The sequence below is a fragment of the Arthrobacter sp. Y81 genome, assembly GCF_002929335.1.
GTDB lineage: Bacteria > Actinomycetota > Actinomycetes > Actinomycetales > Micrococcaceae > Arthrobacter.
Genome location: NZ_PJIL01000011.1, coordinates 56,124 through 111,849, shown reverse-complemented (window position 1 = coordinate 111,849; position 55,726 = coordinate 56,124). Strand labels below are relative to the sequence as shown.

The following is a 55,726-nucleotide window of genomic DNA, read 5'->3' as shown; positions in this document are numbered from 1 at the left end:
GGCAACCCTTGGTGAAATATTCGCGGAGGACGCAGTCTGGCACGTCGCCGGAGACGGCGTGCTATCCGGAAAGAAGGAGGGTCGCGACGCCATCCTGGCCTACTTCGGTGAACTCGGCGCCCGTTCAGGAGGCAACCTGAAGGTGACCGTTGAGGAGATCATCGGAGGGGAAACAAACACCGTTGCGGTGCAGCACAACCAGGCAGAGAGCGGCGGCCGGTCCCTGGACCAGGACGGCGTAATCGCATTCCGGGTGGCTGACGGCAGGATCTCCGAGGGACGGGAGTTCTTCCAGGACACCGCCAAGGGTGACGCATTCTGGGCATAGCTCCACATGACGGGCAGTGAGGGCGCCCATCGCGCCTTCCACTGCCCAGAACAGTGTTGTTGTTGCCCAGCCGAGTGTTACTGCACGGTCGGTGTCACTGCCCGGCCCAGTACTTTTGCACTTTCGGAGCCGCCGCCGCCAGTTTTTCTCCGCTGATCAGAACCGACACCTCGGCCATGCCAAGGTCGTCCCATTGCGCCACCACCCGGGTGTCGCCGCCCAGGGGCAGCGGCCACAGCCAGAACTTGCTGGAGGCGAAGAGCTCATCATCGCTGCCCGAGCCCCCACCGCCGCCTGCCATCATCAGGACCGGCCCCGCCACCGTCTCTGATCCGTCAAACATTCCAGGGTGCAGCTGGGAAGTCGTGGTCTTCCGCCCGTCAGGAAAGGCGACGCCGAAACGGAGGGCGCCGCCGCGGCTGCCCTCCGCATCCGGCCTGTAGCCGCCGCGGTTGAAGCACTGATCGGTGATAAGGCTCCATTCGCTATCCTTCTCGCTGGACCGGCGGACTGCCCACACCACCTCGAACAGGCACCCGGCTGTGAAGACCTCGACACTTTTCGCCGCCATGACCATCCGGTCAGACCGGTGAAGGAACTGCCCCACTGAAATGACCGCAGGAAGCTCGTCGGACGGCGGTCCGGCCCACTCCGGCGGGACGTGCCGGGGCGGGCGAGGCCTCGGCGGCGGTTCGGGAATGTCGTCAAAGAAGGACATGCCTTCATCCTTGCACCGGCGTCAAGGCCCCCGCCAAGGCTGGGGTGGAAAAAGCGTGGCGGCCGAAACAGGTAGTGAACACTCTTTTTGCCCGAGACCTGAAGTCACCCCGAACGATGCACCCGAGCTAGGCCAGCTGATCGACACCATCCTCGCCCACGGCTGACAAACGCAGGAACGTACCGCGGCACGGAGCGCTCGTAGCACCTGAACCTGTCGCCGAATTTGTCCGCCAGCTGCGACTCCTCACGGAGTACTTGCCGGTGGACCGCGGCGGCCGAAAACGGGAGGGCGGCTATGGTCCACGCGTCATCCCGCACCAGGCCCATCCCCAGGTGAAGGAGGGACCAGCCGACGTACATCGGGTTGCGGCAGAGCGCATAGGGCCCGGAGGTGACCAGCACGCCGGGGTCCGCCAGGCGCGTTCCGCGGGCGGCTGCCCAAGACCAGCCGATTACGAAGCACCCCGCCGCCATGGCACCGAGGCCAATGACCTGTTGCCCGGCGAGGCGCTGCCCGCCGGCGTGTGGCCGCCGCGTGCCCGGCCGCCCGGTGCCCGGCGCAACGCGGTTCGTCCCGCCGCCCAGGCGCAAGGGCAGTACGCGCTGCAGCAGCAGGCCGGCGGCTATGCCCAGCAGGTTCTGCTCCGGTAGCGGAATATTCGAGGCCAGCGTCCGCCAGGACACGCTAGATCTGCTTCAGTGCCTGTTCCAGGTCCCGGATCAGGTCGTCAACATCCTCGAGTCCTACCGAGAGCCGGACCACGCCGTCGCTCAGCCCGATGGCCGCACGGCCTTCCGGACCCATGGCACGGTGCGTGGTGGTGGCGGGGTGGGTGATGAGCGACTTCGCATCGCCGAGGTTGTTGGAGATGTCGATGATCCGCAGCGAGTCCAGCAGCGAGAAGGCGGCCTCTTTCGCCGTACGGCCCGCGGACGGCGACAGCTCCAGCGTGAGCACGGTCCCGCCGGCTTTCATCTGCTTGGCTGCCAGTTCGTACTGCGGGTGTGACTTCAGCAGCGGGTACTTGACCCAGCTGACGGCGGGCTGCTCCTCAAGCCATTCGGCCAGGCGGAGGGCCGAGGCCGAGGAGTGGTTGACGCGCAGCGCCATGGTTTCCAGGCCCTTGGTCAGTACCCAGGCGTTGAACGCGGAAAGCGCCGGTCCGGTGTGGCGCATGAGCTGCTTGACCGGGCCGTCGATGAACTCCTTGGTGCCCAGGATGGCGCCGCCCAGGACCCGGCCCTGGCCGTCAATGTGCTTGGTGCCGGAGTACACCACCACGTCGGCGCCGAGGTCGCCGCAGCGCTGGAGCAGGGGAGTGGCGAAGACATTGTCGACCACCACCGTTGCCCCTGCCGCATGCGCCAGTTCGCTCACCGCGGCGATGTCCACGATCTCCTGCATGGGGTTGGACGGCGACTCGAAGAACACGGCTGTCGTCGGCTCTGCCAAGGCGGCGCGCCACTGGTCCAGGTCCGGTCCGTCGACGAACACCGTTTCCACGCCCCATCGCGGCAGGATCTCGTTCAGGATGACGAAACACGAGCCGAACAGCGAGCGTGCAGCCACAACCCGGTCACCGGCGGCGAGCAAGGCGCCCAGTGCCGTGAACACGGCGGACATGCCGGACGCCGTCGCGAAGCACGCCTCTGTGCCCTCGAGCAGCCGGAGGCGCTCCTGGAAGGTGGCCACCGACGGGTTGCCGTAGCGGGAGTAGACGAACCGTTCGTCCTCGCCCGTGAAGGCGCGCTCGGCGGCCGCCGCGGATTCGTACACGAACCCGGAGTTCAGGAAGATTGGCTCGGTGGTTTCCTGGAAATTGGTGCGGTCAAGGCCGCCGCGGACAGCCTGGGTGTCGGGGCTCCAGCCGGCGGCATCGGGATTGAAGGTCACTTAGTTCTTTCCGAGGTTGGTGGGCAGGCCGCGGTTCTTCCAGCCGTTGACGGTGCGCTCGCCCCAACGGTCCGGTTCGCCTTCGAAGCCTTCAAGGACGTTGTAGGCGGTGAAGCCGGCCTGCGTGGCGGCGATGGCGGCGGCGACCGACCGGGCGCCGGAACGGCAGAGGAACACCAGTTCGACGCCGGTGTCCTCGGGGGCCTGCTGCTTCAGCTGGTTGATGAATTCCGGGTTGGGGATCCCGCCCGGGAAAGTCCACTGGATAAAAAGGGGATCGTTTTCCGTGGCCTTGGTGTCCGGGATGCCGATGTGCGCCCACTCACCCTCGGTGCGGACATCCACCAGGACGGCGCCCTGTTCCAGCTTGGCCCAGGCGTCCTGCGGGCTCAGGTCTCCGGCGTAGCTCACGCGTGGCCCTCGAAACCGTCGCCGGGGAAGTCGATGTCGAAGTCCAGTTCGTCCACCGCGGTTGCCACAGCGGCGTCGGCAGTGGCGATGGCCGCGGGCAGGATCACTGCCTGCGCCACGATCACGCTGGTGCCGTTGAAAGTGGCCGCCGGGCTCCCGTGCAGGACGTAGCCTTCGGACAGTGCCGCGGAGATGCGCTCGCAGAAGGTACGGTCATCAGGGCCGGTGATGAGCCGGTAGGCCAGCTTTTCCTGGGGCAGCTCCTGGCCGGCGGCAGCCGGTTCGGCAGTCGGGGCCAGTGGGGCGGGTGCGTCAGACACGACGGATCTCCTTCTCTCACGCTTGCAGCTCGAATATCGATATGCCGAGTATTCACCTGAGGCACCCCGCCGCGAAAGGGAGGGTTGCCGACCGGCCAGTCAGGGCTTGGCGCCGGTTCTCATTACTCCCCAAAAACGTAACACTTACGACGGCGGCCCGCACCGCCGTCGTCGTCATCTTCCGTAACGGGACCACGCGCAATGCGTGGTTACGTCGGAGCTAATTGGGGGTCACGAACGGCCTGTACGTGACCCCGTGTTGCGGTTACAAATGCCCATACGGGGAGGATAATGACGGGAGATGAACCGCTGTAACGCCGGATGAAATCAGGCAGCCGTGAACAGATCCAACGGGAATACAGTCAGTCCCATGCTGCACTTCGGTTGGTTTGTGGGTCACGGATTTGGCGTCCAAGGCTGGGGCACTCCCGGTTACGGCATCGGGTACGACTGGAAAAAGCCGGCGCTCTACCAGCACGCCGTGCGGGAATTCGAACGGGCCGGGCTGGACCTGTTCATCATCGAGGATTCACTCACCGTGCCGGACACCTACGGCGGGAGCGCCAAGGTGTCGCTGGCCCAGGCGTCCTTCGCACCCAAGCACGATCCGCTGGCCCTGGTTCCGTACCTGCTCTCCGCCACTGAACACCTCGGCATTGTCCCCACGGTGAGCGCGTCTTTCTACCCGCCGTTCACAGCTGCACGGCTGCTGGCGACCCTGCAGCACTTCTCCAACGGGCAGCTGGGCTGGAACGTGGTGACCTCCGGCAGCGATCTTGCCGCGCAGAACTACGGCCTGGACCAGCAGATCGAGCATGACCTCCGCTACGAGAAGGCGGAGGAATTCGTGGACGTGGTGCGCAGGCTCTGGCGCAGCTGGGAGCCGGACGCCATCCTGGAGGACGCGGAAGCGGGCGTGTTCGCGGACCACACGAAGGTCCACCCGATCAACCACGACGGCGAGTTCTTCAAGGTCCGGGGGCCCCTGAACACCGCGCCGCTGCCCGAGGAGCCGGTGCTGGTCCAGGCCGGCGCGTCCCCGCGGGGCAAGGCGTTCGCGGGCGGCAACGCCGACGTCGCCATCGCCCTGGCGAGGGGTGTGGACGGCATGAAGGCCTACCGCGATTCGATCCGCGCCGAGGCAGCCGCGGCCGGGCGGAACGCCGACGATGTCAAGGTGCTGTACGTCCTCAAACCCGCCGTGGTGGGCTCCCGCGCCGAAGCTGAGGAGCTCCGGGAGCAGCGCCGGCAGCTCACGCAGCGCGACATCGACAGCCAGCTGAATTCCATCTCCTACCTCTCCGTGATCGACTTCAAGCAGTTCGACCTCGACACCCCGCTCCCCGAACTCACCACGAACAGCAACCAGGGCACCCTGGACCATTTCGCCAAGGCCGGTCCGCCCGGGTCCACGCTGCGCCAGCTCCTGCAGGCCCGCAGCGGCGGCGCCGGGGACAGCATCATCGGCACCGCCGAAGAGATTGCGGACTACCTCGAGGATGCCGGGGCGCAGGTGGGCGGGGACGGTTTCCTGTTCTCCGGCTTCGTGGACCCGGCCACGGTTCACGGGGTGCTGGACCGCCTGGCGCCGGTGCTGCGGCGCCGGGGGCTGCTCCGAACAAGCTATGGCGACGGCGGCTTCCGCCGGAACCTGCTGGACTTCTAGTCCCATGCGCAACGGCAGCGGCAACTTCCTGATCGGCACGGCCCACCTGCGCGCCCGGGACGTCGCGGAGGCAGCGGCCGATCCGGCGGTGAAATTCGTCCTGAGTACTGACGCCCTGGAGCTGATCGGGCTGTCGCGTGAGGTGGTGCAGCAGGCCATCGAGTCCGGTCACCGCGTCTACGGCCTCAACACCTTGCTGGGCTCCGGGCGTGACACCGCTGTAGACGACAAATCGATCCTTGCCTACCAGGTGCAGGTGGTGCGGTACCACAACAGCGGTGTGGGCCACCCCCTGGACCGCGACGAGGTCCGGGCCGTCATGCTGGCACGGCTCGTGGGCTTCAGCCGCGGCGGCTCCGGCGTCCGGCCCGAAACTGCCCGCTTCTATGCCGAAATGCTGAACAGGGGCGTGGTCCCCGCCATCCCGCGCGACGGGTCCGTGGGCTCGGCCGACCTGACCCATCTCGCCGCCGTGGCCGCCGTCGCCATCGGGGAAGGCCAGACGGTGGCGCCGGACGGGAAGCTGGTGCCCGGCGGGCAGGCCCTTGCGGACGCCGGGCTGGCGCCGCTGGAACTGGCACCCGGCGAGGCCCTGGCCCTAGTCAGCTCCAACTCCTATTCGATCGGGGTGGGCGCGCTGGTGCTGCACCGGATCCTGAGGCTCGCCGATCTCGCGGACACCGCGCTTGCGCTGTCGCTTGAGGCAACGGCAAGGCACGACGGCGGCGGCAACCTCAGCCCGTTTTCGCCGGCGGTGCAGGCGGCCAAGGCGGTAGACGGCCAGGCGGTCACGGCAGGCAATGTCCGGCGGCTGCTCCGGGGCGGATGGCTGGACGACCCGACGCGGGAGGCGTCAGTGCAGGACGCGCTCTCCTTCCGGGCCGCACCCCAGACCCACGGAGCTTTCCGGTGGCAGGTTACCGCCTTGGAAGACGCCCTGGAGGTGGAGCTCAACGGTCGGGGCGACAACCCGCTCACCGATCTCGACTCGGGGCGGATGGTGTCCGGCGGGAACTTCCAGCCCATGCAGCTTGCACTGGCGTTCGAAGGCCTGCGCCTTGGGCTGGCCCATCTGGGAATCAGCAGCGAACGGCGGATCGCCAAGCTCTACCCGCCGCAGCGGCGCATCCGCCAGCGTCACCTCGAGGCAGCCAGGAACGGAGCCGCGCTGGAACCGGAAGAGCTGCCCGGACTGCTCTGGTACTCGGCAGCCGGCCTGCTGTCCGAGCTCAAGGTCCTCGCTGCGCCGGCGACCCTCGGGGCGCCCACGTTGTCCGCGGATATCGAAGACCACTCAACGCTGGCTCCGCTGGCCCTCCAACTCCTGGAGCGCTCCGTGGACGCGGCTGAACAGCTTCTCGCCATCGAGGCACTCACAGCCGCGTACGTGCTGGGCGGGGCCGAAGCGCGGGCGGTGCGGCCGCTGGGAAAGGGGACGGGCGCCGTCGTCGAGCGCCTTTCGGGCCTGCTGGCCCGGCACCTCCAGGCGGCGGCGCTGGTGGAAGAGGCGCGCATCGCACTGAACGGCGCCGTGGGAAGCGTGCTGGGCCGTGCCCTGAACGGTGACCACAACGGCGCCCATGGCGACGGGGCGGAAAGGTAGCCATGAGCACAATGACAGGCAGGCACGCGGTTCAGGAAGCTGATGTTGCGGCGGATGCCGCGGCCGTCCTCGCGCAGGTGGGAAACACGCCGCTGGTGCCGCTGAACGTCCTGAGCAAGGGTTTCGGCAGTACCGTCTACGTCAAACTCGAATCCGACAATCCGGGCGGCTCCATCAAGGACCGGACGGCGCTGAGCATGGTCCGCGCCGCTGAGCGCAGCGGCGAACTCCGGCCGGGGGCCACCATTGTCGAGAGCACCTCGGGCAACACCGGGATCGGGCTGGCGCTGATCGGCGCGCTGACGGGACATCCCGTCGTCGTGGTCACCGGGGACACCATCTCATCCGAAAAACTCGCGGCGCTGTACCGCTATGGAGCCAAGGTGGTGGTGACGGACTGGACCGCACCAGCGGAGTCACCCGAGAACGCACGGACAGTCGCGGCACGGATCACGGCCGACCTTCCCGGCGCGTGGCGGCCACAGCAGTTCGACAACCCCGCCAACCCGCTGGCCCACTACGAAGGGACAGCACCGGAGATCTGGGAGCAGACGGCCGGAAAAATAACGCACTTCGTGGCTGGAATCGGCACCGGCGGCACCATCAGCGGCAACGGCCGGTACCTGAAGGAAAAGACGGGTGGCCATGTTGAGGTGATCGCCGCGGATCCTGTTGGCTCGGTGTACAGCGGCGGCCACCCCGGCGAGATCCTGGTGGACGGTGTGGGAAATTCCTGGCCGGAAGCCGAGTGGCCCAAGATCTTCGACCGCAGCATGGTGGACCGTTTCCTGCGCGTTCCCAACAACGAGGTGTACACCACCGAGCACCGGCTGCTGAACGAGGAGGGACTGTCCCTTGGCCCGTCGTCAGGGCTTACCGTTGCGGCCGCCCTGAGGGTCGCTCTCGCCGCACCGCACGGTTCGGTGGTGGTAGCCATAGCCCCCGACGCCGGGAGCAACTACCTGAGCAAGGCGTTCAACCCGGTGTGGCTGGCCGACAACCACATCCATCTGGCCGCGGAATTCGTGGAGGAATAGCTCGCCTGCTTAGCATTACGACTCGGATACAGCTAGAGACAGACCGCCGGTCTCGTTGTACGCTTTTGAAACGTTCGCGGTTCCCGCATCCTCGAATAAGTATGCGGCGTGGTCATGGACGGGTCCCGGGCTCAGCCGGGACCAGCACTTATAAAGGAATAGCCAATGTCAATGGATGAGACTTCTTTTCCAGCATTGACCGATGGAGAATCGACTGGGTTCCGGGGACACGAGTCGATCCCGCTATCGGACGTGAGTGATCCGACGATCCGCGGACAGGCGTGGGACATCATCGAGTCCGTACTGGATGACGCCACACCGCAGAGCGAATGGGCGCGCGAGCAGTTGCGCAGCCAGATGGAATCGCACCCGGGGAACCCCGAGCGTGCCCTGCTGGAGCACTTGATTGCCACCAGGAGCATCACGGAGGAGCAGTCCGACGTTTCCGAACTGCCCGAGGCTAACCTGCCCAGCCCGGATCTGCCGACGCCCGATGAGGACTACGGCACCACCGTGCTGTTCACCCGACGGAGCCGGCGCCGCATTGAGGCCATCCTCGGCGACAGGATGCTCCTCACCGCGTTCCAGCCCATCCACGAGCTTTCCAGCCGTAACGTCATCGGCGTTGAAGCGCTGACCCGATTTGTCAGCGACGACGGCGCCAGCGCGGATCACTGGTTCAATGAAGCCGCAGCTGTGGGCCTCGGCCCGGACCTTGAATTCGCCGCCCTGCAGGCCGCGCTTGTTGCAGCGGAACAGCTGCCGGAGAACGTGTACGTCGCGCTGAACCTGTCGCCTGCCACCTGCCTTGACCCCCGGCTCCGGGCCTTCGTGGAGCAGTCCCAGCTGGCCGTTGACCGGATCGTCATCGAGCTGACCGAACGCCTTGCCGAGGACGAATATGATCCCGTAGTGGCAGCCCTGGCACCCCTTCGGATGCGTGGTCTCCGGGTAGCTGTTGACGGCGCAGGCGCGGGTTTCGGCTCGATGAGCCAGGTCACGCACCTCAGCCCGGACATCATCAAGCTCGACCGCAACCTCATTGCGGGGATCGACCAAGGCGCCGGCCAAAAGACCCTTGGCGCGGCCATGGTCGAGTTCGCCCGGCAGATCGGCGCGGACCTGGTGGCGGAAGGAATCGAAACCCAGGCCGAGCTCGACGCGGTCAAGGAACTCGGGATGACCACCGGGCAGGGCTACCTCCTGGGCCGCCCGTCGGTCCAGCCGCTCGACTGGGCCGCCTGGCGGACCCCGGCCGAGCACGAGGCATCCATTTCGGGATCCGCCGGCCCGGCAACCTAGCCCAAACGCGGACGCTCTCTCAGTTTCTGCGGTCCGAAACCGGACGCTCTCTCAGTTTCTGCTGTCCGAAACCGGACGCTCTCTCAGTTTCTGCTGTCCGAAACCGGACGCTCTCTCAGTTTCTGCTGTCCGAAACCGGACGCTCTCTCAGTTTCTGCTGTCCGAAACCGGACGCTCTCTCAGTTTCTGCTGTCCGAAACCGGACGCTCTCTCAGTTTCTGCTGTCCGAAACCGGACGCTCTCTCAGTCGGTGGCGGAGAGCGGTCGTTTCATGACAACGCGGGCCAGGCATCCAAACCGTGGGCCGCTTCTTCGGCCGGCATCGGCCGCCCAGCGTCCTGCTTCCGCGATGAGTGCTTGGCCGAGGCGTTGGCGGGCATGATGCGAGTGGACTGAGACCTGCTCGATATGTGCACACGCGTCCACCACACGCACCAGGATGTAGGCCGCCGGACGGTCGAAACTGTCCGTGGCAACCCATGCCAGACCCGCATCCGCGTAAGCTGCCAGCGCATCGGAACTCAGTGGCGGGTCGGCGGCGACGTAGTCCATGCCGAGACCGCGGAAGGCATCCCCCGCGCTGACTTCGATGGCCTGCATCCGGGTAATGTCCACACGGTGTGCCTTTCGAATCATCACGCCATTTAATCAGGATTAGACCGCGATGAACCGATCCGACGACCTTTCCCGGGATCAAGTGAGAGAGCGTCGGTGAAAACCGTGCAGGAAGTGAGAGAGCGTCGGTATAGTGCGCGCTATGGATGACAAGGCAGTTCTGCACCGTTACCTTCGCACCCGGCGCGACGACCTCCTGGGGAAGCTCGACGGGCTTGATGAGTACGACGCCCGAAGGCCGCTGACGCCGACCGGCACCAACCTGCTGGGCCTGGTCAAGCATGTGGCCAGCGTGGAGCTCGGGTACTTCGGCGAGGTCTTCGGCCGCCCTGCCCCCAAGGAGCTGCCGTGGCTGGACGATGACGCAGAGCCCGACGCCGACATGTGGGCCACCCCGGCGGAGACCCGGGAACAGATCGTGGAACTCCACCGGTTCTCCGCTGAGCACAGCGACGCCACCATTGAGGCGCTGCCCTTGGACGCCGCGGGGGCTGTGCCGTGGTGGCCGGAGGAACGGCGGCACGTGACCCTGCACCAGATCCTTGTCCACATGTGCGCCGAAACGTCCCAGCACCTGGGCCACGCGGACATCCTCCGCGAGCTCATCGACGGATCAGCAGGACAGCGGCCCGGAGACCCCAACCTGACCACGCGGACTCCCCAAGAATGGGCCGCCCACCGGGCCCGGATCGAGGCGGCCGCCCGCGCGGCAACCGACGAAAAGTGAGAGAGCGTCCGGGATAACCCGACGAAAAGTGAGAGAGCGTCCGGGATAACCCGACGAAAAGTGAGAGAGCGTCGGGAGTGGCCCTACCCGATCGTGGCGAACAGCTCGTTGAGCTCGGCGGTCAGCTGCTTGCGCAGCGCGGGCGTACCGATTTCCTTGCCGTCGATATGGTTCACGGGGGCCAGCAGCCGGATGCTCGAAATCAGCCACACGGCGTCGGCATCGAAAAGGTCCCGGGGTTCCAGCGGGCCGTACCCGAGTTCCCAGCCCGCCGCCTTCGCGGCAGCGAACAGCGCGCCCTGCGACGTGCCCGGGAGGATGCCGCTGTCCAGCTGCGGGGTGATGAGGCGGCGTACCGTGCGGGTGCCGCCGGCGCCGTCGTCGGACTTATCAAGGTGCGCCAGCAGGACCGTGGACGTGGGGCCTTCCAGGACCCGGCCGTCGGATGAGGTGAAGATGACGTCGTCCGCCCCCTGCTTGTGGGCGTACCGCAGGGCCGCCATGTTCACGGCGTAGGAGAGCGTCTTGGCGCCGAGGAGCAGCCACGGCGCCCGTTCGCCCACTTCGCTGTCGTAGCCGCGGTCCAGCAGGATGACGTCGATTCCGGTCTCCCGCTGGCGCCTTCCTGCCGCCGGAACGGGCGATGCCTGTACCCAGCACGTGGGCGTTGACGTGCCTTCGGTGCCACGGGTGCAGATCAGCTTCACCACCACCTCGTCCTCCTCCGGCGTGCCGGCCGGGTGCTGGGAACGGTACTCGTGAACTGCCGTCCCAATGGCACGGCGCCAGGCGTCCCCGCCAGGAATCTGCAGGTCCATCGCCGCGGCGGAACCTTCCAGGCGCTTCAGGTGGGCGTCGAGTTTCCGCGGGTTTCCGCCCACGGCGAGCATGGATTCAAAGACGCCGTCGCCGCGGGTGGCGCCCTGGTCGGTGGCCATCAGCTGCGGCTGCGAAGCATCGGCGATCCGGCCGTCGTCGAACCGGGGGTCAAGGAATACCAGCACGGTGGCCGGGGCAGCAGGAGTCATGCTTCCAGCTTAGCCTCGGCCCGGGACGCAGGCCCCGGCAACAGGGCGCCACGGAGCCCAACGGCGTTCCGCGCCTGTGCGGGATAGGCTGGGCTGAACGCCCGTTCCGGAACCGGTCCTGCGGGTGAGGAACCGTGGGGGTCTAGCCTGTGTTGTGGCCGTTTCCGCTGGCGGGCACCGCGCCTTACTGGCTCGTGCTGGCGCTGAGCATTCTTGACCTGGTCATCCGGGTGCTGGCGCTGGGCATCATTCCCGGCAACCGGCGCCCCACCACCGCCATGGCGTGGTTGCTGGGCATCTTCTTCGTGCCTGCCCTGGGCCTGATCCTGTTCCTGCTGTTCGGAAATTTCAAGCTCTCACGCAAGCGCCGGTCACAGCAGGATGCCGTGAACAAGCGAGTCCGGGCCGGCACGTCCCAGCTGGCCGCCGTCGAAAGCCGCTACAGCGGCCCGGAGTGGGTGGCCTCCGCGGCGGAGCTGAACAAGACCTTGGGCTCCCTGCCCATGGTGGACGGCAACAGCGTGGAGCTGCTGCCCGGGTACCCGGACTCCATCAAGGCCATGACCGCCGCCGTCCGCGAGGCGAAGACTTTCGTCAACGCCGAGTTCTACATCATGAGCACGGACCACATCACCGATGACCTCTTCAGTGCTCTTGAGGAAGCCGCCGAGCGCGGAGTGCAGGTCCGGGTCCTGTTCGACCACCTCGGCACCCTGCGGATCAAGGGCTACCGGAAACTCATCAGGCGCCTCAAGGCGAGCAAGATCCAGTGGCGGCCCATGCTGCCGCTGCGCCCGGTGCACGGCCAGTGGCGCCGCCCGGACCTGCGCAACCACCGCAAGATCATGGTGATCGACGGCGAAATCGCCTTCACGGGCTCGCAGAACCTGATCGAGCCCTCCTACAACAACCCCCGCCACCGCAAAATGGGGCGCGAATGGGTGGAGCTCATGGCTTGTCTGCGCGGGCCCATCGTCACCACGCTCAACGTCGTTTTCGCCACCGACTGGCTGAGCGAGACGGACGAGTCGCTCGAAGACCAGCTGGAGCACCGGCCTGAAATGGCGCCAGGCAGGGTGACCGCCCAGGCCGTGCCCAGCGGCCCCGGCTTCATCACCGAGAACAACCTGCGCCTGTTCAACACGCTCATCTATTCCGCCCAGCACAAGATCTCCATTTGCAGCCCGTACTTCGTCCCGGACGATTCGCTGCTCTACGCGGTGACGACGGCGGCGCAACGCGGCGTCGACGTCGAACTTTTCGTCTCGGAAAAGGGGGACCAGTTCCTGGTCCACCACGCGCAGCAGTCCTACTACGAGGCACTGCTGGAAGCAGGCGTGCGGATCTACCTGTACAAGGCGCCGTTTGTACTGCACGCGAAGCATTTCACCATCGATGACGAAGTGGCCGTCCTGGGCTCCAGCAACATGGACATGAGGTCCTTCTCGCTCAACCTGGAGGTTTCGGTGATGCTCCTGGGCGCGGACATCGTGGCCAAGATGCGTGCCGTCGAGGACACCTACCGGGACATCTCCCACGAACTGACGCTCGAAGACTGGATGAAGCGGCCCATGGCGGTCAAGTACGTGGACAACGTCGCCCGGCTCACGGCCACCCTGCAGTAAGCGGGCGTCAGCTTTCGGGGAAGCCTGCGCCCAGTGCGGAGAGGACGCCGAAGGCCTTGGTCCGGATTTCGTCGTACTCCTCCTGGGGCGAGGAATCCGCCGTGATGGCGCCGCCGATGCCGAGGCTCAGTTCAGCGCCGCCTGCCCCGTCTGCGCGGATCACCAGGGTCCTGATGGCCACGGCCGTGTCCATGGCTCCGCTCAGCGAAAAGTAGCCGATGGCGCCCGAATAGACCCCGCGCGGCGCCCCTTCGAGCCGGTCCAGGATGGCCATGGTGCTGATCTTGGGAGCCCCGGTCATGGACCCGGCGGGAAAGCAGGCGGCAACAGCTTCAGCGCGCGGCAGCCCGGGTTTCAGCTTCGCGTCGATGGTGCTGACCATCTGGTGGACCGTGGCGTAGCTTTCGATGGCGCAGAGCCTGCTGACCGTCACAGATCCGGCCACGGCGAAGTGGCTCAGGTCGTTGCGGAGCAGGTCCACGATCATGATGTTCTCAGCCCGGTCCTTGGGGGAGGACTCCAGGTCCCGCCGCAGCTGCTCGTCGCCGGCAGGGTCCGCGGCCCGGGGCCGGGTGCCCTTGATCGGCTCGGCGCGCATGCTGCCGTCGGCCGCTATTTTCAGGAATCGTTCCGGGGACGTGCTGGCCACGGTGAGCTCGCCGAACCGCAGGTAGCTGGCAAAAGGCGCCGGGTTCTTCCGGCGCAGGGCCAGGTACGCCTGCCAGGGGTCCAGCCCGCCCGGTCCCCCCGCAACATCGGCGGTGACGGCCGTGGTCAGGCAGACTTCGTACGTGTTTCCCTCGGCGATCTCATGCTGGGCGTCGGCGATCTTGGCCTTGTAAGCGTGCTCCGTGTCGCGGCCCGTGAAGGCAGGGGCTGCGATGCTGCCGATTCCGACGGCGGTGCTTGCGACGGCGGTGCCGGCCGCACCCGCGTCCGCCGTGACCGCCGAGCGGGCGAACGCCAGCCACTCCGGGGCGTCGGGTGCCTCCAAGGCGAGGAGCCAGGCGCTTCCCTCGAGGTGGTCAAGGACCACGGCGCGGCCGGCGAAGATCATGGCGGCGTCCGGGGTGCCGGAGGGGATGTCACTGCCGCCGGTTTCGCGCTTGAGCTCGTAGCCGAGGTAGCCCAGCCAGCCCAGGGTGAATTCGCAGTCGTAACCCTCGGGAGCGCGGAGGGCGCGGCGGCCCCACACGCCGTCGAGCCAGCGGAAGAACGGTCCGGCAGTCTCTACCGTGGCGGTGCCGGTGGTCAGCCGGGTCACGCCGGATCGGTGCCGGACGTCCTGGCCGTAGCTGCCGCCGTCGTCCGCCAATATGCTGAAGCGGCTGCGCTCGGCGGCCGTACCGCCGGTCCGGAGGGAAGAGTCGAGCCATACAGCGTTCAGTGAGCGGCCGTAGAGGGCGTCGAAGAGCCGGGCGGCGTCAGGGACACAGTCCAGCCGCTCGGCATGGAGCTGGAGGCCGCGCCGCGCGGAGAGCTCGGGCAGCAGCACGGGGGCGAGCGCGGGAAGGTACTGCAGTGCCAGGAGGACGTCGTCCGGGGCCGTGCCGTCGGCCCTGTTGAGCACCCGGATGTCGGCGTTTTCCTGCACCGCATCCGCAGCAAGCCACTCCTGTTCCTGTGCTGCCCACTGGTCCCAGAACGGTTCGTAGGTGCTGCCGTCACGGGCCAGGGCGCGGGCGCGGCGGTCGTCGTCGGAGGACTCCGCCCAGATGACGGCGTCCAGCATCGGACGGGCAGAATCCGCCGCGGCGCCCACACCCTCCACGATGACGATCTCCGCCGGCAGGGTGGTGCGCGCCGGGCCGTCGTAGTGCATCTCCCAGTCCCAGCTGACCCATTCGGCAGCCTCCCCGCGGCTCAGCGGGGCCAGCACGGTGGAGACGTAGCGCTCGATGCCCGCTGCCAGCCCGTTCCAGCCCGGGTAGACGTCCTCCAGATGGAACAGCGACACCTTGTGGTGCTCCCGCAGTCGGGCGGCAAGCTCGATTGCAAGGGTGGTTTTTCCTGCGCCGGATCGGCCGTCGATGGCAATGATCACGGGTGCAGGGGTCATGAAATAGAGCGTACCTGCTGCCCGGACTGGTTCTGTTGCAGCACTTCCCGGCGGACATGTTCCACGATGCCGGGAACGGCCGCCTTGATGAGGTCCCAGGTGACGTCAAAGTCCGCATGACCGCCGTACCAGGGGTCCTCGATGCCTTGGTCGAGGAGGTCCCGGCCCGCCACAGCCCGATCGAAGCTGCGCAGCATCCGGATCCGCGCCAGCGCTTCGCTGTCAGGGGCGGTGGCCCGTAACCAGCCGTAATGGTCCACGTCGAGGGCGAGAATCAGGTGGCGGTCACGGAACCACTCGGGCCTCCACTCCCGCGCAATGTGCCCGTTGGAGGGGAGTTTGTGGGCGGCCAGCTTGCGGGCGGCCCGGGGATCGATGGGGCGGCCGGCCTCGTAGGCGGTGGTGCCGGCTGAATCCACGACGACGTCGCCGGCGAGCCCCGCTGCTGCGAAGGCCTCGGCCAGCATCAGCTCGGCCATCGGGGACCGGCAGATATTTCCGGTGCAGACCGCGATGATCCGGTATGGGCTCGACATTGAGGACATGGAGCAAGCATGGGGGATGGTGCCCCCTCTTGGCTAGTCACGGCACCTACGCCTTTACCGGCGGGTAAACAATGTTACGGATCGGGTCATGTCGGACGCCGCGGAAAGTCGCCGACGGGAATCCTGCTCGGCCCTTCTGGTATTCCATCAAGACGGACGCGGACGCATCCTCCACCACCTGGCGGGAAGTTTTACTTCAGCCATTCTCATCGTACTCTTATTTGGTATACCAAAAGGATTCCGAGGAGGTAATCAGTGAATGCAGCACGTCCGCCGAAGAGCGCTAACAAAACCAGCGACGGGACCGTCGCCGTGTGGGTGCTGGCTGCCCTCATCCTTGTTTCGATCAACCTGCGTCCTGCCGTCACCACCGTCGCCGGTGTGATGGGTCAGCTCCAGGCGGCCTTCGGGGTTGATGCCCGGCTACTGCCGGTCCTGGGCGCATTGCCGGTCCTCGCCTTCGGCATCTCGGCCCCTTGCGGCCCCTGGCTGGCCGGAAAGCTCGGCGCGGGCCGGGCAGTGGCAGCAGCACTTATGGTGCTGGCCGCGGCCTTGGTTATCCGGGCGTTGGTGCCGGGGATGCTCCTTCCCGGAACATTCCTTGCGGGCGCTTCGATCATGGCGGCGAGCGTGCTGGTGCCGCAGATCGTCAAGGCCAACCGCGGCGGCGGATGGTGGACGGGGCTGTGCACCATGGGATTTGGGCTCGGTGCGGCGCTCGGGGCCGGACTGGTCCAGCCATTGCAGGTCGCCCTTGGCGGAAGCCTGTCCGGCGCCCTGGCGTTCTGGGCCGTGCCGGCCCTTCTGGCCGCCGTCCTGATCGGCCGCCCCGGCTCGGGCGCAGCGAAGCCGGCAGCCGCCGGCCAGGGAACGCCGGCCGCGCAGGCAACCTCCGGGATGCCGTCGTCCTCCGGGATGCCGTTGTCGTCCGGCGTGCCGTTGCGGAGGCAGCGGACGGCGTGGGCGGTGACAGCCTTCTTCGGGCTTCAGGCCATGTTGTACTTCGCCATTACCTCGTGGCTGTCCGTGTACCTGGTGTCCCGGGGCCTGGGGCCTGATGCCGGGGCGGGGCTGCTGGCGTGGTTCAGCGTGGCCGGGCTTCCGGCGAGCCTGCTCGCGCCCGTGCTGGCAGCCCGCCCGGCGGTCCTCAAGCTCATGGCGCCGGCCTTGGGGATGCTGGTGGCGGCGGCGCTGCTGGGAGTGCTGATGGCTCCGGCGGAGCTGCAGTTCCTGATGGTCGGGCTCCTGGGGATCGTGCAGAGCGCGGGCTTCGGCCTGGGAATGTCCCTGATCGTCCTGCGGTCCGCGGGTCCCCGGAGTGCCGGCGGGCTCTCCGCCATGAGCCAGGGGCTGGGGTTCGCGCTTGCCTCCCTGGGTCCCCTCGGCGCCGGGTTCCTGCACGAGTGGTCAGGCGGTTGGGAAGTTGCTTTCTGGGTGCTCGCCGCCGAGGCGGTGCTCCTCGCCGTCGCCGGCTATTTGGCCGTTCGCGGGCCGCTGGTGACTGCGGGTGCGGCCCATCCGGAGCGACTGGGCGAGCCGGCCGACGTCGTCGGCTAACCCAGACCGCCACGCACGGAAAAGTAGCCGGTCCCTCCGCGGAGTGACCGGCTACTTTGTTGTTCGGGTTCGGCTTAGAGGAGCCGGAGCCCCTCCGCCACAACCTTCCCCCGGTGGAGGACCGTCCGGTCGGTGCCGCGGTCCATGACCGCGGAGGCCACCGTCTCGCCGTCGAGCAGCAGGAGCTCGGCCGGATCGCCGGCCTCGAGGCCGGGGCGGTGCGCCGTGCCCTTGAGACGCGTCGCCGACGGGTCCAGGACGCTGGCGCCGCCGACAGTGGCGATCGCCAGGGCGTGCTCGATGAGCTCGTCCCGGCGGAAGCCGTGCGTGAAGGCAAGCTGCCACGTCCGGTCGAGCATGTCCGCGTTGCCGTACGGCGACCAGTAGTCGCGCTGGCCGTCCTCGCCCAGGCCCAGCCGGACGCCGGCCTCCGCCAACAGCGGTATGGGCAGTTGCCCGGACGCGGCCGGGGCTACGGACGCCAGGGAGACGTCCAGCTCCGCGAAGGCATCGATCAGCCTGCGGGTGGTGGCCTCGTTGACGCTGCCCAGCTGGTAGGCGTGGGACATGGTCACCTTGCCCTGCATGCCCAGGGCGCGTGTCCTTTCCAGCACCAGGTCGGTACTGAAAACGCCCAGTTCGCCGGGCTCGTGGAGGTGGATGTCGATGGGGACCTGATACTTCTCCGCGAGGCCGAAGACAATGTCCAGGTGCTTCGCGGGATCGCGGTCCAGGCTGCAGGGATCGATGCCGCCCATGACGTTGGCGCCTGCCTTAAGGGCTTCCTCCATGAGCGGCACGGTGCCTTCCTCGAGGAGCAGGCCGGCCTGGGGGAAGGCGATGATCTCGACGTCGGCCTGGTCCTTGAACTGCTCCTTGGCGGCGGCCACCGCCTCGAAACGCTCCAGCCGGCAGTCGACGTCCACCTGGGCGTAGGAGCGCACGCGGGTGGTGCCGCGGGCGATCATCCGGCCCAGGGTGTCGTTCACCCGTTCCTGCAGCGGCACCTCGGCATGGCGCCAGTTCTTCCTGTCGTTCATCATCATGGCCCACACGCCCGGACCGCCGGTGTGTTCCCGGAACGGCAGGCCGATTCTGGTCGAATCCAGGTGCACGTGGACGTCGGAGAAGGACGGCACCAAGAGTCGGTTCCGGCCTTCTACTACCGTCACGTCGCCGGGAACGGCGCGGTCAGGATCATGGGGCTCGACGCCGGTGATCTGGCCACCTGTGCCTTCACCTACGGTGATACTCACGTCGCTGAGTGCTTGCCCCCACGGGCGGACGGCGCGGATCAGGGTCTTCAATGTGGTGCTCCTTTGGTAGTGGGTCTATTGCACACCGGCCAGGGTCGCGGCTGCCAGCCCTGCGTGGTGGCAGGCAGGGGCAGCCGGGCCGGCCGGTGCGGGGATTTCGCTGATGCAGCGCTGTTGCTGTTCTTCCGGCAAGGTGCCGATCAGCGGGCAGCGGGTGCGGAAGACGCAGCCGCTGGGCGGATTGGCGGGCGAGGGCAGGTCGCCGTGGAGCCGGATCTTTACCTGCCGGCGTGCGGCGCGGGGATCCGGCAGGGGCACGGCGGAGAGGAGTGCACTGGTGTAGGGGTGGGCGGGGTTCCGGAACAGCTTGTCGCGCGGGCCCTGCTCCACGATCTTGCCCAGGTACATCACTGCCACTTCATGCGAGATGTGCCGGACTACGGAGAGGTCGTGGGCGATGAAGACGTAGGAGACCCCGGTGTCCCGCTGGATTTCCTGGAGCAGGTTCACTACCTGCGCCTGCACGGAGACGTCCAGGGCGGACACCGGCTCGTCGCACACGATCACGGACGGATTCAGCGAAATGGCCCGGGCGATGCCCACGCGCTGCCGCTGGCCGCCGGAGAACTCATGCGGGAAGCGGTTGTAGTGCTCCGGCTTGAGCCCCACCTGGTCCAGCAATTCCTTGACCCGGTTCTTGAGGCCGCCAGGAGGATTGATCTTCTGGGCGACCATGGGCGCGGCGATGGCCGTGCCCACCGTCTGCCGCGGGTTGAGCGAGGCGAAAGGGTCCTGGAAGATCATCTGGACCTTCCGCCGGAAGTTGTAGAGGTCCCGGCCGCGCAGCTGGCTGATGTCCACGCCGTCGAGCACGATCCGCCCGCCGGTGGGATCCAGCAGCCGGGCCACCATGCGGCCGGTGGTCGACTTGCCGCATCCCGACTCACCCACGAGCCCCAGCGTCTGGCCGCGCGCCAAACTGAACGACACGCCGTCGACGGCTTTGACCGAGCGCTTTGCCGCACCCGGCAGGATTCCGCTCTTCAACGGGAAGTGCTTCTGGAGGTTCTCCACCTGGAGAATTGGCTGCTTTTCCATGGCGGTCCTAACGCGAATTCCGGATGGTGAGGATTTGGGGGCCGCTCAAATGGCAGCGCCTGCCGTGGCCGTCCTCGACAACAAGGTCCGGCCGCCGGCTGGCGCACACGCCGTCCCCGGCGAGGTCGGCGTAGTCGCACCGGGCGCTGAAGATGCAGCCCTTGGGGAGGTCAAGGAGCGACGGCGGCTGGCCGGGAATGGGGTTCAGCCGGCTTGCGGGGCTGTTCAGGGTGGGCATCGAGTTGAGCAGGCCCAGGGTGTAGGGGTGCCGGGTGTCGTAGAAGATCTCGTCCACGGGCCCCGATTCGACGCACTGCCCGCCGTACATGACCAGCACGGAGTCGCAGACCTCGGCCACCACTCCGAGGTCGTGCGTGATGAGGATGAGGGCCGAATTGGTTTCCTCCTGCAGCTCGGACATGAGGTCCAGGATCTGCGCCTGGACGGTCACGTCCAACGCAGTGGTGGGTTCGTCGGCGATCAGCAGTTCGGGCTCGCAGATCAGGGCCATCGCAATCATGGCGCGCTGGCGCATGCCCCCGGAGAAATGGTGAGGGTATTCGTCGTAGCGCTGTTCGGGGCTGGGGATGCCCACCCTGCCCAGCATGTCGACGGCGGCCGCCCGGGCCTGCTTTTTGGTCGCCTTGTTGTGGACCAGGTACGCCTCGGCAATCTGGTGGCCCACCGTGTAGAACGGGTGCAGGGCCGAGAGCGGATCCTGGAAGATCATCCCGATGTTGCGGCCACGGAGCCGGCGCATGGCGGACTCAGGCAACGTGACGAGGTCCTTGCCCTGGAACAGTGCGTGGCCGGTGACCTGCGCCGAGGTGCCCTTGAGCAGGCCCATGAGGGCCTGGCTGGTGACGGACTTGCCGGAGCCGGATTCGCCCACGATGCCCAGCGTTTTGCCGCGCTCCAGCGAGAAGTCCATACCGTTCACGGCGGAAACCACGCCATCGTCGGTGGGGAATTTCACGGACAGGTCCCGGACCTCAAGGAAAGCGTCCGACGCCGGTCCTGGGGTCCCGCGGTCGCTGCGGGGATGCGTGTGGAGCTGGGTCATTGGAGCCTCACTCGGGGATCGATGGCGGCATAGGCGAGGTCCACCACGACGTTCGCCACAATGACGAAGAAGGCGGCCAGCATGGTGATGGCCAGGGTCACGGGCAGATCGCCGGAAATGGCGGCGTGTACGGCCGTGAAGCCCAGGCCAGGGACGGAGAAGATCTGTTCGGTGAGGACGGCCCCGCCCAGCAGCAGGCCGATATCCATGCCGAGCATCGTGACCACGGGCGTGATTCCGGCCCGGACGCCGTGCTTGAAGGTGACTGTCCGGGGTGTCAGGCCTTTGGCCCGGGCGGTCCGGATGAAGTCCTCGCCGAAGGTCTCGATCATGTTGGTCCGGGTGACGCGGATGTAGGAAGCGCTGAACAGGACGGCCAACGCAATCCACGGCAACAGGTAGTTGGCCACCCACGCCAGGGGTCCCTGGGGTCCGAAGGGACTGTTGATCTCGTTGGTGGTGAAGGGCAGCAGATGCAGCTGGTTGACGAACACCAGCAGCAGGAACAGGCCGGTGACAGGGATGGGCAGCGAGACACCTACGGAGGCCGCACCCACAATGAACTTGTCGGTCGGAGATCCCTTGCGCAGCGCGGCGAGGAGCCCCAGCCCGACGCCGGAAACCGTCCACAGGACCAGGGCGCCAACCGCCATGGACAGGGTGTAGGGGAGCGAGCGGCCGATAATGTCCGCGACGTTCTCGTTGGTCTGGAAGGACTTGCCCAGGCAGGGCCACTCACACACGGACTGGGCTCCGGGAGCCCCGATCATCCGCGACGAGAAGAGCCCGCGCATGTAGTCGGCGTACTGGACCAGGAACGGCTGGTCCATGCCCAGGGCCACCCTGGCCTCGGCCACGCGCTCGGGCGTGCATTCCTGGCCGCAGGCAGCCGCGGCAGGGTCTGCGGGACCAAGCTGGAAGAGCGTGAAGGTGATGAAGCTGACCGCGGTAAGCAGCAGGACCAGCGATCCGGCCCGGCGAAGAATGAAAGTGATCATTGTGGTGGTTGCGGGCCGCCCTGTGGTCCGGGCGGCCCGCTTCTCCTTCTGGACGAGGCCTGGTTAGTGCTCGACGCCGACGATCGAGAGGTCGATGCCGCCGAAGAAATAGCCCACCTGGGCATTGCGGACGTTGGAACCGACCACGCTGTTGGTATGGCTGCGGATGAGCGGGATGATCGGGTACGTCTTCAGGGCAGTACCGAAGGCCTCGGACCACTTCTTGCCGAGCTCCTCGGAGGTGCCGTCGGTGCTGCGCAGCTCGAACATGGCCTTGGAGACCTGCGGATCGAAGTAGCGGGAGGTGTTGGAGAAGCCGTAGCTGGTGCCGTCGTTGTTCGGGCCCAGGAGGGGGTCGGCGGAAGTGCGCACCGATGCCGGGTCGGCGCCGCCGCACCAGCCGGAGCGGCCCAGGTCAGGAAGCTGTTCGCTGGCCATGATCGAGTAGTAGTTCGGCGCCGGAATCGGAACGAGTTCGACGTCGATGCCCAGGGCCTTCAGGTTCTGTTGGACCACGGTGCCCGTGTTCTTGTAGGCATCGCGGTTGTTGGCGTAGCCGTACGTGAGTGTCTTGGGGTAGTCCTTGCCCGCCAGGAGCTTCTTGGCTTCCTCCAGCTTGGGCTTGCCGCTGGGGTCGAGTTCCAGGTCCGTGGCGACATAGCCGCGCATCTTGGAATTCAGCGGGCTCTGGGTGATTTCGCCGAAGCGGCGTCCGCCGTACTGCACCAGGATGGACTGGCGGTCCAGGGCCAGCGCAATGGCCTTGCGGACGTCGGGGTCGGTGATCTTCTGGGTGTTCAGGCTCAGGACATCGTTGCAGCCGAGCAGGCCGGAAGCCACCCGGTCCTTGACCTTGGCATCGGCCAGCTTGGCCGAGTCGGAGGTCTGCAGGGCGCCGTTGGAATCCAAGGTGATGGCGTTCGGGTCCGAGTCGGCCAGGAGCTGCTGGCTGATCGTGGCCTGCGAGGTGGACAGCGAGAAGCTGAAGGTGTCCGGCAGCGCCGAGCGGTTGGGGTCCGTGGCGGGATCCCAGTGCGGGTTACGGACGAGTTTGAGGGACTTGCCGCGGTTGTAGGTCTCCACCATGTACGGTCCTGACGACACCGGGTGGTTGGTGTAGTCCAGCTTGCTGTCCTTGGCCTTGGGGACCGGGGCCGTGTTGGAGCGCGATGCCAGCGCCGGGAACTCCGCGAACGGCTTCTTCAGGTGGAACACCACGGTGCGCTCATCGGGGGTTTCAACAGCCTTGAGCACAGCGGCCGGATCCTTGTACGGCCCCTTGTACCCGCCGGCGTCGAGCGCTGCATTGAGTTCCTGCGGTGCCTGCGTGTAGACGTCCTGCGCGAAGGTGCGCTCGATCCCGTACTTGATGTCGGCGGACGTGATGGGGCTGCCGTCCTCGAATTTCACGCCGTCCTTCAGCGTGAAGGTCCAGCTGAGTCCATCGGCGGAGACCTTGCCGGTGTCCGTCGCGAGGTCCGGAACAACCGTGGGCGGCTGCCCGGCCGTTTCCTTGGCCATGGTCAGTGTGCGGTAGTACAGCTGGCCGACATTGGCCGTCTGGACGTAGTTGCTGTTGCCCGGGTCCAGCGTCTGGAAATCGGAGGACATCAGGACGCTGATGTTGCCGCCCTTGGCGCTGAACCCGGCCTGGACAACGTTGGGTGCCAGTTCGGTGACCGACTCGGCGGGCTTGGCGGCGCCGGTCTGGCTTTGGCCTGCGCCGCAGCCCGTGGCGGCCATGGCGATCAGCACGGAAAGCGCCAGTGCTCTCGTGGGGGTTTTCATGATGCTCCTCTTGAGGGTTGGGTGAACGGAGGTGTGCGGGGATTGGGACTTGGCCGGCTGACGCCTGCGCGGGATCAGTGCCGGGAGGCTTTGGGATCCAGGGCGTCGCGGACGGCGTCGCCGAGCAGGTTGAACGCGAGGACCGTGACGATGAGCATGGCTCCGGGAACGGCGAGGAACCAGGGGTCACTGAGGTACCAGTTGCCGGACTGGGCGGCGTTGAGCATCTGGCCCCAGGACGGTGTGGGGTCTTTGACGCCGACGCCGAGGAAGGACAGCGCCGCTTCGGCGGAGATGTTCGTGGGGATCAGCATGGTGGCGTACACCAGGACCACGCCCATGACATTGGGAATGATCTGGCGGAAAAGGACACTGATGTGCGAGGCGCCAAAGGACCGTGCTGCTTCCACGAATTCGCGTTCCCGCAGGCTCAGAACCTGGCCGCGGACAATGCGGGCGAGGTATGCCCAGCCGAAAAAGCCCAGGATGATCACCAGCGAGGCCATGGGCAGGAAGCTGCCTTCGCCCAGCGGCGTATCACGGAGCCTGGACTGCAGGATGGGCGTCAGGGAGAGCACCAGCAGCAGGTGCGGAAATGCGAGGAACAGGTCCATGATGCGGCTGATGATGGCGTCGGTCTTGCCGCCGAAGTAGCCGGCCGCAGCGCCGAGCACCGTTCCAAGGACCACGGAAACAGCCGTGGACAACAGGGCGATCGTGAGGGAGACCTGTCCGCCGTAGGCAAGCCTGGCGAAGAGGTCGCGGCCCAGGCCGGGCTCGACGCCCAGCCAGTGCTGCGCGGACGGGTACATGTAGCCAGGGAGCGGCAGGCCCGGAGTCTGGAAATCGTCCAGCACTTCCGGGCTGGTGTTGGAGGTGAAGGGGTCGTTGCCCGACAGGGCGCTGAGCGCGGGGGCGAGGATGGCGAACAGCATGATGGCCACCACCGCGCACAGGCTCAGGAGGGCAATCTTGCTCCGGCGGATCCGCAGCCAGGCGGTGGCCAGCAGCGACCGGGCCTCTGCGGGGGCGGCGCCACCGGACGTCCCGGACCGTGCGGGTCCGCTATTCCGGCCGGCCGGTGTTCCGGCGCTGGCGGGGGAAGGGCTCGCGGCGCCGGCTTCGGCGGTGGACTGTAGCTGGGTCAACGGGGACTCGTTTCGTGGTCCGTGGAGCAAGCTCCGGAACTTTTGTATACCAAAAAATAGTAAGGCAACTCAGGTGCGATGTAAATCACATGCCTCCTTGGACGTTCCGGCATTCCGGACACTTCTCCCGGATTCGCGGGCATCGGGAGGTGCTTGTTGTTCGCCTGGGGCGGGGTCCGCGGGATGCCTGCATGGCTCGCCAGCCACTGCCGAAGCGCCCCTTTTCGGCCTAATAAGCGGCGGACTGCCTGAAAACGGCCATAAAATGCCGTTTTTGGAATACCAAAGCTTAGACTGTGGTGGACATCACCAGAGAAGGGGTCCCGTTGATCACGAAAATTACCGCCCGCCACGTCCTCGGCCACGAAGACGGCGGCCACGTTCTCCTGGATGACGCCTGCGTTGTCTACAGGGATGACACCATCGAGTTCGTCGGCCGGGAGTACCGGGGTTCCGTTGATAATGAACGTCACCTGGGCGAGGCGCTCCTCATTCCCGGCCTGATTGACCTCGACGCACTGGCGGACGTGGACCACCTGCTGCTGGACAGCTGGGCCGGCCCGGAGCTTGCCGCCGGCTACCAGTGGTCCGAGGACTACTTCCGCAACCGCCGGGCCGACGTTTTCACGGCCGAGGAGCGTCAACAGATCCGCGAGTATGCCCTGATCCAGCTGGTCCTGCACGGCATCACCACCTACATGCCCATTGCCTCCGAAGTCCATTCCGGGTGGGCGGAGACCTTCGACGAGATCGCGGGGATGGCCCGCACCAGCCGGCGGCTGGGGCTGCGGGCGTATCTTGGTCCGGCGTACCGCGGGGGTGTGAACGTGCTCCGTAGGGACGGCGAACGCTCGGTGCTGTTCGACGACGGCGAGGGAGCGGCCGGGTTCGCGGATGCCGCGCGGTTCCTCGATTTTGCACGTGGGCTGGCCGATCCTCTCGTGCAGGGCGTGCTTCTGCCCTGCAGGATCGAGACCCTCGGATCCGATCTGCTGAAGGCCACCGCCCAGCTTTCAGCGGAGCGCGACGTGCTGGTCCGGCTGCACTCCCTGCAGGGCCTGGTGGAACGCCGGATCATCCAGGACGCTCACGGAGTGACGCCGCTGGAGCTCATCGAACAGGCCGGCCTGCTCAACGAGCGGCTCCTTATTCCGCACGCCACTTACACGGACCGCAACCCCGCGGTCCACGGCGAGGACCGGGGCGAGCTGGCGAAGCTGGCGGACTCGGGCGTGAGCATCGTCCACTGCCCGCTTACGTCCATGCGTTACGGCAGCACTCTGGACTCGTTTGGGGCATACCGGGAGGCGGGAATCAACATTGCGCTCGGTACCGATTCCTTCCCGCCGGACCTGATCCGGGGTATCGATGCCGGGGTCCAGCTGGCGAAGATCCTGGCCGGGGATGCCGGGGCAGGGGATGTGGCCGGATACTTCGACGCCGCCACGCTGGGTGGTGCCCGCGCACTCCGCCGCCCGGACCTCGGGCGGCTGGAAGCGGGTTCGCAGGCGGACATGGTGGCCTTTTCGCTCGATGATTTCCGCGACGGGGTCAGGGATGACCCCCTGCGAACACTCCTGCTGAACGGAACCGCCCGGCAGGCCGTGCTGTCCGTGGTTGCCGGCAGGACCCTGATGGCGGACGGTGAGATTGACGGCGTCGACCTCGGATACTGGCGCCGCAGGGGGCAGGAACTCTTCGACAAAATGAAGGCCGCATACACGCTCCGGGATGCGTCCCGCAGGACCACGGCCGAGCTGTTTCCGCCCGTGTATGCTCGGGTGGAACACTGAGCGGGGCCGTGCCTCCGGCTCCGGAGGTGACTGTATGGAGGGGAATGCGAACGTGGCCAAGCCTGTGCCCGAAACGCTGAACGGCCGCGACGACGAAGCCCGCGCCGAGCATGTCTACCAGCTGGTCCTCGAAGGCATCGTGGCCGGAAAATATGAGCAGGGCATGCGGCTGCGCGAACGCGAGCTCTCCGAGGTTTATGACGTTTCACGGATTCCGGTCCGGGAAGCCATCCAGCGACTGGAGCAGGACGGCTTTGTGGAGACGTTCCCGCGCCGCGGCGCGGTGGTGCGCCGGCTGACCCTCACCGACGTCAACGAGCTGTTCGACGTCAGGCTCTGCCTGGAGACTTTTGCTGCGCGGATGGCAGCCATGCGGGTGTCCGGCGGCGAGTCCGGCCGCCTGCTTCAGGAGCTGCTGGACGAAACCCGGGACGCGATCGACGGCGGGCGGACGGACGACGTCGTGCGGCTCAGCGCCGAGTTCCACGCCGAAATCGTCCGGCTTTCCGGAAGCCGCCTCCTCATCGAATCGGTAAAACCGCTGTTTGGGCGGATGCGCTGGATCTTTGGCCTCGCGCACAACCGCAGCAACGAACTCCAGCGGGACGAACACATGGAACTGTGCAATGCCATCCTTGCCGGCAAGGCGGATCTGGCGTATTCGCTCGCGTACTCGCACATCGAGCTTGGCCGCGAGCCCGTCCTGGCCGGGCTGGCCCAGACGCTGGAACCCTGACGCAGGCTCCGTTGCCGGCGGTGTAAAACATCGTTACTGATCCGGTCAAATTGGCGGTTTGCGGGAACAGACTGACGGACCTCTCAGTTATGAGTACTGAGGATAAAAAATGAGCACTACGTGTACGGCACTTGTCATTCCGGTCCGGTTGGACGAAGCCCTACGAACCGTGGCCATCGACGCTACTCCGGATGTCTTGCGGGAGTTGGTTGGGGGACATCTGGAGTCCGTAAGCCGCGGCGACTGGCATGTTTACCTCAACGCCGAAGGCCACTCCATGAACCTGCCGCCGAACATCCGGGCAGCCCAACTCATCCATGAGGCGGGGCTCGACCTTTCGGACGCGACCCGCGGAACAGCTGTATTCCTTGGCCGGACCGGGCCCGGCGGTGAAGCTGACGTCCCCGAGCACCTGCTGCGGCGGGCCGCGGAAATGTTCGGATCCCCGCTGGCGGCATAGGGGCAGGTTGCGGGACGGCCCTGCCGCTTCACGCTGCCCGGACGAGCGGGAGCTCGTCCCAGTTGGTGGTGTACCGCGGCGAGAGCATGCTGCGTTCCATGGACCAGTCGGGCCCGCCCCGGATGCCGGCATGGCCCAAGCCCACTGAACCCCGTCCGTACTTGCGGCTGATATCCTCCAGCAAGGTTCCGATGCCGCGTTCCTCATGCGGGTTCGCGAATACCGGCAGCGGCGCCTGCCGTCCGCTGGGGCGGAGGTCGGTGACCATGATGCCGGCGCGGACGTACTTGATGCCTTCCTGGAGCCGGGGGAGCAGCGCATGCGAGGCCTTCGTCAGCAGCACCGGATCTGCGGTGGGCAGGGGCAGCGTCACGGTGACAGTCGGGTATGACGTATCCAGCGGGTTGTAATGCGAGGTGCCGGCGAACGCATTGAGGACCTTGGCCTGGAGCCCGTGTTTGGCCAGGCGGGCGCTCGCCTGCTGCGCATACACGCTCATGACTTGGCGCAGGTCCGCTGCGGTGGTGATGGGCGTTGAGAAGGACCGGCTGAAGATGAGCTGGTCACGTCCGATGCGCTCTTCTTCCATGGGGATGCAGGGAGTGCCCTGGAGTTCCAGGACCGTGCGCATCAGCACCACGGAGAAGCGCTCCCGGATCCGCACCGGATCGGCGTTTGCAAGGTCGAGGATGGAATGGATACCCAGGCCGTTCAGGCGCTTGGTGAGCCTGCCGGCCACACCCCAGAGTTCTATGACCGAGAGCCGGCGCATCAGCGCTTCGCGGGCCTGGGCAGGCATGGCATCCCAGTGGCACACGCCGTTGAGGCCGGGGTTGTTCTTCGCCCATTTGTTGGCCAGCTTCGCGAGGGTCTTGGTATTGGCAATCCCCACGCAGACCGGCACTCCGACGTTGCGGCGGACAGCCGCCTTGATGGTGTGGCCAAGCTGCAGGAGCTCGTCCGGGGTGCCTTTGACTCCCAGGAAGGCTTCGTCGATGCTGTAAACCTCCAGCCATGCCGAGTACCTGCCCAGGAGCTCCATGACACGCGAGCTGATGTCGCCGTAGAGCTCGTAGTTGCTGGACCTGGCCACCAGCCCCCATTCCTTCACGCGGGGCGCGATCTTGAACCACGGCTCGCCGACGGGGATGCCGAGGGCCTTGGCCTCGGGGGACCTGGTGACCGCGCAGCCGTCGTTGTTGGATAAGACAACCAGGGGGCGGCCTTCCAGCGACGGGTCGAAAGCGCGCTCCGCCGACGCGTAGAAACAGTTGACGTCGACCAGGGCAATCCGCCGGCCCGTGTCCGGTGCGCGCGCGTCAGACATGGTGCAGGCACCGCGTGGCTACGCCCCAGATAACAAGATCCGACAGGTCTGGAACGCGGATGTCCGGATACCGGGGGTTGTCCGCCTGCAGCACTACTCCGGATGCCGTGATCCGCAGCCGCTTGATGGTCAGCTCGCCGTCCAGGACGGCGATGACCACCGATCCGTCTTTCGGATCCAGGGCGCGGTTGACGATGAGTTCGTCTCCGTCGCTGATTCCGGCCCCCTCCATCGAGTCCCCCGACACCCGCACGACGTACGTGCTGGTGATGTCCTTGATGAGGTGTTCGTTGAGGTCGATCCGGCCGTCAAAGTAGTCCTGCGCCGGCGAGGGGTAGCCAGCCGCGACCCGTACCGGGGAGATCAGCACCGACAACAGGGAAGTGCCCGCATCTATCACACGGGGACCGATAACTATGCCCACAACACACCTTTATTCGAATATATGTTTCCTTCAGCCCTTGGCTGGATGTCTTTGACGTAGCCTACGGGCGGCCTACGACAGTCACCCACGGCTCGTCGGAAGTGTTATCTGGAGTGTTGTCCACGAGTTCACGGTTCAGTCAATTTGGCCTGTTAGACCGGATGCCAGCACATGAGTTCGTTTCCAAGGAGCCGCCATGCCCTGGTCCGTTCAACGAGTGATCCAGCACGAAGGGGAGGAATCCTGGACCGTCATCGACCCCTCGTACGACGTTGTGGCTCCAGTGGACCGGTTCCTTGCTCATTTGGAAGCCGTGGACAGATCGCCCGGGACGGTCAGGTCTTATGCCTTCGATCTGCGGGACTTCTTTACGTTTCTCGAGCAGGCCCAGGTGCGGTGGCAGGACGTGCAGTTGGAGGACCTTGGCCGCTTTGCCAACTGGCTGCGGCTAGCACCCGCCGAGCGATCGGGACAACTGCGGCGCCTGACGGGCCGGGCGGACCATTGTTCGGCGACGACGATCAACCGCAAGTTATCTGCGGTCGGATCGTTCTACCAGTTTCATCAGCAACACGGGGCGAGTTTCGAATTCTTGCCGCTGTCGCGTCGGCGTGGCAGCGGCGGATCGTGGAAGCCGTTGCTTGCCCATCTTGGCGGTTCGGCCCGGCCGGGGAAGGAGCTGAAGCGGAGGGCGTCGGCCCGGATACCGCGGACGCTCAGCCCGGGTCAGGTTTCGGTGGTCATGGAGGCGTGCGACCATCAACGGGATCGATTACTTTTCGCCCTGCTGGCTGGATCCGGGATGAGGATCGGCGAAGCACTTGGACTACGGCATGAGGACATTGACGCCGCTGAGTGCATCGTCAGGGTGCGGGCACGGCGGAACGCCAACAACGCCAGGGCGAAGACTGGCGACCGTGACATTCCAGTCCAGCCCGGTCTGGTGCGGATGTTCGCAGATTACCTGTTCGACGAATACGGGACGCTGGATTGCGACTATGTGTTCGTGAATCTTTGGGCGGAGCCCGTGGGCCGTCCGATGACTTATCAGGCGGTCCTTGATCTGGTCGCCCGGCTGCGGGCCCGTACGGGGTTTCACTTCACACCGCACCAGTTCCGCCACACGTATGCCACGGACCTGCTTCGCCGGAACGTCCCGTCCGAGGTGGTCCAGAAACTCTTGGGCCACTCGTCGGTCGCGACCACGATCGACACCTATTCCCACCTCGAGATCCGGCACGTGCGGAAGGCGCTGGCATCGGCGGGCTGGCTGCCTGACAGGCCGGAGGCCGACGGCGACACTCTCGCTCCGCTGAAAGGGGACGGTCGATGACCCGGCGCGAAATCAGAGGTGGTTCCACCGGCCCGGGCGACGCCCTGCCTCGGATGCGCCTTGCGCTTTCGCCACGGTTTGATGCCGCTGTGATTGTGCTCGATGACACTGAGCTGGCGGGAAACCTGTTCCCGCTCTGCAGCATTGGCGGGTGCGCCCGGTTCCTCAGTACCAAGCAGTTGTGTCAAACGCACCTCTACCGGTGGAACAAACTCGGCCAACCCGGTCTCGACGAATTCCGGGCCCAGTCCGGGCCAGCAACAAGGCCTGAAAGGTTGGATCTGGGCGGCTTGCCGGAAAGGCTCCGCATCGAGCTGGCCTTGGCGATCCAGCTCCTGGCTTCCAGCCCGAGGGATCGGCAACGGTTCCGGTTGCAGGACCTCCGCGGCCTGCTCGGCAGGCTGAGACAACGGGAAGCAGGGTCGTTACTGATCGATTCCGGCGATCAAATCACCGAGCTTCAGGATGCTTCTTCGGCGGTGCGGCGGGCGTATGCGGCTCTTTCCTCGGCTCTGGAACAGTTTCTGGAACCGCCCAATGCGTCCTCTGAGTTCGAGCGCGATGTCTGGCGGCTGGAGGTCATGGGGTTCAGGGGCAGGACCGGCCAGCAGGGCAGGTTGCGGTTCAGCACCATGCCGCAGCCGTGGCTGAGGCTGCTCGCGAAGCGGTTCATGCGCTGGCGGATCTCCACCGGGACGAGTTATTCCCAGCTCAACCGGGATATGACTGCCTTGCAGCGGCTGGCGGACGCTTTCACCGAACATGCCGGTGCCAGCGGCGCGGTGCAGGACTTCACCAGGGAAAGCATCGAGGTCTACCTCAACCTGTTGCTTCGACTCCGCCTCAGTCCCGCCAGCCGCAGCTACTCCCTGAGCTCGACTGCCTTGTTCCTGCGGGCGGTCCGCGAAAACAACTGGGAACCGGCGCTGCCGCCATCTGTCGGGATTCGAATGGGAGACCATCCGCGCCGCCCGGCGGCACTGCCTCGGGCACTTCCGGAGTTCGTCATGGCCCAAATCGAGGACACCAAAGCGCTCGAGCAGTTGGAGCAGCCGCACCGGCTCATGATGCAGATACTCATCCGCACAGGGCTACGCCTTTCCGATACATACCGCCTGGAAATCGACTGCCTCCTCAACGACAACCAGAACGCCCCCTACCTGCGCTACTTCAACCACAAGATGTCCCGCGAGGCGACATTGCCGATCGACGACGAACTCGCTGCCGCGATCACCCAGCAGACAACTGTCGTCCGAGCCGTCATGCCGGAAGCCCGCTACCTTGCCCCGGCCCCAATCTCCACAAACGGCGACCGGCCATGGAACCCCGGAACCGCCGCCGGCCACATCCAGGCCTGGCAGACGACGATCGGGCTCCATGATGAACAGGGCCGCCCGTTTCGCTTCACCGCCCACCAGCTTCGCCACACCTACGCCACACGGCTCATCAACGCCGATGTCCCGCAGGAAGTGGTCCGCCGCTTGCTGGACCACGAATCCCACGAGATGACCGCCCGCTACGCGCGGCTCAAGGACGAAACCGTCCGCCGGCACTGGGAACAAGCCCGGAAGATCAACATCCACGGCGAAATCCTCCGCCCTGAGCACGATGACGCGATCAATGACGCGGCCTGGATGAAAGAAAACCTGGGGCGGGTCACCATGGCCCTGCCCAACGGGTACTGCGGGCTGCCACTGCAACAGGCCTGCCCCCACGCCAACGCATGCCTGACCTGCCCGGTCTTCGTCACCACCCCCGACTTCCTGTCCGAGCACTTGAACCATCTACGCTCGACGAAACGGCTCATCGCCCAGGCCGAGACGGCAGGGCAAACGCGAGTCGTCGAAATGAACCGACACGTCGCGGCCAACCTGGAAAGCATCATCGGCACTATCCAAAGCACCGGGGACGGGAGCAGTAACGATGCGAACTGACAACACCCACCACCTCCTGGCCGCTGCACGCCAACGATCAGACAAGGCGCGTCAACAAGTGGAGGAGGCGCTCAAGCAACTGGACCAAACCACGCACGCCGCAACCGTTAGCGAGCTCGCCCGGACAGCGGGCGTGTCACGCTCCTGGCTTTACACCCAGCCGCACCTGTTGGAGCAGCTCCAGCAGCGGACCCGACCGGGCAGAAAATCCCCAACCGCGTCGTCTGTTCGGGCGTCCGAGGCATCCATGCACCGACGGCTTCAGCTTGCCCACCAACGCATCCGGCAGCTGACGGACGAGAACCGCCGTCTGCAGGATCGGCTGGCACGGGCGCATGGAGCGCTGCGCGAGGCCCGGCGTTGACGTCGCAGTAGTCCCCGCGTCTCCGTGCTCTTGATCGTGCACAGTCCTGGCCTGTGAATCGCAGCGGTTTTTGGCGTCGTTCTATCTGCGGGTGTCCGGGTCGTCGCAGCGCCGGCAAGGATTATCGTCGCGGCTCTGGCGCAGGGCATGCGACTTCCTGAGCTTGAGGGTTACCCGATTGTCACCGAGCGAACTCGCAAGCGAACTTTCTTAGCGCAGCGGATCAGTACTGGGAGCGGTATCGCCAGAGGTGGGGTAAGTGAAGGTCCGGCCCGAAGGCGTCCACGATTTCCTTGAGCGTCTCGGGGCCGCGGCTATTGCTGAAGACCACGTCGTGACCGGCCTTTACTGAGTGACCGGCAATGGCGCGGGAGAGCGTTCCCGAATCGATCATTCCGGACTTCATGGGCTTGTTCCTTCGCTGGTTGGGGTTGCCCGACGCGCCGCCATGCGTGCGTGCCGGGGCCGTGCGTCGGCGTATCGGGGTGTTGTCGGCCGTGCGGCCGGCCGGGGGCCTGACCGGGAGCCCGCCTTGTGAGTGGTTGCATCACGCGCCGCCTGTGCGGCATCGGGTCGAGGAGTGGGGCGAGCGGGGACTCGATCTCAGAGATCGAGTCTCCGCACCGGTCGCCGGATTGGTCGATCTGGTCCCGCGGGCCCGGTTACTCCGTTGTTGTCCCGGCCGATCCGGATCGGGAGCGGCGCTTTGACGTGGGTTCAGCCAAGAAACTTAATGCTGAGGGAGAAGTTCTTCTGCCGCTGGGCCTGACCGAGAAGCAGCAGACCCGCTCCTTCCAGCCAGTGCGCGGTCTTCAGGTTACCGGTGTCCAGCGGGCGCAGTCCGAGGCTCTCGACGAACGAGGACACGGACGCCTTGGCGTTGGCGTCGTCACCGGCGATGAACACATCGAGGGGGCGGCCCTCGACCTCACCGGAGGCGAGGACGCCGCCGAAGAGCGTGTTGAACGCCTTGACGACATGCGCCCCCGCAGGGGCGGCCTTGGCGATCTCCTGTGCGGCGGAGCTGTCCTCGGGAGTGACGAGCGCGGTGAACGTGGTGAGATCGAAGGGGTTCGTGATGTCGACGATGACCTTGCCGGTCAGGGCGTCCCCGTACTGGCCGACGATGGACGAGGCGCTGGTGTACGGCACAGCCAGGATGACGATGTCACCGGTGAGCGCGCCGCTTGCGATCGTCCCTGCTGTGGCATGGCTACCGAGTCCGCCGGCCAGGGCGGCAGCCTTGGTACCGTCACGGCCGATGACCTGGACGCTGTGGCCGGCGGCGACCGCCCGGGTGCCGAGGATTCGGGCCATGGTTCCAAGACCGATGATACTGATGCTGCTCATGATGTGTGCCTGCTTTTCATAGTCGAAGCTGAGGAGGGTGTCGGGGGGTGGGAGTCGGTCAGACGTGCGCTGCGGTGGTGCGTTCGGCCGCCTTGGCAAGGCGCGCGACGACGGACTTGAGTTCGGTGGAGATCTCGCTGTCGTCGATCGGGTGGGTGTCGGCGAACCGTGTCAGCGAGTTGGGAATGGAGAGGGTGATGTCCTCAATCACGTTGGCCTGCGCGGCTGTTGCTGCCTTCCGGGCATCTTGGTGTGCCCAGACGCCGCCGTACTGGCCGCCCGAGGCGCCGATGACGGCGACGGGCTTTCCGGAGAGGGCGCCGGCTCCGTAGGGGCGGGAGAGCCAGTCGATGGCGTTCTTCAGAACGGCTGACATGGTGCCGTTGTACTCGGGGACGAACAGCAGGAGGGCATCGGCACGCGCGGCGGACTCCCGCAGGGCTGCGGCGTGCTGCGGGATGCTCCCCTCGCTGTCGAGGTCCTCGTTATAGAAGGGCACCTGCTCGAGGTTTTCCTGTATGGACAGCTCGACTCCCTCCGGGGTGAGCTTGGCGGCGGCCTGGGCGAGCTGGCCGTTGTGTGATCCGGCGCGTACGGAACCGACGAGGGCAAGGATGTGGATTGACATGGCGTCTCCTGGTGCTGCTTGTTGAGGCACGCGTCCGGGCGGACGGTGCTGGTTCAGAGTGAGGGGGCTCTGGTTGGAGTGGGGCGGGCCGGGCGGCGGAGCGATCTGCCGACGGCCTGGCAACCTGCCCCTGCGACAGGCACGGGTTCCGCTGGGCGCGTGGTTTATGCAGTCAGGGACAAGGTGGCCACGGTTACCACGGAGACCAGGCCCAGGACGGCCGGGGCCATCGCCGGGCCCCGGGTCTTGGGGTTGGCGTAGTCGCCGGCGCGGCGGTGGTAGGCGATCGCTCCGGCGAACACGACGGCCAGGCCGGCAGCGGCCGCGATGCCAAGCGGGTGCCAGAAGATTCCGACCGCCAGTCCGATCGCCGCGGCGGCCTCGGCCAGGCCGATGAACCGGGTGAGGGAGGCGCTGGCGCCCATGTGTTCCTGCAGTTGGCGCGGGATATCGCCCTTGAGCCTGATCTTCGGGATGCCCGCGCCCAGTGCGGCGAGGGCCAGTAGAGCGCTGAGAACGATGGCTGTGATGGTCACGGCAAAACCTCCAAGTAGTTTATGTGTTAACCAAACCATAGGCGTCGAATGGTTAACATGTCAACCATGGGGTAACGTGGCAGATATGAGTGATCAACGTTGGCTGGACGACCGGGAGCAGCGTGCCTGGCGCAGCCTGATGACGATGCAGGCCGATCTGTCCCAGTACATCGAGCGGCAGCTGCGCCAGCGCAGCGGTCTGTCGAGCGCCGATTACGAGGTGCTGGCCCACCTGTCGGAGGCGCCGGACGGGCGGCTGCGGGCGTTTGCGCTAGGCGACGTTCTGCGCTGGGAGAAGAGCCGGCTCTCGCAGCATCTGACCCGGATGGAAAAGCGCGGTCTCGTGGGCCGTGAACGCTGCGCGGCGGACCAGCGCGGCGCCGTCGTGGTCATCACACCGCAAGGTCGCGAGGTCATCGAGGCTGCCGCCGCGCCGCACGTGATGGACGTGCGCAAGGTTCTGATCGACGATCTCACCCCGGAGCAGCTCGACTTGATCTGCGGGCTCGGCGACCAGGTGCGGGCGCGACTGGCAGAACTCGAACAGGAATCATGAGCACTGGCTGCCTCCACGCGTAAGCATCCGTTCATGGGTTGGGCGGCCGGCCTAGTCCTGGCCCGTCCACAGCTCGTCACCATCGCTGTGGTGATACATGCGCCGAATGGCTCCGCTCGTAACGATCCAGGCGATGCTTCCATCCGGTGTGACTTCATCGACCCATCCTGCTGTGTGGGGCGGGGTCTGGGTGCGGGTCCACACCTTCTCGCCGGTGACCAGTGTGGTCCAGTCGGTGGCTAGGACCAGCTTCCGTCGTGAGGTTCCGGACTCCGGCCTCGCCAGCAGCAGGGAATGGTCGCCTGCGCTTGCAAGTGTGTGTTTGTGGTGCAAAAGAGGCTCCTTCTGATCCGGCGCGAGCGTGCTGGCGGAAACGCCAGCGGCATGAGCCCGGAATCCCCGCCTCTGGGATTGTTTGTCCAGAGACGGGGACCTGATGGAATCTGTTCCGATCTTTTCCATCCAGTGTCTGTTTGTTGCCGATCGGGGACGCCGGGTTGTTGGGTCGGTCAGGGTACGAGGACGGGTTTTTCGGCGTTGGTGGCTGCTGATTTGAATCGGCGCGCTGTGACGATGATGACTGCGGTGACGCCGAGAACTGCGGGAATAGTCAGGAGCACGAAATTCATCTGTAGGGGAAGGCCCGACGCGACCAGAGCGCCTCCGAGAATGGGACCTGCTATGGCGCCGATTCTCCCTGTGCCGGTGGCCCAGCCGACGCCGGTGCTGCGGATGTGGACCGGGTAGAACTCCACTGCGAAGGCATGGATGATGGCCAGGATCCCGATCACTGCGGCTCCAGCAGTGAACAGAAGGACATTTAGCATGAACGCGTTGGGTTTTATGGACAGAAGGACTAAGGACACGATGGCCAGGGCGAAGTAGCCAACGAGGGTCTTGCGGTAGGAGGTCCGTCCGGCGATCCAGCCGCCTGCGATTGAGCCGAACAGGCCGCCGGCGTTGAGGATAACGAGCGTCCACATGGCAGGGCCGAGCTCGAAGCCGGCGTTTTGCATCAGCTTGGGTAGCCAGGTGTTCAAGGCGTAGCTGAGGACCATCGTCATGATGAAGAAGACCCACATGAGTGAGGTCGCCAGGGCGTTCCCGTGAGTGAAGAGCTGCGCGATGCGGGACTTGCCGGAGGCCGGGGTCGGGAGTGCGATTACTGTATTCGGACTCCAGCTGGGTTCGATCTGCTTCATCACCGCGTCCAGGCGTTCACGCTGGCCGACGTGGGCCAGGTATTCCGGGGATTCAGGAAGGTGCTTGAGCACTACGGGCACCAGCAGGATGGACAAGCCGGCCACGTAAAACACTCCGCGCCAGCCCAGTACCGGCTCGATGTAGATGGCCAGCAGCGCTGCGCCGACTCCTCCAACTGCGTAGAACGCCGAGACGGTGGCTACGAAGAACGCCTTGGACTTGGTGGGAGAGAGTTCTCCCGTGAGCGCCATGAAGTTTGGAACCAACGCGCCCAGGGCCACGCCTACGACGAAGCGCAGCGCACCCAGTACCAGCGGGGTGTCGGCGAACGCGCACGCGAACGCAGCGATACTGGCGAGGATCAGCCCGGCGACGATGAGTTTGCGGCGGCCGTACTTGTCAGCCAGTGGTGCGACCACGAGCCCGCCGGCGAACATGCCGGCAAGGGCCGTGGAACCCACGACGCCGAGGGTGACGGGGTCAGTGCCCCAGTCCTTCATTAGGTGGGGGATGACGGAGCCAAAGGATACAAGGTCGTATCCATCGGCGATCATAAGCAGTGCGCAAATGGCGGCTGCCTTGAGGTGGAAACGGGAGATTTTGGCGCTGCCGACGACGGTGGCGACACTGGTTTGGGACATGGGGATTCCTTGGGAGGGGAGGTCCACCGTGCGGGCGCGCGGTGGGGGCCGGCCCAGCCTCAATAGGCCGGCAAATTGCGTGATTAGTTTTGGAGCTGTGCTGCTTTGAGTGTGTTGCGGAGAAGTTCGGCGATCGTCATCGGACCGACACCGCCGGGGACCGGGGTGATCTTTGACGCGATCTTGCTGACGGCGTCGAAGTCGACGTCACCGATGAGCCCTTCTGCGGAACGGTGGATGCCGACGTCGATCACGACAGCCCCTGCGGAAATGTGTTCAGCGCCGATCAGGTGGGGAACACCGGCAGCGGCAATGACCACCTCGGCCTGGCGCGTGACGGCCGCCAGGTCCTTCGTCTTCGAGTGCGCGATGGTCACTGTGGCGTTCCTTTGCAGCAGGAGCTGGGCCAGCGGTTTTCCGACTAGGTCCGAGCGCCCGACGACAACGGCGTTGGCGCCCTGCAACTCAACACCCTCGTCTTCGAGCAGGGAGATGACTCCCTGCGGCGTGCACGGCAGCAGCCCTTCCACGCTGCGTGCCAAGCGCCCGGCGCTGGTTGTCGTCAGCCCGTCCACGTCCTTTTCCCAAGGGATCCGGTCGATCAGGGCTTTGGCATCCAGATGCGAAGGGAGGGGAAACTGGAGCAGGATGCCCGAGACCGCGGGGTCGGCTGCGAGTTCGTCCAGTGCCGCAGCCACCTGTTCCTGGGTGGCATCCTTTGGCAGCCGGCGGTGGTGGTCCTCGATGCCGGCCTCCTTGGAGAGCTTGCGTTTGCTGCCTACATAGACCTCTGAGGCCGGGTCATCCCCGACCAGAACGGTCGCCAGACCGATGGGCCGGCCCGTGGAACGTTTGAAGCTTTCCACGTCGGCGCGCAGCTCTTCTCGGATCTTCTTGGCGAGTGCTTTGCCGTCGATGATGTGTGCTGTCATGGTCAGAACACAATCGTTGTGTTGCCGTCGCGCATGACCTTGTCCTGGCAGTGCCACGTGACCGCGCGGGAGAGTACGCTTCGTTCGACGTCGGCTCCGAAGCGCATCAGCTCCGGGGTCGATTCACGGTGGGAGACGCGGATGACGTCCTGTTCGATGATCGGTCCCTCATCCAGGTCCTTGGTCACGTAGTGGGCCGTCGCTCCGATGAGCTTGACCCCGCGGTCCTTGGCTTTCTGGTACGGTCCGGCGCCGATAAACGCGGGCAGGAACGAGTGGTGGATGTTGATCACCGGGACCTGGACTTCGTCGAGGAATTCCGCGGAGATGATCTGCATGTAGCGGGCAAGGACTACGAGGTCCACGTTGCCGTTCAGGAGTTCCAGGTGCCTGCGCTCTGCGTCCTTCTTATCCCCGCTAACGGGTACGTAGAAATAGGGGATGTCGAACGGGCGCACCTGGTCGGCCAGATCCGGGTGGTTGGAGATGACCATGACGATGTCCATGGGGATTTCCCCGCGGCGGTGCCGCCACAACAGGTCCAGCAGGCAGTGGTCGGTTTTGGATGCGAAGATCGCGACCCGCTTGCGCTTGGATGTGTCAGTGAGTTTCCACTCCATCTGCAGCGGTTCGGCGAGTTTTGTCTGGATGTCCGCTTCCAAAGTCTCCCGCTTGGCGGCGAACCCGGGAAGGTGGAAGACCGTGCGCTGGTAGAGCGTGCCGTTTTCGGGCCCGGTGGTGAACTGGTCGAGGGATACGATGTTCGCCCCGTGGGCACCGAGAAGCTGGGTCAGCTTGGCGACGATTCCGGGCTGATCGGGGCAGCTGACGTTAAGGCAGCCATTATCGGCGGTGCCGCCAGTTGCGGCGGGCTTGGCCGGGAGGGTGGTGCTAGACGGTTGCAAGGAGATCACCTCGTGACTTGTCGGTCTTGTAGGGGGCCGGGCGGACGATGGCCCGGATGGCTTTTTGGGGGTGGCCCGGGGCTCCCCAGATGACGGTTACCTCGGTGCCGGGCTCGGAGTGCTCCACATCGACGGTTGCCAGCGAGAGCATCTTGCGGAAGTAGTAGGAGTATCCGCGTGATGTCGCGACCCCGACGAGCTGACCGTCGATCTCGACCCGGTCTGCCCACATGAAACCTCGCTGGTCACGAGGCATTTCCATGAAGTCGTAGTGGTCCCCTTCCTGGAAGAGGGATGCCTGGACATCGGCGACGTCCTCGCCGTTCCACTCAAGGGTCCGGATGACCCTGTTCGGAAATGCCTTTTCGGCGGTCAATGCAACGCGGCCAAGGAACTCATGTTCGGTGTTGACGACCTTGCCCCATCCCAGTTCCACCGGGCTGCGGTAGTACTCGCTGATGTCCTGACCGTCGTAGCTGCCCGCGATGTAGGCAGGCTGGGCGAAAGCCGGCATCGCGGCACGGAAGTACTCCAGGTACTCGGCCATGTCTTCGTCGAAGATGGCCGGGATGTAATCCGTGGCGATGGTGGGGAAGCAGGCCTCAAGGTGGTTGATCAGGGCGACCCGGCCGCCCAGTTTACGGATGCCGTGGTCTTTGCCGGCTTCGAGGACAGCGTTGTAGATCTTCTGGGAAATTTCCTTGGGTCCCTGAAGTTCGAAGCCGACCTCACCTGCCATGCCCTGGCGCAGTGCGTAGATACTGTGCCCGGCCACGGTGATGGGGACGACGTGCATGTACTTTGCTTCCAGGAGGTCCCGGGAGTCGGTGAGCGCGTGCAGAACTTTGACGGCGTTGGGGCCGGAGACCTGGAAGATGAACCAGTCCTCTTTGGTTACCTGCGCGTCGTAGCCGCCGCGTTCCAAGTTGAATGCGGCCCAGAAACCGCCGCGGCCGTGGACTACGAATTCTTCCTCGCCAAAGCGGGTGAGGACGCCTTCATGAATGACTTTGCCGTCCTTGTTCGTGTGGATCGCGTGCTTGGACTGGCCGATGTCGAACTTCTTGTAGCTGTTCACGGTGATGTCGGAAAACAGCCGGAGCGCGTCGGGACCGGTGAACCGGTGCTGCCACAGGAAGGACCAGTCGCCGATGTAGCAGGTCTCCTTCCACGACATGCTCTCGTCAAGCCAGTTCGTGTACTCCGGCTGCCCGAAGCGGCTCCACGCGTAAGTCTCCGGTGCCGTGCGCATTGAGTCGACGGTGTACTTCATCGTTGCCACCTCTAATAGCTAGGTCGGCCAAAGGATTGTTGTCTGCTCGGAGCGCCGGCTGAACGGATATCAACTTTGACCTGGTCGTTCTGTGGTGTAGATCACCACTAGTTCAAGGCTAGATTTCCCAGCGATATTTAGCAAATAGAATGTAGATATGCTGATATAGATACTCTCTATACAAAGCAGGGGGGATCCTCTAGCCTTGCTGTATGGACGAACCGGGCAAGTATGATCTGAATCTTCTGCGGGTTTTCGTGCTTGTATACGAGACACGCAGCGTCACCGAGGCCGCGGAAATCCTGGCCATCAGCCAGCCATCCGTGAGCTATGCGTTGTCGAAGTTGCGCAAACTCTTCGGAGATCCGCTTTTTCACCGCGGACCGAAGGGCCTGGAAGCGACACCGACGGCAAGTGGTCTCTATCCGGAATTGAGTCAGTCACTCCGGATGATCGACTCAGCGGTTCAAGGCGTCTCCGAATTCGATCCTGCCAGCACGTCCCACCGGTTTCGGCTCATGATGACCGACCTGGGTCTCATGGCACTGTTTCCTTACATCGTTTCGGCCGTGCTGGAGGCCGCGCCGAATGTTCGTCTCGACGTCATACCGCTGGATATCTCCCAGCTCCACGATCGACTACGGCGCAACGAAATCGACGCGGCAATCGGGATCCCTGCCATACCCGAGAGTGACGTGCTGGGTGAGCACCTTATGGACATGCCCTACGTGGGCGTCTGTGCCAGGACGCACCCGCGCATCTCCGACAGCCCATCGATGGAGGAAATCGCCGCCGAAAAACATGTTGTCGTGTCGAAGGCGTTGGGGCACGAGCATGTCGTCCACAGGCTGGCCGAACTGGGCGTCCGTGACTCCGTGACCATCACCCTCCCAAGTTTTGCCGTGGTCGCGCAGACCCTTGCCGTGACAGACCACATCAGCGTCGTACCCAAAGCCCTCGCCGACATCATCGAGTCCCACGGATCGGTCCGCCAGTTTGCGCTCCCTTTCAACATCGCACCCGGCCGCGTCACCCTGTATACCTACCGACGCGACATCCCATCTCCTCCCGTGGACTGGCTCCGTGAAATAATCGCCACGTCCCTGACGCAGTACCCCTACCCGAAGTACGTCAGAGGGGCTGGCTTACGTGGCGTGCAGCAAGCAATAGCAGTCGACTAGCCGGCCCGGAAGCCCGCGTGTCCGAGCCGTTGGACCTCTAAGTGGCGGATTGTGGACATGCACCAGCCGTCAGTACACCCAGCAGGGCGCCCATCTCGAGAAACTCCCTGGCCGGTTGTGAGGCCCGGCCATGATCCGCAGCCGAACCATGGCCGACCCCGGCCATACGCTCCAGCCATGAAAACTATGAAGAAGGCATGCCCGCTCTGCCACGGGGCGGCACGTCAGCCCTGTCCAGGCGCGTGGGTCTGGACCACGCATGAACGTGCTTCGACGTTCTCCATCTTGGCGTCAAGGACACCTGTCTAGGCAGTAAAACCGCAGTTCAGACGCCCAAAACCCACCCCAGGCTAATGGGAATATATGTTCGATAACTTCAGTGTAGACCCTGGCCCGGACATTGCAGACACCCCACCATGTTGCATCCGATGCGTGATCCACGCGGTGTGGCCGTGGCCTGAGTAGCATCGAGATGCTATCCGCGACCACTGTCATTGACTGGCCCACTGCCGACAGAAACCCGATGGGCGAAATGTGTTGTGAGGTGACGCTCGCTGCATTCATGCAAGCGCTTGCGTTAAGATTGAAGGCTTTCTATCATGGGTGGATGGTCACTAGCGTTGAATCCGTCGCAGAACGTGCTGGAGTTTCTGTATCAACGGTATCTCGTGCATTGCGTTCCGTTTCTGGCGTTTCGGATGCCACCCGCAAGCGCGTGCAGGATGCCGCCAGCGAGCTAGGTTATTCGGCATCCCCGGCTGCGTCCCGCCTTGCGACAGGCCGGACCATGACCGTGGGCATCGTGGTGCCGGTGCTGGCCAAGTGGTTCTTCGGAAAGGTCATCGGCGCGGCCACGCATACGCTCCGGGAGGCCGGATTCGATGTGCTCCTCTACGAGCTCGCCACGCCTGGGCAGCGTGAGAGGTTCTTCGGTAGCGTGCATCTGCATGGCCGTTCGGACGGGGTCATCATCATGGCCTTGCAGCCGAGCAAGGAGGAGCTGGAAGCGCTCGTCTCCCAAGGGCAGGCGGTGGCTTTGCTGGGTGCTGAAGCGCAGGGCATCGGATCGGTGTCTGTGGACAACGTCGAGGCCGGTCGGGCTGCCGTGAGGCATCTGTTGAACCTCGGCCACGAGCGGATAGCGTTCATCGGCATCCGCGATGAGGAGGGCAGCAACCTTGGCGGCGTGCCGCCCTTCCAACGGCTCATGGGCTACCGGGAGGCCTTGGCCGAGGCGGGACTGATCCACGACGACGTCCTTGAACAGTTCGATGAGAACAGTGTCGCCGGGGGTGCCGCGGCGATGTCCCGGCTGCTTGTCGCGGAGCGGGCTCCGACCGCGGTTTTTGTCGCCTCCGACGAGATGGCCTTCGGTGTGCTCAAAGTCCTCCGGCAGGCAGGCGTGGATGTTCCCCGGGATTTCTCTGTGCTCGGTTTCGACAACCACGAGCTCTGTGACGTTGTGGGCCTGACAACGATGGACCATGACGTGGCCGAACAAGGTCAAGATGTCGCCCGGCTCCTCTTGGACACTATCCGCGGCGGAGAACCCAATGCCCTCAGCCGGCCGTTCCGGCTTGTTATCCGAGAGAGCACCGCTCCACCCCGTGCCCTGCGCGCACCACGGACCAGCCCGGACTCTCAGCATTCAGCCGGACTCCCCGGCAACCTCTGAAAGGAATTTCATGGAATACCGCAAACTCGGTAACAGCGGCATGTACGTCAGCGCAATTGCGCTGGGCAACTGGGCAACCCACGGCGAAACCGTGGACCAGGAAGTCGCCACGGCATGCGTGCGCAAGGCTCTGGATCTGGGCATCACCACCTTTGACACCGCCGATGCCTACGCGGGCACCAAAGCGGAGGCCATGCTCGGCGAAGCACTCAAGGGTGTGCGCCGCGAGAGCATCGAGGTCATGACCAAGGCGTTCTTCCCGACCGGCACCGGCAAGAACGATCGCGGACTGTCCCGCAAACACGTCTTGGAGTCCATCAACGGATCGCTTCGCAGGCTGCAGACGGACTACGTCGATGTTTACCAGGCGCACCGCTACGACTACGAGACCCCGCTGGCCGAAACCATGGGCGCCTTCGCCGATATTGTCCGGGCGGGCAAGGCGCACTACATCGGCGTGTCCGAATGGACCGTAGCCGAAATCCGGGCCGGCGCGGCTCTGGCGGATGAGCTGGGCATCCAGCTTGTCGCCAGCCAGCCGCAGTACAACATGCTGTGGCGGGTCATTGAGGCGGAAGTGGTGCCGGCCTGCGAGGAGCTCGGGATCACCCAGGTGTGCTGGTCGCCGCTTGCCCAGGGCGTGCTGACCGGCAAGTACGGCTCCTCCACCGTTCCGGCCGGCAGCCGATTCAGCGCCGATGACGGCGGGTTGAAGATCGAGCACAAGTTCATGCAGCCTACGGTCATCGAACGGGTTGAGAAGCTCAAGCCGATCGCCGCGGACCTTGGAGTGCCGCTGGCCACGTTGGCCGTGGCCTGGGTGCTGGCCAACCCCAACGTCTCCGCTGCGATTGTCGGCGCCAGCCGGCCGGAGCAGCTCGACGATACCGTCAAATCCGTCGACTTGGTCCTCGGCCAGGAAACGCTCGACCTGATCGACGGGGCACTGGGCGACATCGTGGAGCGGGACCCCGGCAAGGTAGAGTCCTTCCCCCAGCGTGTATAACGGCAGTCGGCATGGGCCGGCTTTGATCCCAGGTGACAGCTTCCTGCGACGCCCGGCATGCTCGACAGCCAAATCCAGACGCTACGGCGAGCCGCAACGGCGTCTAGGCATATCTAGAGATCCTTCGAATCGTTGATGGCCACGATCGAAGACCTGGAGGACCTGGCCGGAGTCGAGGCGCCACACGATCTGGCGTCCGAACCTAGCTGACAGCTCGGCACCGTGAGCCAGTGGAATCGTGTGAGGGGTAGTGGCCGGCCATCGGGGCACTGATTCGCACATCGCGCGGAGTGGCGAGCCCGCTGACCTTGCCGATTTCGGAGAGCTATTTACTCCGCAAGTTACCGGTACCCCCCCACCAGGTTGTCGCACACGGTCGGGTTCTTTTCAGCAGGGAACACCCATCAGCCGGGCGCGGTGCAAACCCCTTTGCATCGGACATGGCACTGCTAGCGTTTGGTGCCATGATCGTATGGCTCAACGGCACCCACGGTGCAGGTAAAACGACAACCAGTGCCCTTGTGCAGCAGCTCATTCCCGATTCGAGAGTGTTCGACGCCGAGAAGGTTGGTGAAACTCTCATGGATATCTCTCCCGGCCTGCCCGCAACGGATAACTTCCAGCACTGGCCGCCATGGCGACCCCTCGTTGTCGAGACCGCAAAACGTGTACTTGACTACACTGGCGGCACGCTGGTGATGCCCATGACCGTTTTGGTAGAAGAGTATTGGCGCGAAATAAGCGACGGCCTGGCTCAACATGCCATTCCAGTACGGCACTTCGTGATCCACGCCGACCAGGACACCCTCTACGCCCGGATAGCTGGGGACCACGCCATCCCTTCCCCGTTCCGTCTCAACTATCTGGAACCGTATGCCCAAGCTGCCCGAGCATGGCTCCATGCGGAAGCTGGGGTTATCGACACCACCCACCTCACGCCCTCCCAGTCAGCCCAGCAGATCGCAGAAGCCCTGGGGAACTAAGCCTCGATCCACCGGTCGGGTTGAGGGCGTGGCGGCGTTTTAAACGGAGAATGCCTGTCGGATCGGGAAAAATGGGGTTTATCTAGAACTCCGTTTGGCCAATCCGAGAGGCATCTCGTAGGTGCAACTTTTCCATAGATCCACGCGCGTGTCAGCCGCGTTCGATGATTCGAATCTCGTGTCGGCCGCAGGTCTGGTCCCGGCGATGGCGCTGGCGGTGAAAACCTGCCTTGGCGAACTCGCTGATCAGTGGCTGACGCTGCCCGGATACTTCGGCGCGAATGCGGGGTTGAAGGTCACTGCGATGGTCGCGGGCATGGTCGCCGGGGCCGATTCCATCGAGGACATGGCCTTGTTGCGGCACGGCGGGATGAAGAAACTTTTCGCCGGTGCATATGCCCCGTCGACTTTGGGATCGTTCCTGCGGGCGTTCACCTTCGGCCATGTCCGCCAGCTCGACGCCCTCGCCGCCCGGTGGCTGGTGAACGTCGCCGCCGTGGCCCCGATCGCCTCCGGTATCGATGATTACGCTTTGGTCGATATCGACGACACCATCAAGGAAGTCCACGGCTACCGGAAACAGGGTTCCGGATACGGTTACTCCGGGGTCCGGGGATTGAACGCGCTGATCGGGATCCTCTCGACCGCGACCGCGGCGCCGGTCATCATCGGCGCGCGGCTGCGCAAGGGAAGCTCCGGCTCCCCGCGCGGGGCGGGGAAGTTCATCGGTGACATCCTTGCCACCGTGAAACGGCTGCGCGGCAAGGATGCCACCGGGCTGGTGCTGCTGCGTGCCGACAGTGCGTTCTACGGCCACTCGGTCGTCACTGCTGCCCACCGCGCAGGCGCGAAAGTGTCCATTACCGCCAGGATGGACCCGGCCGTCAAACGTGCCATCGCCACCATCAACGAGAAGGCCTGGACCACAATCCAATACACCGACGCGGTCCGCGATGAAACCACCGGGGCCTGGATTTCCTCGGCGGAAGTCGCCGAAACCGCCTTCACCGCCTTCGTGGGCCGAAAGAAAGCCGAACGCGTCCACGGGCGCCTGGTCGTGCGCCGGATCCCGGAACTGAACGCCAAAGCAGGCGAAGGGCAACAGACCCTGTTCGAGACCCACCGCTACCACGCCTTCTTCACCACCAGCGACCTGGATACCGTCACCGCAGACAAAACCCACCGCCAACACGCCATCATCGAGCAGGTCAACGCGGACCTCAAAGACAGTGCCTTGGCGCACCTGCCCTCGGGAAAGTTCACCGACAACGCGGCCTGGCTGGTCCTGGCGACCATCGCCTTCAACCTCTCGCGCGCCATCGGCACCCTCGCCGGCACCGACCTGAGCAAAGCACGCAGCGGCACCATCCGCCGAAAACTCATCACTGTCCCAGCCAGGATCGCGACCTCGGCACGGAAGATCGCCCTGCACCTGCCCGCTCAATGGCCCTGGGAAACCAGCTGGTCACAACTCTTCGAAGCGGCCTGCGGGCCACCACGGACCGCCGCCATCTGACCACCCAGCCGACTCGGCGCAACCAGGACCACGGAACATCACCGGCAGCAAGGCCGGGCACCCCGTCATGCCCATCGACCGAACCCGGACCCGGATCAGAACGACCCTGCCCATCAAAACACAACCGGTGGATCGAGGCTAAGCAGCGGGCCACGGTAATCGGCCGACCCGGGGGTGCTTCACTGGAAGATACGACGGCGGCCACAGCGGCCTTTCGCCGCAGCTGGAGGTACCTGAATGCGCAAGATCATCCTGATGATGTCGGTCTCCTTGGACGGATTCTTCGAGACGCCCGACCGGGACATCAGCTGGCACCTGGTGGATGACGAACTCCTCCGCCACTTGAACGAGCAGTTCCGGACGATGGGAGCTTTCATGTTCGGGCGGGTCACGCATGAGCTGATGACCGAGTACTGGCCCACTGCCGACCAGGATCCGGACATCTCGGCGCCTATGCTCGAGTTCGCCGGGATCTGGCGCGACATGCCCAAGTTCGTGTTCTCGCGGACCCTCACGCAGGCGGGCCGGGACGCCACGGTGATTCACGACGTCGTGCCTGAACAGATCGCGGAACTGAAGGCGCAGCCCGGCGGCGACATCGCCCTTAGCGGCGCCAATTTGGCCGCCACCTTCATGCGGCACGGACTGATCGACGAATTCCGGATTCTCGTCCATCCAGTGGTTCTGGGGCAGGGCCGGCCGCTGTTCGAGGCCCCTGACGTCCGGATGGCCCTCAGGCTCAAGGGGGCGCGGACGTTCGGCAACGGTGTGGTTTTGCTCCACTACTCGACCGGCGGCGCCTAAAGGGACAGGTGCGGACGGGCACTGTAATTTGGCGGCTTCTCGGGCGCAGCGGCCGGTAGGGTTTCGCCCATGAGTACGCCGGTGAGGGTTCGTCAGGCGCGCGTCGAGGACGCTGCCGAGATGGCGCGCGTGAATGTTCGGTCGTGGCGTGAGACGTACCGGGGGCTGATGGCGGATCACGTCCTTGACGACCCGGCGTTGCCGGCCGCCCGGGAACGGTTCTGGACTGCCATGCTCAGCGATCAGCGCTACCGCGCGAACCGCGTCGCTCTGGCCGAGCGCGACGGCGACGTGATCGGGATCGCGATGGCGGGGCCCGCGCAGAGCTCCGAGGCGCAGTGGGGCACGCAGCTCTACGTGTTGTACGTCGTTGCGGCTGAGCATGGGGCCGGTACGGGGGCCGTCCTCCTGGATGCCGTCATCGGCCCGAACGATTCGGCAGCGCTCTGGGTCGCTGATCCGAATCCTCGGGCGCAGGCGTTCTATCGCAAGCACGGGTTCGTGGCGGACGGGACCATGAACGTGGAGGACGGCGTGCGAGTGATCCGCATGGTGCGGATCCCCTCCGGGCGTGCCTCGGACTCGAGCTCTCCCTCATAGTCGCGCAGGTTATGGCGATGGGCGGCAGGCTTCGGATCAGTCGTCGAAGACATGCCAGCAGATGGCGCTCCGCCGTTGTTGATCGTCGAGAACGAGTTCACGGACGGCGGCAGGGAGGTGACCCCGCTGCCACTGACGTTCCCTGGCCCTGGCCTGCGCTGCCTCGTCGGCTGGGACACCTGCACCGGCCGCCCGGATGGCGTACGCAGCAGCACCCAGGTCATGGGCGGCGACGTGAGCCACCGCAACCGCCTGGCCCGCCGACAGTGCAGCGAACTTCGCTGGGTCGGGCAGCCCGCGCGCCGCGGCATTCGCCTGGAAAGCCGCTCGGTGCGCGTCACCCATTGGGACCTCGCCGCGGATCCAGGCCCGACCGACATCGATGGCGTCGCGTGGCCGGCTGTCACCTGGCTGATGCTCCTCGAACAGATGCAGCACGTGCTCGGCGCACACGAGGGCCCAGTCAGCCAACAGCCGGTGGTGTTCGTCCGTCAGGGTTCCCCCACGACGGATGGTGATCAGCCGGGGGTCACGCTCTTTCGGGAGGATCGGCACAGTCCCATCCTATGGTGCATCGCCCAACGGAAGGGGGGCCTTGAGCGCCAGCTTTTTAGTGGATCACCCGATAGCGCACGTGGGTGACGAGGCTGGTACCGCTCACTTCCGTCGGCTCAAGCTTGAGGTTCCCCACGTCGTCGAGCAGCCTTTCGCCCCCTCCCAGGATCATGGGCGAAGTGTGGAGCCGCAGCTCGTCGATCAGCCCTGCCGAGAGGTATTGCTGGACAGTCTGTGCTCCGCCGGCAATGGCCACGTCCTTGCTGCCGGCGGCCTCCCGGGCCCGGGCCAGCGCCGATTCGATCCCATCGGACACGAAGTTGAACGTGGTGCCGCCCTGCATCTCCAGGGGCTCGCGTGCCTGGTGCGTAAGGACGAACACCGGTGCGTGATATGGCGGCTCCTCACCCCACCATCCTCGCCAGTCCGCGTCCCACGTCCCGGGTCCGGGCCCTGCGAACATGTTCCGTCCCATGATGTACGCACCCGCCGCGAGGATGCCTTCTATCGCGGCGGCGTTGGCCTCGGGTTCTTCGAACATCCACCTGTGCAGGAGCTCTCCGCCCTCGCCCAGGGGCTCCGCCAGGCTTTGGTTCGGGCCGGCGAGGAATCCGTCGAGGGAGACGGTCAGATCGCACGTGACTCGGCTCATGCGCCCATCATGCCACCACTCGGCGGTCCAGGACCGGCTGAGCGTCCAGTAGTTATCGCGGGGACGGAGACCACCGCGGAAAGCGGGGCCGAGGTTATTTTCGTCACGGTTTCTGCGTCCTGCCGGGTTCCGGGTTTCGCTGCCCCCATACTGAGATTGACGCGGTGATTTCCGGCGCCAAACCAGTCAGGAGGAAGAGCATTGAATACTGTGATGACCGTTGTGACGAACGAGTATTTCCCTGCTGCGGCGGTGCTCTTCGGCGTTGTGATTTTTTGGACGGTGGCCCTCTTCGGCGGCCTGTCACTCCTCAGCACCAACCAGCCCCCCATCGCCACGCTCACGTGGCTGCTCTTCGTCTACGCCGCAGCGGTTCTTTCGCCCCTGGCAGGACTTCTGGCCATGGTTGACCTCCTCCGCCGCTGGCTCCGGAACCGCCGTTCCGCCCGTGCCGAGGGGCGCGTGGGCGGAACCGAGTCCGCCTAAGCGAACCGGAGAAAACGGGTAGCGTCCACTCGCCCGCGGCGGGGTGGAATCTCCTAAAATTGTTATGGGGCCGGCGGCGAAAAAGCCCGCTGAGACCCGGGCTGTCCCCAGTCGCCGTCGGCCCTTCCGACCGGCGCGCTTTTTGTCCAGAGCGGGACTCCCGGTGGTGGTTCCTCACGCCCGCGGAATGCCGTGCGTTGCAGACTGCGACGCCGGTATTCCGGTTCCGGGTTAGCGGCCTCATTCAGGCGGGCCGGCACCCCACAGTGCCTTGCGGAGCAGGGCCTTGAGCTGGGCCGATTCCTCCGCCGCCAGGCCGTCGAGCACTTCCGCTTCAGCCCTTCGGGCAGCCTCGCCGGCCTCATCGAGCAGCTTTCCTCCCTTGGCGGTGGCCGTTACGGTCTTCGCGCGGCGGTCCTGCTTGCCGGGCGCCCTCACCACAAGCCCGCGCTTTTCCAGCTCATCCACCAGGGCCACAATCTGGCTGGGATCCAGGCTGAGGAAGTCCGCCATTTCGCGCTGCGTCGGCTCCAGTCCGCTGTTTGCCAGGATCAGGACCGAGTAGGAACGTTCTTTGAGGTCGAACTCGGCCAATGCCCTGTTGTTCAGCACGGACCCCGCGGCATGCAGCTTGGCCAGCAGGAAGCCCAGGTCCTGGCTGATGGACGCGGCCACAAGCTTGTGCCCCTGTCCGGTCCGCTGACCGCCCTGTGTCTCGATCGTCATGGCCAACTCCAATAATCCTCAAAATAAATCGTTGACATTTTCAACTATCCATATTTTCATGGATACAGAACAGCATCCCATGCCGACGGCCGGGATGCACAAGGTCAGCTAGCAAAGGAGCAGCCATGAGCCTGTCAGGCAAAGTAGCAATCGTCACCGGAAGCGGTCGGGGCCTGGGCCTGGCCTACGCCCGGGAACTCGCCCGCCAGGGTGCCGCCGTCGTCATCAACGACGTCGACGCCGAGGTGGCTGCGGAAGCAGTCCGGACCATCGAGGCCGACGGCGGGAAGGCCGCCGCCGTCGTTGCTCCCGTCGGAAATACGGAGGTTGCCAAACAGCTGGTGCAGGCAGCCGTCACGGAGTTCGGCCGCCTGGACATCCTGGTCACCAACGCGGGCATCCTGCGGGACAAGAGCCTGCTGAAGATGACCGACGAGGACTTTGACGCCGTCATCAACGTCCACCTCCGCGGCACCTTCACGTGCGTCCGGGAAGCGTTCGCCTACTTCAAGGAGAACGGCATCGCCGGCCGGATCATCACCATCGGCTCGCCCACCGGGCAGCGCGGAAACTTCGGCCAGACCAACTACGCCGCCGCCAAGGCCGGCATCGTGGGTATGGTCCGCACCTGGGCGCTGGAAATGAAGAAGGCCGGCGTGACCGCCAACGCCGTCATCCCGGTGGCCGCCACGGCCATGACCAAGACCGTCCCCTACTTCCAAAAAGCCGTGGAAGCAGACGAGCGCGGCGAGTCCATGCCGGCCTTCTTCCGCCACGGGCTCGGTTTCGGAACGGCCGACGACGTCTCCGGACTGGTTGCCTTCCTCGCCTCCGATGAGGCGGCCGGTATCACGGGCCAGGCCATCGGCGCCGGCGGCGACCGGCTGCAGCTCTGGACCCACCCCGAGGCCGCGGCCACCGAATACCGCGAGGGTGGCTGGCGCTACAAGGACCTCGTGGCGAACTTCGGCCCGCTCTTCGGCGGCAAGCTGCAGTCCGTGGGCGAGGAATTCCTCCCGCTGCCCGAAGAACTGCAGCCGGAAGCACGTCCTGCGCAGAACCAGCCACTGCCTGCGAAGGTCGGCTAGCCATGGCTGCTGCCCGCTACGAGCTCGGCATTGACGCCTCGAAGCTCTACGCGATCGACATGCACGTCCACCTCGAAGTGGACGGCCACGGCCACGAGTCCTTGCCGCCGGCCCTCACCGAGGCTTCCGCCAAGTACTTCAAGTCCGAGGACCGCACCCCGTCGCTGGACCGCATTGCCGAGGTATACCGCGAACTGAACATGGCCGCCGTCGTGTTCACCGTGGACGCCCGCACCCAACTGAAGCACGAGCCCAACAGCATCGAGGACCTGATCGCAGGCGCGGCCCGGAACAACGACGTGCTGATCCCGTTCGGCAGCGTCGATCCGCGCACCGGCGCCGAAGCCATCCAGGGGGCCAAACGCCAGGCCATCGACCTGGGCGCCCGCGGCTTCAAGTTCCACCCCAGCCTGCAGGGCTTCGACCCCTCCGATGAACAGTTCTATCCGCTGTGGGAGACGCTTCAGGAGCTGGGCCTGCCGGCCATCTTCCACACCGGCCAGAACGGCATGGGCGCCGGTCTTCCGGGCGGGTACGGCATCAAGCTGGCCTACTCCAACCCGCTCCTGCTCGACGCCGTGGCAGCGGATTTCCCGGAACTGCAGATCATCATGGCGCACCCCTCCGTGCCGTGGCAGGACGAGGCCAACTCCATCGCCACGCACAAGGCCAACGTGTTCATCGACCTCTCCGGCTGGTCGCCCAAGTACTTCCCGGAGTCGCTGGTGCGGATGTCCAATTCCGTGCTGCAGGACAAAGTCCTGTTCGGCACGGATTTCCCGCTCATCACGCCGCAGAAATGGCTGGCCGCGTTCGCGGACCTTCCGCTCAAGGACGAGGTCCGGCCGAAAATCCTCAAGCACAACGCCGTGCGCCTGCTCGGACTGGACGGCTGAGATGAGCCTCGATACGGAGACCGTGGCGGCGGCCCGCCTCTACGGCGTCTGCGACTATTACGACGCCGAGTCCCTCCTCACCGAGGCGGAACGCCGCGTGCTGGGACGGCTGCGGAGCTTCCTGGACCGGGAGGCGAAGCCCCTGCTTGCCGAGTACTGGGAGCGGGGCGAGTTCCCCACCCAGCTCGCGCAGCCGCTGATCGACCTGGACCTGATGGAGCCCGGTGACCTCACAGGAGCGGGTCCGGACCGCGGGGCGGCCAGAGGCATCTACCAGGGCTTCCGGATTTTCGAGCTGGCCCGCACCGACGCGTCGCTGGCCACCTGGTACACCGCGCAGGCCGGGCTGTTTCGGACAGCCATCCGCGTGGGCGCTTCGTCGGAGCAGCAGGCCGAATGGATGCCGAAGGTCATCGACTTCTCGCTCAAAGGCGTCTTCTCGCTCACCGAACCTGACTCTGGTTCGGACATCGCCGGCGGGCTCTCCACCAGCGCCCGCCGCGAGGGGGACTCCTGGATCCTGGACGGCGCCAAGCGCTGGATCGGGGGAGCCGCCACGGCCGACGTGCTCGCGGTGTTCGCCCGCGACGTGGCCGACGGGCAGGTCAAGGCCTTCCTGGTTGACCGGCAGGCGGACGGCGTGACGCTGGAGAAGATCCACGGCAAGACAGCACTGAGGATGATGCAGAACGCCCACATCACCCTCGGCGGCGTCCGGGTTCCCGAGTCCAGGCGCCTGCACAACGTGAACTCCTTCAAGGACGTGGCCGCGATGCTCCGGGCCATGCGATCGGACGTCGCCTGGATCGCCACCGGCATCCAGGCCGGCGCGTTCGAAGCCGCCCTGCGGTACGTCACGGAACGCCGGCAGTTCGGCCGCCCGCTGGGATCCTTCCAGCTGGTCCAGGAAAAACTCGCCCGGATGCTCGGCAACGTCACGGCCTCCCTGTCCCTGGTGGTCCGGCTCACCGAACAGCAGGCCAAGGGCATCTACCGCGACCAGGACTCCGCCCTGGCAAAAATGCAGACATCCCTGCTGATGCGCGAAACCGTGGCCCTGGCCCGCGAAGTGGTGGGCGGCAACGGCATCACCCTCGAAGCCGACGTCGCCAGGTTCCACGCCGACGCCGAAGCCGTCTACTCCTACGAAGGCACCCACGAAATCAACGCCCTCATCGTGGGCCGCGCCCTCACCGGCGAAAGCGCCTTCGCCCGCTGACGCAGCACTGACTGAAACCGAACCACAACTGAACCCCGACGGCGGCAGCACCGCACCGCCGTCGTACTTCCGCAACTCCAAAAACCCACAACAGGAGGCAAAGATGCCCAATCTCGTCGTCGACTTCGACAAACTGCTCACGCTCGCCGGAACCGACCTCGGCGTGACCGAATACCGCGAAATCACCCAGGAACAGATCAACAAATTCGCCGACGCCACCGGCGATGACCAGTGGATCCACGTGGACCCGGAACGCGCCAAGGACGGTCCGTTCGGCGCCCCGATCGCCCACGGCTTCCTCACGCTCTCGCTCATCATCCCGTTCTGGGGCGAGCTGTTCGACGTCGACGGCGTCACCACCAAGGTGAACTACGGCCTGGACAAGGTCCGTTTCACCTCGCCGGTGAAGGTGGGCTCGCGGATCCGCATGCAGGCCACCATAGCCGAAGTCACCGAGGTCAAGGGCGGCGCCCAGATCAAGGTTGCCAACACCATCCAGATTGAAGGCCAGGAACGTCCCGCCGTCGTGGCCGAATTCCTCGCCCGCTTCTACAAGTAGTCCGCTTCAAAGGTCCACCGCTCCCACAAGTAACCAATCCCGTTTTGTCCCTCTGTCCTAAGGAACAGCCATGTCCGGACTCACTCAGCTCCAAGCCATGGGTACTGCCGAACGCCGCAAGGAAGCGCGCACGGTCATCGCCTCCAGCTATCTGGGCAGCACCATCGAGTACTACGACTTCCTCCTCTACGCCACGGCCGCCGCGGTAGTCTTCCCCAAGGTCTTCTTCTCCGGAATGGACGACTGGGTAGGCGTCGTGGCCGCCTACGGCACCTTCGCCGCCGGCTACGTGGCACGCCCGCTCGGCGGCATCATCTTCGGCCACTTCGGTGACAGGCTGGGCCGCAAGGGAATGCTCATCGTGTCCATGCTGGTCATGGGCGTGGCCTCCACCCTGATCGGCCTGGTCCCGGGTGCATCCGTGGCAGGTCCGTGGGGCGCCGTCATGCTGGTAATCCTCCGCGTCTTCCAAGGCATCGCCGTCGGCGGCGAATGGGGCGGAGCCGCCCTGATGGCGCTGGAACATTCGGAGTCCGGACGGCGGGGCTTTGCGGCGTCGTTCGTAAACGCCGGTGCGCCGACGGGCGCCGTGCTGGG

General features: G+C 65.5%; 57 protein-coding genes, 1 pseudogene and 1 riboswitch (2 of these 59 only partly in view). Of the genes and pseudogenes, 29 read left to right on the top strand and 29 right to left on the bottom strand.

Annotation, left to right across the window (positions count from 1 at the left end):
- Positions 1–328: the 3' portion of a nuclear transport factor 2 family protein gene (locus tag CXQ91_RS15515; RefSeq protein ID WP_104174789.1), read on the top strand. Its footprint begins 65 nt before the window's first position; the window shows 328 of its 393 coding nt (coding positions 66–393); the start codon falls outside the window, past its left edge; it ends in the stop codon at positions 326–328.
- A 94-nt stretch (positions 329–422) separates the two neighbouring features.
- Here CXQ91_RS15515 and CXQ91_RS15510 read toward each other — a convergent pair whose 3' ends face one another.
- The 5 genes from CXQ91_RS15510 to CXQ91_RS15490 form a co-directional block, all read right to left on the bottom strand.
- Positions 423–1,046 (bottom strand): hypothetical protein, encoded by a 624-nt coding sequence (locus CXQ91_RS15510; protein WP_104174788.1) that lies wholly within the window; start codon positions 1,044–1,046, stop codon positions 423–425.
- A gap of 104 nt (positions 1,047–1,150) precedes the next feature.
- Positions 1,151–1,732, bottom strand: a complete 582-nt coding sequence (locus CXQ91_RS15505) for an isoprenylcysteine carboxylmethyltransferase family protein (protein WP_104174787.1) — start codon at positions 1,730–1,732, stop codon at positions 1,151–1,153.
- A 1-nt stretch (position 1,733) separates the two neighbouring features.
- Positions 1,734–2,942, bottom strand: a complete 1,209-nt coding sequence (locus CXQ91_RS15500) for an O-succinylhomoserine sulfhydrylase (protein WP_104174786.1) — start codon at positions 2,940–2,942, stop codon at positions 1,734–1,736.
- Entirely contained in the window at positions 2,943–3,353 is a 411-nt protein-coding gene (locus CXQ91_RS15495; protein WP_104174785.1) for a rhodanese-like domain-containing protein, read from the bottom strand. It lies immediately after the preceding gene.
- Positions 3,350–3,673: a DUF1737 domain-containing protein gene (locus CXQ91_RS15490; protein ID WP_374953665.1), complete on the bottom strand. Its 324-nt coding sequence runs from the start codon at positions 3,671–3,673 to the stop codon at positions 3,350–3,352. Before CXQ91_RS15490 ends, CXQ91_RS15495 begins: the two co-directional genes overlap by 4 nt.
- Positions 3,674–3,686: 13 nt before the next feature.
- Positions 3,687–3,800: riboswitch (SAM riboswitch) on the bottom strand.
- Between the two features lie 243 nt (positions 3,801–4,043).
- Here CXQ91_RS15490 and CXQ91_RS15485 point away from each other — a divergent pair.
- The 4 genes from CXQ91_RS15485 to CXQ91_RS15470 all read left to right on the top strand — a co-directional run bounded on the left by CXQ91_RS15485 (position 4,044) and on the right by CXQ91_RS15470 (position 9,281).
- A complete protein-coding gene (locus CXQ91_RS15485) occupies positions 4,044–5,339 on the top strand; it encodes an NtaA/DmoA family FMN-dependent monooxygenase (RefSeq protein WP_104174784.1) in 1,296 nt (431 codons plus the stop codon).
- A 4-nt stretch (positions 5,340–5,343) separates the two neighbouring features.
- Positions 5,344–6,942, top strand: a complete 1,599-nt coding sequence (locus tag CXQ91_RS15480; RefSeq protein WP_104174783.1) for an aromatic amino acid ammonia-lyase — start codon at positions 5,344–5,346, stop codon at positions 6,940–6,942.
- A gap of 2 nt (positions 6,943–6,944) precedes the next feature.
- Positions 6,945–7,979 (top strand): PLP-dependent cysteine synthase family protein, encoded by a 1,035-nt coding sequence (locus CXQ91_RS15475; protein WP_104174782.1) that lies wholly within the window; start codon positions 6,945–6,947, stop codon positions 7,977–7,979.
- A 252-nt stretch (positions 7,980–8,231) separates the two neighbouring features.
- Complete coding sequence (locus tag CXQ91_RS15470; RefSeq protein WP_258074029.1) at positions 8,232–9,281, top strand: EAL domain-containing protein; 1,050 nt, start codon at positions 8,232–8,234, stop codon at positions 9,279–9,281.
- 243 nt (positions 9,282–9,524) lie between these two features.
- On the opposite strand, the gene CXQ91_RS15465 is transcribed toward CXQ91_RS15470, so the two are convergent.
- The gene (locus CXQ91_RS15465; protein WP_146072353.1) at positions 9,525–9,917 is read right to left on the bottom strand and encodes a GNAT family N-acetyltransferase; all 393 of its coding nucleotides are present in this window, start codon (positions 9,915–9,917) and stop codon (positions 9,525–9,527) included.
- A 121-nt stretch (positions 9,918–10,038) separates the two neighbouring features.
- On the opposite strand from CXQ91_RS15465, the gene CXQ91_RS15460 reads away from it, so the two are divergent.
- Entirely contained in the window at positions 10,039–10,623 is a 585-nt protein-coding gene (locus CXQ91_RS15460; RefSeq protein WP_104174779.1) for a DinB family protein, read from the top strand.
- A gap of 83 nt (positions 10,624–10,706) precedes the next feature.
- Here CXQ91_RS15460 and CXQ91_RS15455 read toward each other — a convergent pair whose 3' ends face one another.
- Entirely contained in the window at positions 10,707–11,651 is a 945-nt protein-coding gene (locus tag CXQ91_RS15455; RefSeq protein WP_104174778.1) for an aminodeoxychorismate lyase, read from the bottom strand.
- Positions 11,652–11,800: 149 nt separating this feature from the next.
- On the opposite strand from CXQ91_RS15455, the gene cls reads away from it, so the two are divergent.
- On the top strand, positions 11,801–13,276 hold the full coding sequence (gene cls / locus CXQ91_RS15450) for a cardiolipin synthase (RefSeq protein WP_181038910.1): 1,476 nt from the start codon (positions 11,801–11,803) through the stop codon (positions 13,274–13,276).
- Between the two features lie 7 nt (positions 13,277–13,283).
- Here cls and pabB read toward each other — a convergent pair whose 3' ends face one another.
- Positions 13,284–15,335, bottom strand: a complete 2,052-nt coding sequence (gene pabB, locus CXQ91_RS15445; RefSeq protein WP_104174776.1) for an aminodeoxychorismate synthase component I — start codon at positions 15,333–15,335, stop codon at positions 13,284–13,286.
- Complete coding sequence (locus CXQ91_RS15440) at positions 15,332–15,880, bottom strand: low molecular weight protein-tyrosine-phosphatase (RefSeq protein WP_104174775.1); 549 nt, start codon at positions 15,878–15,880, stop codon at positions 15,332–15,334. Before CXQ91_RS15440 ends, pabB begins: the two co-directional genes overlap by 4 nt.
- A gap of 255 nt (positions 15,881–16,135) precedes the next feature.
- Between CXQ91_RS15440 and CXQ91_RS15435 the strand changes: the two genes are divergently transcribed.
- Positions 16,136–17,437, top strand: coding sequence for an MFS transporter (locus tag CXQ91_RS15435; protein WP_258074028.1), 1,302 nt, complete (start codon positions 16,136–16,138; stop codon positions 17,435–17,437).
- Positions 17,438–17,511: 74 nt separating this feature from the next.
- On the opposite strand, the gene CXQ91_RS15430 is transcribed toward CXQ91_RS15435, so the two are convergent.
- The 6 genes from CXQ91_RS15430 to CXQ91_RS15405 form a co-directional block, all read right to left on the bottom strand.
- Positions 17,512–18,744, bottom strand: coding sequence for an amidohydrolase family protein (locus tag CXQ91_RS15430; RefSeq protein ID WP_104174774.1), 1,233 nt, complete (start codon positions 18,742–18,744; stop codon positions 17,512–17,514).
- Between the two features lie 24 nt (positions 18,745–18,768).
- Positions 18,769–19,791, bottom strand: a complete 1,023-nt coding sequence (locus CXQ91_RS15425; protein WP_104174773.1) for an ABC transporter ATP-binding protein — start codon at positions 19,789–19,791, stop codon at positions 18,769–18,771.
- A gap of 7 nt (positions 19,792–19,798) precedes the next feature.
- Positions 19,799–20,854: an ABC transporter ATP-binding protein gene (locus CXQ91_RS15420; protein ID WP_104174772.1), complete on the bottom strand. Its 1,056-nt coding sequence runs from the start codon at positions 20,852–20,854 to the stop codon at positions 19,799–19,801.
- The gene (locus CXQ91_RS15415; RefSeq protein WP_104174771.1) at positions 20,851–21,852 is read right to left on the bottom strand and encodes an ABC transporter permease; all 1,002 of its coding nucleotides are present in this window, start codon (positions 21,850–21,852) and stop codon (positions 20,851–20,853) included. The genes CXQ91_RS15420 and CXQ91_RS15415 overlap by 4 nt, the downstream gene beginning before the upstream one ends.
- A 63-nt stretch (positions 21,853–21,915) precedes the next feature.
- Complete coding sequence (locus tag CXQ91_RS15410; protein WP_181038909.1) at positions 21,916–23,640, bottom strand: ABC transporter substrate-binding protein; 1,725 nt, start codon at positions 23,638–23,640, stop codon at positions 21,916–21,918.
- A gap of 74 nt (positions 23,641–23,714) precedes the next feature.
- Positions 23,715–24,788, bottom strand: coding sequence for an ABC transporter permease (locus CXQ91_RS15405; protein WP_258074027.1), 1,074 nt, complete (start codon positions 24,786–24,788; stop codon positions 23,715–23,717).
- 326 nt (positions 24,789–25,114) lie between these two features.
- On the opposite strand from CXQ91_RS15405, the gene CXQ91_RS15400 reads away from it, so the two are divergent.
- From CXQ91_RS15400 to CXQ91_RS15390, 3 genes are all read left to right on the top strand, one after another.
- Positions 25,115–26,581 (top strand): chlorohydrolase family protein, encoded by a 1,467-nt coding sequence (locus CXQ91_RS15400; protein ID WP_104174841.1) that lies wholly within the window; start codon positions 25,115–25,117, stop codon positions 26,579–26,581.
- A gap of 34 nt (positions 26,582–26,615) precedes the next feature.
- The gene (locus CXQ91_RS15395; RefSeq protein ID WP_258074026.1) at positions 26,616–27,317 is read left to right on the top strand and encodes a GntR family transcriptional regulator; all 702 of its coding nucleotides are present in this window, start codon (positions 26,616–26,618) and stop codon (positions 27,315–27,317) included.
- Between the two features lie 109 nt (positions 27,318–27,426).
- Positions 27,427–27,777 carry a DUF3846 domain-containing protein gene (locus tag CXQ91_RS15390; protein WP_104174768.1) on the top strand — a complete coding sequence of 117 codons (351 nt, stop codon included), beginning with the start codon at positions 27,427–27,429 and terminating at the stop codon, positions 27,775–27,777.
- 28 nt (positions 27,778–27,805) lie between these two features.
- Here CXQ91_RS15390 and CXQ91_RS15385 read toward each other — a convergent pair whose 3' ends face one another.
- Together CXQ91_RS15385 and CXQ91_RS15380 are read right to left on the bottom strand one after the other, a co-directional pair.
- Positions 27,806–29,104, bottom strand: coding sequence for a Y-family DNA polymerase (locus CXQ91_RS15385; RefSeq protein WP_104174767.1), 1,299 nt, complete (start codon positions 29,102–29,104; stop codon positions 27,806–27,808).
- The gene (locus tag CXQ91_RS15380) at positions 29,097–29,528 is read right to left on the bottom strand and encodes a LexA family transcriptional regulator (RefSeq protein ID WP_104174766.1); all 432 of its coding nucleotides are present in this window, start codon (positions 29,526–29,528) and stop codon (positions 29,097–29,099) included. Before CXQ91_RS15380 ends, CXQ91_RS15385 begins: the two co-directional genes overlap by 8 nt.
- Before the next feature lie 196 nt (positions 29,529–29,724).
- On the opposite strand from CXQ91_RS15380, the gene CXQ91_RS15375 reads away from it, so the two are divergent.
- From CXQ91_RS15375 to CXQ91_RS15365, 3 genes are read left to right on the top strand one after another with little or no spacing between them, the layout of a single operon-like run.
- Positions 29,725–30,861 (top strand): site-specific integrase, encoded by a 1,137-nt coding sequence (locus CXQ91_RS15375; protein ID WP_104174765.1) that lies wholly within the window; start codon positions 29,725–29,727, stop codon positions 30,859–30,861.
- The gene (locus CXQ91_RS15370; RefSeq protein ID WP_104174764.1) at positions 30,858–32,795 is read left to right on the top strand and encodes a tyrosine-type recombinase/integrase; all 1,938 of its coding nucleotides are present in this window, start codon (positions 30,858–30,860) and stop codon (positions 32,793–32,795) included. Before CXQ91_RS15375 ends, CXQ91_RS15370 begins: the two co-directional genes overlap by 4 nt.
- Positions 32,785–33,159: a DUF6262 family protein gene (locus CXQ91_RS15365; protein ID WP_146072352.1), complete on the top strand. Its 375-nt coding sequence runs from the start codon at positions 32,785–32,787 to the stop codon at positions 33,157–33,159. Before CXQ91_RS15370 ends, CXQ91_RS15365 begins: the two co-directional genes overlap by 11 nt.
- Before the next feature lie 223 nt (positions 33,160–33,382).
- Here CXQ91_RS15365 and CXQ91_RS15360 read toward each other — a convergent pair whose 3' ends face one another.
- The 4 genes from CXQ91_RS15360 to CXQ91_RS15345 form a co-directional block, all read right to left on the bottom strand.
- Positions 33,383–33,565: an NAD(P)-binding domain-containing protein gene (locus CXQ91_RS15360; protein ID WP_219816535.1), complete on the bottom strand. Its 183-nt coding sequence runs from the start codon at positions 33,563–33,565 to the stop codon at positions 33,383–33,385.
- Between the two features lie 311 nt (positions 33,566–33,876).
- On the bottom strand, positions 33,877–34,509 hold the full coding sequence (locus tag CXQ91_RS15355; RefSeq protein WP_104174763.1) for an NADPH-dependent F420 reductase: 633 nt from the start codon (positions 34,507–34,509) through the stop codon (positions 33,877–33,879).
- A 58-nt stretch (positions 34,510–34,567) separates the two neighbouring features.
- Positions 34,568–35,137 (bottom strand): NAD(P)H-dependent oxidoreductase, encoded by a 570-nt coding sequence (locus CXQ91_RS15350; protein WP_104174762.1) that lies wholly within the window; start codon positions 35,135–35,137, stop codon positions 34,568–34,570.
- A gap of 164 nt (positions 35,138–35,301) precedes the next feature.
- Positions 35,302–35,673, bottom strand: coding sequence for a DoxX family protein (locus tag CXQ91_RS15345; protein WP_181038908.1), 372 nt, complete (start codon positions 35,671–35,673; stop codon positions 35,302–35,304).
- An 85-nt stretch (positions 35,674–35,758) separates the two neighbouring features.
- Between CXQ91_RS15345 and CXQ91_RS15340 the strand changes: the two genes are divergently transcribed.
- Positions 35,759–36,229, top strand: coding sequence for a MarR family winged helix-turn-helix transcriptional regulator (locus tag CXQ91_RS15340; protein WP_104174760.1), 471 nt, complete (start codon positions 35,759–35,761; stop codon positions 36,227–36,229).
- 51 nt (positions 36,230–36,280) lie between these two features.
- Here CXQ91_RS15340 and CXQ91_RS15335 read toward each other — a convergent pair whose 3' ends face one another.
- From CXQ91_RS15335 to CXQ91_RS15315, 5 genes are all read right to left on the bottom strand, one after another.
- Positions 36,281–36,562, bottom strand: a complete 282-nt coding sequence (locus CXQ91_RS15335; protein ID WP_104174759.1) for a hypothetical protein — start codon at positions 36,560–36,562, stop codon at positions 36,281–36,283.
- Between the two features lie 176 nt (positions 36,563–36,738).
- Positions 36,739–38,073 carry an aromatic acid/H+ symport family MFS transporter gene (locus CXQ91_RS15330; RefSeq protein WP_104174758.1) on the bottom strand — a complete coding sequence of 445 codons (1,335 nt, stop codon included), beginning with the start codon at positions 38,071–38,073 and terminating at the stop codon, positions 36,739–36,741.
- Positions 38,074–38,156: 83 nt separating this feature from the next.
- Positions 38,157–39,005, bottom strand: coding sequence for a bifunctional methylenetetrahydrofolate dehydrogenase/methenyltetrahydrofolate cyclohydrolase FolD (folD, locus tag CXQ91_RS15325; protein ID WP_104174757.1), 849 nt, complete (start codon positions 39,003–39,005; stop codon positions 38,157–38,159).
- A gap of 2 nt (positions 39,006–39,007) precedes the next feature.
- Entirely contained in the window at positions 39,008–39,910 is a 903-nt protein-coding gene (gene purU / locus CXQ91_RS15320; protein ID WP_104174840.1) for a formyltetrahydrofolate deformylase, read from the bottom strand.
- Positions 39,897–41,183 carry a glycine cleavage T C-terminal barrel domain-containing protein gene (locus CXQ91_RS15315; protein ID WP_219816534.1) on the bottom strand — a complete coding sequence of 429 codons (1,287 nt, stop codon included), beginning with the start codon at positions 41,181–41,183 and terminating at the stop codon, positions 39,897–39,899. The genes purU and CXQ91_RS15315 overlap by 14 nt, the downstream gene beginning before the upstream one ends.
- 212 nt (positions 41,184–41,395) lie before the next feature.
- Here CXQ91_RS15315 and CXQ91_RS15310 point away from each other — a divergent pair, with 212 nt between their 5' ends.
- The 8 genes and pseudogenes from CXQ91_RS15310 to CXQ91_RS15280 all read left to right on the top strand — a co-directional run bounded on the left by CXQ91_RS15310 (position 41,396) and on the right by CXQ91_RS15280 (position 48,948).
- Complete coding sequence (locus CXQ91_RS15310) at positions 41,396–42,364, top strand: LysR family transcriptional regulator (protein ID WP_104174756.1); 969 nt, start codon at positions 41,396–41,398, stop codon at positions 42,362–42,364.
- 472 nt (positions 42,365–42,836) lie between these two features.
- A pseudogene (locus tag CXQ91_RS25755) lies at positions 42,837–43,100 on the top strand (LacI family DNA-binding transcriptional regulator); the annotation flags it as partial.
- Between the two features lie 51 nt (positions 43,101–43,151).
- Complete coding sequence (locus CXQ91_RS15305) at positions 43,152–44,039, top strand: LacI family DNA-binding transcriptional regulator (protein ID WP_258074022.1); 888 nt, start codon at positions 43,152–43,154, stop codon at positions 44,037–44,039.
- A gap of 10 nt (positions 44,040–44,049) precedes the next feature.
- On the top strand, positions 44,050–45,045 hold the full coding sequence (locus tag CXQ91_RS15300) for an aldo/keto reductase family protein (protein ID WP_104174754.1): 996 nt from the start codon (positions 44,050–44,052) through the stop codon (positions 45,043–45,045).
- Between the two features lie 464 nt (positions 45,046–45,509).
- Positions 45,510–46,028, top strand: coding sequence for an ATP-binding protein (locus CXQ91_RS15295; protein WP_104174838.1), 519 nt, complete (start codon positions 45,510–45,512; stop codon positions 46,026–46,028).
- A gap of 121 nt (positions 46,029–46,149) precedes the next feature.
- Positions 46,150–47,544, top strand: a complete 1,395-nt coding sequence (locus CXQ91_RS15290) for an IS1380 family transposase (protein WP_104174753.1) — start codon at positions 46,150–46,152, stop codon at positions 47,542–47,544.
- A gap of 237 nt (positions 47,545–47,781) precedes the next feature.
- Positions 47,782–48,348, top strand: coding sequence for a dihydrofolate reductase family protein (locus tag CXQ91_RS15285; RefSeq protein ID WP_104174752.1), 567 nt, complete (start codon positions 47,782–47,784; stop codon positions 48,346–48,348).
- A 120-nt stretch (positions 48,349–48,468) separates the two neighbouring features.
- Complete coding sequence (locus CXQ91_RS15280; RefSeq protein WP_104174837.1) at positions 48,469–48,948, top strand: GNAT family N-acetyltransferase; 480 nt, start codon at positions 48,469–48,471, stop codon at positions 48,946–48,948.
- Positions 48,949–48,984: 36 nt separating this feature from the next.
- Here CXQ91_RS15280 and CXQ91_RS15275 read toward each other — a convergent pair whose 3' ends face one another.
- A complete protein-coding gene (locus CXQ91_RS15275) occupies positions 48,985–49,503 on the bottom strand; it encodes a putative immunity protein (RefSeq protein ID WP_104174751.1) in 519 nt (172 codons plus the stop codon).
- 55 nt (positions 49,504–49,558) lie between these two features.
- On the bottom strand, positions 49,559–50,155 hold the full coding sequence (locus CXQ91_RS15270) for a dihydrofolate reductase family protein (protein WP_104174750.1): 597 nt from the start codon (positions 50,153–50,155) through the stop codon (positions 49,559–49,561).
- Between the two features lie 213 nt (positions 50,156–50,368).
- On the opposite strand from CXQ91_RS15270, the gene CXQ91_RS15265 reads away from it, so the two are divergent.
- A complete protein-coding gene (locus CXQ91_RS15265) occupies positions 50,369–50,641 on the top strand; it encodes a hypothetical protein (protein ID WP_258074020.1) in 273 nt (90 codons plus the stop codon).
- 240 nt (positions 50,642–50,881) lie between these two features.
- On the opposite strand, the gene CXQ91_RS15260 is transcribed toward CXQ91_RS15265, so the two are convergent.
- A complete protein-coding gene (locus CXQ91_RS15260; protein ID WP_181038906.1) occupies positions 50,882–51,367 on the bottom strand; it encodes a MarR family winged helix-turn-helix transcriptional regulator in 486 nt (161 codons plus the stop codon).
- 125 nt (positions 51,368–51,492) lie between these two features.
- Here CXQ91_RS15260 and CXQ91_RS15255 point away from each other — a divergent pair, with 125 nt between their 5' ends.
- From CXQ91_RS15255 to CXQ91_RS15235, 5 genes are all read left to right on the top strand, one after another.
- Positions 51,493–52,455: an SDR family NAD(P)-dependent oxidoreductase gene (locus tag CXQ91_RS15255; RefSeq protein ID WP_104174748.1), complete on the top strand. Its 963-nt coding sequence runs from the start codon at positions 51,493–51,495 to the stop codon at positions 52,453–52,455.
- 2 nt (positions 52,456–52,457) lie between these two features.
- Complete coding sequence (locus tag CXQ91_RS15250; protein ID WP_104174747.1) at positions 52,458–53,351, top strand: amidohydrolase family protein; 894 nt, start codon at positions 52,458–52,460, stop codon at positions 53,349–53,351.
- A gap of 1 nt (position 53,352) precedes the next feature.
- Positions 53,353–54,570, top strand: coding sequence for an acyl-CoA dehydrogenase family protein (locus CXQ91_RS15245; RefSeq protein ID WP_104174746.1), 1,218 nt, complete (start codon positions 53,353–53,355; stop codon positions 54,568–54,570).
- Between the two features lie 103 nt (positions 54,571–54,673).
- On the top strand, positions 54,674–55,129 hold the full coding sequence (locus tag CXQ91_RS15240; RefSeq protein WP_104174745.1) for a MaoC family dehydratase: 456 nt from the start codon (positions 54,674–54,676) through the stop codon (positions 55,127–55,129).
- Positions 55,130–55,199: 70 nt separating this feature from the next.
- Positions 55,200–55,726, top strand: the 5' end (the start) of a protein-coding gene (locus tag CXQ91_RS15235) for an MFS transporter (RefSeq protein WP_104174744.1). The gene runs 838 nt beyond the window's last position; only the first 527 of its 1,365 coding nucleotides appear in the window; it begins with the start codon at positions 55,200–55,202; the stop codon falls past the right edge of the window.

Coding starts and splice junctions, on each gene's coding strand:
- CXQ91_RS15365 (WP_146072352.1), top strand. CDS start 32,785: ATGCGAACTGACAACACCCACCACCTCCTGGCCGCTGCACGCCAACGA.
- CXQ91_RS15285 (WP_104174752.1), top strand. CDS start 47,782: ATGCGCAAGATCATCCTGATGATGTCGGTCTCCTTGGACGGATTCTTC.
- CXQ91_RS15370 (WP_104174764.1), top strand. CDS start 30,858: ATGACCCGGCGCGAAATCAGAGGTGGTTCCACCGGCCCGGGCGACGCC.
- CXQ91_RS15480 (WP_104174783.1), top strand. CDS start 5,344: ATGCGCAACGGCAGCGGCAACTTCCTGATCGGCACGGCCCACCTGCGC.
- CXQ91_RS15280 (WP_104174837.1), top strand. CDS start 48,469: ATGGCGCGCGTGAATGTTCGGTCGTGGCGTGAGACGTACCGGGGGCTG.
- CXQ91_RS15440 (WP_104174775.1), bottom strand. CDS start 15,880: ATGTCCTCAATGTCGAGCCCATACCGGATCATCGCGGTCTGCACCGGA.
- CXQ91_RS15355 (WP_104174763.1), bottom strand. CDS start 34,509: ATGAGCAGCATCAGTATCATCGGTCTTGGAACCATGGCCCGAATCCTC.
- CXQ91_RS15410 (WP_181038909.1), bottom strand. CDS start 23,640: ATGAAAACCCCCACGAGAGCACTGGCGCTTTCCGTGCTGATCGCCATG.
- CXQ91_RS15260 (WP_181038906.1), bottom strand. CDS start 51,367: ATGACGATCGAGACACAGGGCGGTCAGCGGACCGGACAGGGGCACAAG.
- pabB (WP_104174776.1), bottom strand. CDS start 15,335: ATGACCCCTGCACCCGTGATCATTGCCATCGACGGCCGATCCGGCGCA.
- CXQ91_RS15245 (WP_104174746.1), top strand. CDS start 53,353: ATGAGCCTCGATACGGAGACCGTGGCGGCGGCCCGCCTCTACGGCGTC.
- CXQ91_RS15330 (WP_104174758.1), bottom strand. CDS start 38,073: ATGTCCCAAACCAGTGTCGCCACCGTCGTCGGCAGCGCCAAAATCTCC.
- CXQ91_RS15240 (WP_104174745.1), top strand. CDS start 54,674: ATGCCCAATCTCGTCGTCGACTTCGACAAACTGCTCACGCTCGCCGGA.
- CXQ91_RS15305 (WP_258074022.1), top strand. CDS start 43,152: ATGACCGTGGGCATCGTGGTGCCGGTGCTGGCCAAGTGGTTCTTCGGA.
- CXQ91_RS15425 (WP_104174773.1), bottom strand. CDS start 19,791: ATGGAAAAGCAGCCAATTCTCCAGGTGGAGAACCTCCAGAAGCACTTC.
- CXQ91_RS15310 (WP_104174756.1), top strand. CDS start 41,396: ATGGACGAACCGGGCAAGTATGATCTGAATCTTCTGCGGGTTTTCGTG.
- CXQ91_RS15255 (WP_104174748.1), top strand. CDS start 51,493: ATGAGCCTGTCAGGCAAAGTAGCAATCGTCACCGGAAGCGGTCGGGGC.
- CXQ91_RS15460 (WP_104174779.1), top strand. CDS start 10,039: ATGGATGACAAGGCAGTTCTGCACCGTTACCTTCGCACCCGGCGCGAC.
- CXQ91_RS15265 (WP_258074020.1), top strand. CDS start 50,369: ATGACCGTTGTGACGAACGAGTATTTCCCTGCTGCGGCGGTGCTCTTC.
- CXQ91_RS15415 (WP_104174771.1), bottom strand. CDS start 21,852: ATGATCACTTTCATTCTTCGCCGGGCCGGATCGCTGGTCCTGCTGCTT.
- CXQ91_RS15295 (WP_104174838.1), top strand. CDS start 45,510: ATGATCGTATGGCTCAACGGCACCCACGGTGCAGGTAAAACGACAACC.
- CXQ91_RS15455 (WP_104174778.1), bottom strand. CDS start 11,651: ATGACTCCTGCTGCCCCGGCCACCGTGCTGGTATTCCTTGACCCCCGG.
- CXQ91_RS15465 (WP_146072353.1), bottom strand. CDS start 9,917: ATGATTCGAAAGGCACACCGTGTGGACATTACCCGGATGCAGGCCATC.
- CXQ91_RS15485 (WP_104174784.1), top strand. CDS start 4,044: ATGCTGCACTTCGGTTGGTTTGTGGGTCACGGATTTGGCGTCCAAGGC.
- CXQ91_RS15315 (WP_219816534.1), bottom strand. CDS start 41,183: ATGAAGTACACCGTCGACTCAATGCGCACGGCACCGGAGACTTACGCG.
- CXQ91_RS15475 (WP_104174782.1), top strand. CDS start 6,945: ATGAGCACAATGACAGGCAGGCACGCGGTTCAGGAAGCTGATGTTGCG.
- folD (WP_104174757.1), bottom strand. CDS start 39,005: ATGACAGCACACATCATCGACGGCAAAGCACTCGCCAAGAAGATCCGA.
- CXQ91_RS15350 (WP_104174762.1), bottom strand. CDS start 35,137: ATGTCAATCCACATCCTTGCCCTCGTCGGTTCCGTACGCGCCGGATCA.
- CXQ91_RS15300 (WP_104174754.1), top strand. CDS start 44,050: ATGGAATACCGCAAACTCGGTAACAGCGGCATGTACGTCAGCGCAATT.
- CXQ91_RS15510 (WP_104174788.1), bottom strand. CDS start 1,046: ATGTCCTTCTTTGACGACATTCCCGAACCGCCGCCGAGGCCTCGCCCG.
- CXQ91_RS15375 (WP_104174765.1), top strand. CDS start 29,725: ATGCCCTGGTCCGTTCAACGAGTGATCCAGCACGAAGGGGAGGAATCC.
- CXQ91_RS15390 (WP_104174768.1), top strand. CDS start 27,427: ATGAGCACTACGTGTACGGCACTTGTCATTCCGGTCCGGTTGGACGAA.
- CXQ91_RS15395 (WP_258074026.1), top strand. CDS start 26,616: ATGGAGGGGAATGCGAACGTGGCCAAGCCTGTGCCCGAAACGCTGAAC.
- CXQ91_RS15340 (WP_104174760.1), top strand. CDS start 35,759: ATGAGTGATCAACGTTGGCTGGACGACCGGGAGCAGCGTGCCTGGCGC.
- CXQ91_RS15385 (WP_104174767.1), bottom strand. CDS start 29,104: ATGTCTGACGCGCGCGCACCGGACACGGGCCGGCGGATTGCCCTGGTC.
- CXQ91_RS15250 (WP_104174747.1), top strand. CDS start 52,458: ATGGCTGCTGCCCGCTACGAGCTCGGCATTGACGCCTCGAAGCTCTAC.
- CXQ91_RS15420 (WP_104174772.1), bottom strand. CDS start 20,854: ATGACCCAGCTCCACACGCATCCCCGCAGCGACCGCGGGACCCCAGGA.
- CXQ91_RS15270 (WP_104174750.1), bottom strand. CDS start 50,155: ATGAGCCGAGTCACGTGCGATCTGACCGTCTCCCTCGACGGATTCCTC.
- CXQ91_RS15360 (WP_219816535.1), bottom strand. CDS start 33,565: ATGAAGTCCGGAATGATCGATTCGGGAACGCTCTCCCGCGCCATTGCC.